Raw genomic sequence first — 56,651 nt, forward strand, 5'->3', positions numbered from 1 at the left:
CGCGAAATTCTGTTCCCAAACGCGGTTGCCCGACGCCAGCTCGAACGACGCCATGCGCTCGCCCTGGCCGACGGCGTAAACGCGACCTTGATCGATCACCGGCTCGGCATCGATATCGACCAGGCTGGAGACCGAGGTCGAGATGGTCGAGCGTGACAGCGTGTCGGTCCACAGCGCGCGGCCATTTTCGTAGCGATAGGCGTTGAGTTCGCCGGACGAGAAGCCGGCGACGATCGTGCCCTGCGCGGCGGCCGGCGCCGCCACCCCGAACACGCCCTGGGTTTCCGGGGTGCCCGACTGGGTCCACACGACGGCGCCATCGGCCTGCGCCAGCGCGAACAGCTGATTGTCCTGCGACACCACATAGGCGTTGTTGAGGAACAGGGTCGGTGCGCCGCGCAGCGGGCCGCCCGGCTTCTTGCGCCACACTTCGGTGCCTGCCGCCGCATCGATCGCGACGACATCGCCAAGCCCGTTGGTCGCGAATACGCGACCGCCCTCGACGCTCACGCCGCCGCCAAACGCAGCGTTGCGGTTTTCCTTGTCGGACGAGGTCGCGAGCGACCACAGCTTCGCGCCAGTGTCGGCGTTAAACGCATGGACGACCGCATCGGTATCGACGACGAACAGCTTGCCGTCGGCCACGACCGGCGCCGCCGCCAGCCGAACGCGTCCGTTGGTCCCGGCAATCTTAGCCGACCAGGCGCGCACAGGGGCCTGGCCCAGCGCCAGATGCCCCATCGCCTTGGACGCATTGCCGCCCGGCTGGGTCCAGCCAGCATTGACCGCCGCCATCGGCAGCACGACCTGAACCTCGCCGATCGATTTGTCGGCGGTGATGCCCGACTCGCCGGCAAGGATGGGCACGCGCTGGCCAAGGACCGGAGTCTTGTTGCCGCCGCCCTTGAAAATGCCGCACGCGCTCAACGCGACCAGCGCCGCAAGCGCGACGGGGATACGAACCGACTTGATCATTGTGCTTTCTTGTCCTCACCCTCGTCGACGATCGCGTCGACACCCAGTACGCCGGCCATCTGAACCGCGCGTTGACGGATCGAACGCGGAACGCTCTCGTCCTTGGCGATCTCGCCATACAGCTTGCCTGCCTCGGCGCGCTTGCCCTGCCGCAGATAGGCGCCGGCGAGCATTTCGCCCGCGCTGCCATACCAGGGGCTGTCCTTGACCGCGAGACCACTCAGCCGCGCGACGACGGCGTCAGGCTTCATCGTGTCATATTCGATCATGGTCTGGCGAATCAGCGCGAGGTCACGAAACTCCTGCGGCACCTTGGTGTCCGCGGCAATCGCGCCCATCAGCGCGGCTGCGCCCTTGAGGTCGTTCTTCTGCAGCAACAGGGCTGCCTGGGTGAAGCGCGCGCCGACGCTGAACCCGGTGGTGTCGGATTCGGCGAGTTCCTTCAGCGACGTGTCTGCCAGCTGTGGCTTATTCTCACCCAGCGCCTTGAACGCGGCGGCATATTTGTCGCCCTCGGCTGCACGCTGCCCGTCGCTATGGCTCTGCCAGTAGAGGAAGCCGCCAAACGCCACCAGCGCGGCGATCACCGCGACGATGATCCAGCGACCGTAATTCTGCCAGATATGCAACGCCTGGTCCTTGCGGAGCTCTTCATCGACCTCACGCATAAAGACATCGTTGCTTTGCGGGCTCAGCGCCAAGGGGAACTCCATCGGGAAAATTAGGGGGTTGCGGGCGCGGACCTTAGCCGCGCCGGACGGGAAACGAAAGCGTCAGTCCTTCGGCTTATAGACTTGTTCGTCGCCCGGGAAACTCCGGTCGCGCACCGCCGAGGCGTAGCTCTCGACCGCGGCGGAAATGCGGCCAGCCATGTCGTCGAACTTCTTGACGAAGCGCGGGGTCCGCTCGAACAGGCCCAGCATGTCTTCGGTCACCAGCACCTGCCCGTCGCACTGCGCCGACGCGCCGATCCCGATCACCGGACAGGAGACTGCGGCGACGATTTCGTTCGCCAGCGTCTCAACCACACCTTCTGCGACAATGGCAAAGGCACCCGCCTCCGCCACGGCCTTGGCATCACCGATGATCTTGGCGAATTCGGCATTGCCACGCCCGCGCGCGCCATAGCCGCCCAGCGCGTTCACCGCCTGCGGCGTCAAACCGATATGGCCCATTACGGGAATACCACGCCCCGTCAGGAACGCGACCGTCTCCGCCATCGCCGCCCCGCCCTCCAGCTTCACGCCGGCCGCGCCCGTCTCCGCCATGATCCGCGCCGCCGATTCGAACGCCTGTTGCGGGCTCGCTTCATAGCTGCCGAACGGCATGTCGATGATGACCACCGAGTGGTAGCTGCCCCGCACCACCGCAGCGCCATGCGCGCACATCATGTCGAGCGTCACCGCCAGCGTCGACGGCAAGCCATAGATCACCTGCCCCAGGCTGTCGCCGACCAGCAACACGTCGCAATGCGGGTCGAGCAGCTGCGCCATGCGCGCCGTATAGGCCGTCAGCATCACCACCGGATCCTTGCCCTTGCGCGCCTGAATCGCGGGGACGGTCAGCCGCTTCATCGGCGCCGGGGTTGGCGTCGCGCGGCTGGTGGACGTGTCGATGGTAAAGGTCGTGGACATGGGTCGCGCTCTAGCGGGGCCAGCGCGGTCACGCCAGCGACCTCGCATTCTATGTTACCCAATCTTGACTCAATGTCAGATATATATAACATTGAGTCGTGTAGAGTTTACATGGGAGGAAGCGCATGGCGTTTCGAGAAAAGATTGCATGGGTGTCGTTCCTGAGCACCGTGCTGATATGGGGTGCGTTCTTCGTCATCCTCGCGCTCGTGCCGCATCAGGCGCGCGGGCTGGCGATGCTCGGACCGTTCATCGTCGCGACGGTCGCGCAGGCGGCGGTGATGATCGCGGCGGCAACGATCTGGGCGATCAGCGCACCAAAGGAAGCCAACGCCCCCGCTGATGAGCGTGACCGCGCGATTGGCCGCCGCGCGACCGGCATCGCCTACTTCACCCTGATCCTTGGCGTGGTTGGGGTGATCGTCTGGCTGCACTTCGGCCTGCACGGCCCGGACACGATCTTCGCGCTGGCGGGTGCCTTCATTCTTGCCGAAGCGGTGCGGTTCGGCGCCACCGCGCTCGGTTATCGCAAGGGAGTCTGACAATGGCCTATCGTGAAAAGCTCGCCTGGCTCGAGCTGATCGGCATGGTGATCGCCTATGGTGGCTATTTCGTCGGCGTCGGGTTGGTCGACCCGGCCCCGGGCCGATTGGAAACGCTGACCTATGTCGCGCTGTTCGGGGCGGCGACAATCGTTCGGTTGCTGATCCTGGGCACCGGCTGGCTGACCCTGCGCGCGCAAATGGGCAGCGAGGCGCGCGCCAAGCCCGACGAGCGCGACCGTTCGATCGCGCGACGCGGGGCTGCCATCGGCTATTATGTCCTGCTCGGCCTGATGCTGTGGGTCGGCGTCATGCTCCCCTTGACCGACACCGGCTGGGCGGTGGCTAATTCAGCACTGGCCGCGATCATCATTGCCGAGATCGTGCGGGATGCAGTCATTGTGATCAGCTATCGCCGAGGCTGGCATGGCTAACCCCCCGATCGCCAATCAGATCCGCACGCTGCGCTTCATGGCGGGCGAGATGACCCAGGCCGATTTAGGCGACAGGGTCGGCGTCACCCGCCAAACGATCGCGGCGATCGAGCAAGGGAAATATTCGCCCACGCTCGAAACCGCATTCCGCATCGCGCGCGCCTTCGACAAGCCGCTCGAAGAGGTATTCCAGTGGGAGGGGGATTGACCCCTCCCAGAGCGGGGCGGGCCGGTGCCGAACAGCTTTGCTGAAAACGACTCTAGCGCAGCAGGCCCCGGCCCCTCGCCATATTGGCGAACCACAATTGGAACAGTTGAACCGCGGCGATGATAGAAGGGAAATAGGTCGTCCACACGCCTTTCATCGCGATAATGTCGGTCGCGAGGAACATCCAACCAAACTGGATCACCACCAGCACGAACGAAAGCGCGGAGACCAGCACTGCCCCGCGATTGCGCACAAGCAACTCGATAGCTCCGATCAGCCCGCAGGAGACGGCGGCCACATAAACGATATTCAGCCAGGTCGGGAGTGAAGCATAGAGTTGCCGGTCATAGTCGGTGGCGTTCGGATCGAAATCCGGCCCCAGCACGAAATGCATGTAAAGCGATGCACAGCCCATGAGGCCCCAAAGGATAAGCAGCACCGTCGTCACGGTGAACCAAATCGGTGCTTTCGAATTCACCTCGCGCATCGAACCTCTCCCCCTCGATCCGACAATCCTATCCTAAATCACGGTCTCGCCAATCACTTCATTAAAGCAAAGCCGCAGCCCATTGTTCGGGCTTGAACCCGACCAGCAGCCCGCCGCGATATTCGACCACCGGTCGCTTGATCAGCGAGGGATGCGCCGCCATCAGCGCCAACGCCTTGGCCGAATCGATCCCTGCCTTGTCGGCCTCATCCAGCTTGCGGAACGTCGTCCCCGCGCGGTTGAGCAACGGCTCCCATCCCACCGCATCGGCCCATTTCGCGAGCCGCGCGGGGTCCGCGCCGTCCTTTTTATAGTCGTGAAAGGCGTAGGCGATGCCGTTGGCGTCGAGCCAGCTCCGCGCCTTCTTGACCGTGTCGCAGTTCGGAATGCCGTAAAGCGCGATCATCGAAAGATGCACGCCTGGCCGGACCAGAGCGCGGTCACCTTTGCCGCGTTGCCCGCCCCGTCGAGCAGGCCCGACAAATTGCCGCTATCGGTCGCAAATTCGCGCCCCAGCGTGCTATCGGCCACGTCGCTGATCGCCAGCGCATCCGCCACCTCCTTGCGCGTCGATCCGATCCCCGCCCCGGTCGCGGTCGTCAGCTTGGGCGTCGCGCCTTCGAGGAACCAGCCGACGAACTTGTCCTGCTGGAACCACAAGGTCAGTCCTCGGAACTCGACAAAATCCATCGCCCCCTCGCCGCATTCGCCATTGCTGCCGGCATCGGTCGGCTTGCCCAGCGCCGCCGTGGCGCCGGTCAAAGTGACGTCGCGCGCGGTCCCAAACGCCAGTTGACGGGCACGCCCGTTCTGGGGGTCAACGAGGCTCAGCGCCTCAGGTGCAAGATTGAGCAGCGGTCCGGCCGCCTCCGCCGGCGTCGCGATATTCTGGGCCGCGCCTTCGCTCTCGTTCACGAGGGTCTCCGGTGCCGTTCCGTTTTCGGAAACGACATTCGGCAGCGATGCCTCGCTACACGCCGCGAGCAGCATCGGAACGGTCAGGCTGGCGAAGCGGATCATTCCCATTCGATCGTCCCCGGTGGCTTGGAGGTATAGTCGTACACGACGCGATTGACGCCCTTCACCTCGTTGACGATCCGGGTGGCAACGCGGGTCAGGAAGCTGGCGTCGAACGGATAGACATCGGCGGTCATGCCATCGGTGCTGGTCACCGCGCGCAGGCCGCACACGCTGTCATAGGTGCGCCCATCGCCCATCACGCCGACGGTCTTGACCGGCAGCAGCACCGCAAACGCCTGCCAGATCGCGTCATACAGACCGGCGTTGCGGATTTCCTCCAGATACACCGCATCCGCCTTGCGCAGGATGTCACAGCGTTCCTTGGTTACCTCGCCCGGGATGCGGATGGCGAGGCCGGGTCCGGGGAACGGATGGCGGCCGACGAACACATCGGGCAGACCCAGCTCGCGGCCGAGCGCACGGACCTCGTCCTTGAACAATTCGCGCAGCGGTTCGACCAGCTTCATGTTCATGCGCTCGGGCAGGCCGCCGACATTGTGGTGGCTCTTGATCGTGACCGACGGGCCGCCGGTGAAGCTGACGCTCTCGATCACATCCGGGTAGAGCGTGCCTTGAGCGAGGAATTCAGCGCCGCCGATCTTTTTCGCTTCGGCTTCGAATACGTCGATGAAGGTCTTGCCGATGAACTTGCGCTTGGCCTCCGGATCGGTGACCCCGGCTAGACCGTTGAGGAACAGCGTCTCGGCGTTCACATGGACCAGCGGGATATTGTAATGGCCGCGAAACAGGCTGACGACCTGATCCGCCTCGCCGCTGCGCATCAGGCCGTGATCGACGAACACACAGGTCAGCTGCTCGCCGATCGCCTCGTGAATCAGCACCGCAGCGACCGCGCTGTCGACGCCGCCGGACAGGCCGCAAATCACCTTGCCGCTGCCGACCTGCTTGCGGATCTCGGCAATCTTGGTCTGGCGGAACTCCGCCATCGTCCAGTCGCCCTTGAGCCCGCATACATGCCGCACGAAATTGGCGAGCAGCTTGCCGCCATCGGGGGTGTGGACCACCTCAGGGTGGAACTGCATCGCATAGTAGCGGCGGGTATCGTCGGCAATCACCGCGAACGGCGCGCCGGGGCTGGCCGCGACCGGGCGGAAACCGGGGGCAAGGTCGGTGACCTTGTCGCCATGGCTCATCCACACCTGATGCGTCTCCCCTTCGGCCCAAAGTCCGTTGAACAGCGCACAGCCATCGGCGATGTCGATGAACGCACGGCCGAACTCGCCGCTGTCGCCCAGCTGCACCCGCCCGCCCAGCTGATGCATCATCACCTGCTGGCCGTAACAGATCCCCAGGACGGGCACGCCGCTCTCGAAGATCGCGTCCGGCACGCGCGGCGACCCGTCCTCCAGCACCGAAGCGGGCGACCCCGACAGGATGACGCCGCCGGGCTTCATCCGCTCGAACGCCTCTGCGGCGGCATTGAAAGGGGCGATTTCGCTATAGACGCCCGCTTCGCGCACGCGGCGCGCGATCAGCTGGGTCACCTGGCTGCCGAAATCGACGATGAGGATGGATTCGCCGGGCTGTGTCATGGCGAGCCGATAAGCAGGCGCGGCGCGGGTGTAAAGGCGAGGAAGCGCAAATCCTCCCCGGAACGGGGAGGGGGACCGCGCCCGCAGGGCGTGGTGGAGGGGGCCCGAGGCAGGGGTTTCCGGTGCCTCGGGCCCCCTCCACCATGCTGCGCATGGTCCCCCTCCCCGTTCCGGGGAGGATTTGGTGAGTCCGCCCTTAACTCCACCCGCAAACCATTCGGAAGCGCGCAGCCCCCTATCCTGCCCGCATGCAGTCGAACCGGACCCCCCGCCGGATCATGCTGTCGATCCTTGGCGCCGCGGCACTGGTCGCGGCGCCCGCTTCGGCATCGATCCTCAACTATGTCGGTGAATGCGTGCCGTTCGCGCGCGCCGCGTCGGGCATCCAGATCTGGGGCGACGCCTGGACCTGGTGGAGCCAGGCCGCGAGCAAATATCAGCGCGGGCAGACGCCAGAGGTTGGCGCAGTCGTCGCCTTCGCCAAATCCTCCGCCCTGCCTCTCGGTCATGTCTCAGTGGTCAGCCGCGTGATCGAGCCGCGCGTCGTCATGGTTACCCATGCCAATTGGTCGCGCTTCGACGGCAAGCGTGGACAGGTCGAGCAGGATGTGACCTTGTTCGACGTCTCGACCGATGGTGACTGGACGCAGGTCAAGGTCTGGTATCGCGACAATCGCGGGCTGGGATCGACCGTCTACCCGGTCCACGGCTTTATCTATGGCCGGCCGGTCGGTGGCGCGAAGGTGGCAAAGGCCCGCCCTGCCCCCGAACTGACTGGCGAGCGCCCGGACTATGTCGGATCGCTGATCGACGCCTACGCGCGGTAGTTATCCGGCCCGTCACCCCCGCGAAAGCGGGGGCCCATCTCCCGCACTGTCCAGCTACACGCCCGCTCAGGAGATGGGCCCCGGGTCAAGCCCGGGGTGACGATAGGTTGAAGGCTGGACGGCGACGGCAAGCCGCGCCATTCTGCGGAAATGTTCTTCTCCTTCGTCGATGAGCTCCGCGCCGCAGGCATCCCAGCCAGCATGAAAGAGCATCTCGTGCTGCTCGAAGCGCTCGACCGCGACGTGATCGACCGCACGCCGGAAGCCTTCTACTATCTCGCCCGCGCGACCTTCGTGAAGGATGAAGGGCTGCTCGACCGCTTCGACCAGGTCTTCGCCAAGGTGTTCAAGGGCATCGCCTCCACCTATGGCGTCCAGACCGCCGAGATTCCGGAGGATTGGCTCGAGGCGATCGCCGAGAAATATCTGACGCCCAAAGAGATGGAGGCGATCAAGTCGCTCGGCTCGTGGGAAGAGATCATGGAGACGCTCAAGAAGCGGCTCGAGGAACAGCATGCACGCCATCAGGGCGGCAACAAATGGGTCGGCACCGGCGGCACCTCACCTTACGGCAACTCGGGCTACAATCCGGAGGGCGTGCGCATCGGCGGAGAAAGCGTCCACAAGCGCGCGCTGAAAGTCTGGGAAGGCCGAGAGTTCAAAAATCTGGACAGCACCCGCGAGCTCGGCACCCGCAATATCAAGGTCGCGATGCGCCGCCTGCGCCGCTTTGCGCGCGAAGGCGCGGCGGACGAGCTCGACATCGATGCCACGATCGACGGCACCGCGCGGCAGGGGTGGCTCGATATCCGCATGCGGCCCGAGCGGCACAATGCGGTCAAATTGCTGCTGTTCCTCGACGTCGGCGGATCGATGGACCCGTGGGTCAAGCTGTGCGAGGAACTGTTCAGCGCAGCGACCGCCGAGTTCAAGAATCTCGAATTCTTCTACTTCCACAACTGCCTCTACGAAGGCGTGTGGAAGGACAATCGCCGCCGATTTCAGGAGCGCACCCCGACTTGGGACGTGCTGCACAAGTTCGGCCATGACTATAAGGTGATCTTCGTCGGCGACGCGTCGATGTCACCCTATGAAATCAGCCACCCCGGCGGATCGGTCGAGCATTTCAACGAGGAAGCCGGTGCCGCGTGGATGCAGCGGGTGACCAACACCTATCCCGCGACGATCTGGCTGAACCCGATCCCCGAAGAGCAATGGGGCTATTCGCAGTCGGTCCGCATCATGCGCGAACTGATGAACGACCGCATGTACCCGCTGACGCTGGCGGGGCTGGACGATGCGATGCGCCAGCTAAGCCGCAAGACTTGACGCCTCCGGGCAACGCCCGCCCCTCGCCGGGTCTCCGTTGCCGCATTCCCCTGAACCGACCGCGCAAGTACAGGGCGGACAGGTTTCGCCAAAATAACTGACCATGCGGGTTACTGGCACCGCCCCCGCAGAATTTTGGCCCCAAATCAATCAATAGCACCCCCGCATTTATACAGTAGAGATGAAAACAAGCGCCATTTCAGTAGCCTGTAATGTCCTCAACACAACCCTGTCGCGACCGAAGTTCTGCCGATCCCTCTATCAGTGAACCATATCGAGAGACCACCGGGGGAGTTCTCGCGGAATCTCGACGTCGGAAACAGACACAGGTGAGGATCATTGGACATGGCAAAGACAGCATTTCTGTTGTTCGCATCATCTCTTGCACTTTCAGCTCCTGCATTTGCCGCGACGGCTGATCGCGTAGAGAATGATGTGGCGGGTGAGACGGAAGCGCAGAGCGAACCCAAAGCTGAGCCGCGCGCGCAGGAAGTTTTCTCGACCGGGGTCGCCAAGGGGCGTGATCGCCTCGATAGCGCCACCTCGACCAGCGCGCTACGCGGCAACGACGTTCAGAAGTTGGGGCCGCGTCCGCTTGGCGAAGTCCTGCGCACGATGGCGGGCCTGCGCGTCGCGACCAGCATTGGTGAGGGCAACAACAACTACACCGTGCGCGGCCTCCCGCTCGCTGCTGGCGGGTCAAAATATATGCAGATCCAGGAAGACGGCCTGCCTGTGCTGGAGTTCGCCGACCTGTTCAACGTCGGGGCCGATGTTTATCTGCGCAACGACCTCAGCGTCGCAGCGATCGAATCGATCCGCGGCGGTTCAGCCTCGACCTTCGCGTCCAACTCCCCCGGCGGCCTGATCAACGTCCTGTCGCGTACCGGCGACGTCGAGGGCGGCACGATCCAGCTCTCAACCGGCCTCGATTATGACGAAAAGCGCGTCGATTTCAGCTATGGTGCCAAGCTCGGCGAGAACACCCGGTTCCACATCGGCGGCTTTTATCGCTCGGGTGAAGGCCCGCGCAACATCGGCTTTGACGGATGGAAGGGGGGCCAGATCAAGGCCAATATCACCCACCAGTTCACCGGCGGCTATGTGCGGATGTACCTGAAGGTACTCGACGACCGCTCGCCGACCTTTGCCCCCTATTTCGCCAACATCACCGGCACCAACGACAATCCGAACATCCGCAGCTTCCCGGGCTTTGATCTGCGGCGGGATTCGGTGCTCTCCTCGTACCTCGGGCCGGTGGTGACCCTGGATGAGAACAACCAGCCCGCCGCGCTGCCCATCGCCACCGGGCAGAGCGCGGAATCGCGATCGATCGGCTTTGAAGGTCAATTCGAGATCGCCGGTTGGACGATCACCGAACGCATGCGTTACTCGGTCAATCGCGGCGATTTCAGCCGCGCCTTCCCCAACAGCGCCAACATGGTATCGGCCTTTGCCGCAGGGCAAGGCGGCGTCGGAGCAACCGCGCGCTACGCCAGCGGTCCGCTGGCCGGCCAGCCGATCAGCCCCACCGCCAACATCAACGGCAACGGCCTGCTCTCGCTCTATTTCGTGTCGTTCGTCCGCGCACGCTCGCTCGACAACTTCACCAACGACATTCGCGGGTCGAAGGTGTGGGACATGTCCGGCGGCAAGCTGACCACGACGCTTGGCGCCTATTTCGCGTCGCAGGATCTCAACACGACCTGGCTGCACACCGCGATGAATGTCGACGTCAACGGCAACAATGGCACCGCGATGGTCGACATCTTCAACGCGGGCGGTGCGCCGCAGACGCTGAATGGCTACTACGCCTTTGCCCGCGCCAGCAGCCTGTTCCGCCGCGCTTTCGACGTGAATTACAAGGTGTTCGCGCCCTATGGCTCGGTCAACTTCCATATCGGCAAGCTCGCGATTGGTGGCAGCCTGCGGTATGACAAGGGCAAGGTGCGCGGCACGCTGGTCGGCGCGGACCTCAACAACGGCAGTGTCGGCCTGATCACCCAGGACATCAACCGTGACGGCCTGATCAACCCGGCGGAAAACCGCGTGGCCTTCCTCCCCTTCACCCAGCCGGGGGCGGTCAACTATGACTATGGCTATGTCAGCTATTCGGCAGGCGTGAACTATCGCGTCGCCGAGCCCTTCTCGGTCTTTGCCCGTTACAGCAAGGGCGCCCGCGCCAATGCCGACAAGGTGCTGTTCACTCCGCTGATCAACAACGCCACCGGCGACATCCGCAGCGAACGCGACAAGCAGGATGAGGTCAAGCAGCTGGAGGGCGGGTTCAAGTTCCGCAAGGACGGCTTCACGCTCAACGCCACCGCGTTTCGTGTCACCGCCGCGGACCATAATGTGCTGAACGGCGCCGCCAACCGCACCGATCGCACCTATCGCGCTTCAGGCGTAGAGGTGGAAGGCGGCATCCAGCGCGGACCGTTCAGCCTGATGGCGGGTGCAACCTATACCAAGGCCAAGATCACGCAGGATCTGCTCGAACCGACGCTGACCGGCAAGGTGCCGCGCCACCAGCCCGACTGGACGCTCACCGCAACCTCGGCAGTGGACCTCGGCCGGGCGACTGTCGGTGCTAGCGTGGTGACCATTACCAAGAGCTTTGCGCAGGATTCGAACCTGCTGGTCATGCCGGGCTTCACCACGGTGGACCTGTTTGCTCAGGTCAAGCTGTTCAAGGGCGGCAGCCTCGCATTGAACGTCAACAATGCGTTCGATCAGCTTGGTATCTTTGAGGTGAACCAGGCCAGTGTTCCCGCCAGTGGGATCGGCTTCGCCCGGACCGCCAATGGTCGCACCATCTCCGGATCGCTGCGCTTCGACTTTTAAGGATGGGTTCCGAAACCCATCGCTGACGCGAGGGCCTGCGGGCCTTCCGGAGCGATCCAAAGCGCCCTATAGGCCCCATCGCCACGCACTCTCGCGCGGCGATGGGGCCACCGATGAGCCGGAACGATTACCACATCATTTCGCGTGACCGCCGCGACCAGCTTGGCGAAGGGCCGCTCGCCGCGCGCGACGGGTCGGTCTATTGGGTCGATATCATTGAGCAGCGGATCAACCGCCTGTCGCTGGCCGACGGCGCGGTGAACAGCTGGGTGATGCCCGAGATGGTGGGCTGGGTGATCGAACGGCGCGACGCGCCGGGCCTGGTCGCCGGGTTTCGCAGCGGGGTGAAGGCGGTGGTCCTCGACCCCGCCTCGCCGGTGCCGGTGTCGATCGAAGCCCTGGTCGACCTTCCCGCCGACGAACCGGCGATCAACCGGATGAACGATGCCAAGGCCGATCGCGACGGGCGGATCTGGGCCGGGACGATGCCGGTGACGTGCGACGTCCCGACCGGATCCTTCTACCGCATCGAAGCCGATCGATCGATCACGCGGATGGATGATGGCTATCATGTCGCAAACGGCCCCGCGATCAGCCCGGACGGGCGCTGGCTGTTCCACACCAACACCGTGCTGGGCCAGATCTACCGCTTCCCGCTCGACGGCGCGACGCTCGGGCCACGCGAATTGTGGCTGCAGTTCGAGCCCGAATGGGGCCATCCAGACGGGATGACCTTCGATGCCGAAGGCGGGCTGTGGATTGCGCATTGGGGCGGATCGCGGGTCAGCCGGTTCGATCCGCAGGGCAAGGTTGAGCGCGCGATCCGCGTGCCCGCCAGCCAGGTCACCAGCATGACCTTTGCCGGGGACTCGTTCGACCGGATGTTCATCACCTCCGCCGCCGACGGCCTCGACGAACCGCATGGCGGTTGCCTGTTCGAGGTCGACCCCGGCGTCAAAGGCCTGTCCCCTCAACGCTTTGCGGGCTAGCCGCTGTCATCGCTGGCGCCGGTGCGCTACACCGGCGCGATGCGAACCCCATCCCTGCTCGCCGCGCTGCTGGCCCTCTCCGCCTGCGCCACCGCCCCGCGCGACGCGCCGACGACCTATGCCAATCCGGTATTCGACCGCGAGTTCGCCGATCCCGCCGCGCTGCTCGCCCCGGACGGCTATTACTATGTCTATGCGACGCAGGGCGGCGAACTCGGGCGGATGCACAATATCCAGGTCGCCCGCTCGCGCGACCTGGTGCACTGGGAGCATCTTGGCGACGCGCTCCCGCAAAAGCCGGGGTGGGCGAACGCGACGCAGGATTTCTGGGCGCCGCACGTCGCGCAGCATGACGGCCGCTATTATCTCTATTACTCCGCCAAACCGGACGCAGCGCTGAAGGACACGACGCGCGGCCTGTGCCTGGCGGTGGCCGTCGCCGACCGGCCGGAGGGACCGTTCTCCGACAGCGGCCGTCCGCTCGAATGCGGCGAGGGCTTCGTCAATATCGACCCGATGTCGTTCGACGATCCGGCAACCGGCAAGCGGCTGCTCTATTGGGGATCGGGGTTCGGCCCGATCAAGGTGCGCGAACTCGCCCCTGACCGCATCTCCTTCGCGCCCGGAAGCGCCGCGATGCCGCTGGTCGAGGTCGACAAGACCGACGATCCCGCAAACTATCAGCGCCTGATCGAGGGTGCCTGGGTGCTGCGTCGCGAGGGCTGGTATTACCTCTTCTACTCAGGCGACAATTGCTGCGGCCCCAAGGCGCATTATGCGGTGATGGTCGCACGGTCGCGCAGCGCAATCGGGCCGTTCGAGACATTGCGCGACGCGACCGGAGCGCCAGCCAGCGTCATCCTCGCCCAGCGCGACCAGTGGGTGGCGCCGGGCCATAATGCCGTGATCGCCGACGCGCGCGGCGATCACTGGATGCTGTACCACGCGGTCGATGCCAAGCGTCCGCGCGCCAAGCCGGGCGACGATATCAACACGCGCCGCATCATGCTGCTCGACCGGATCATCTGGCAGGACGGCTGGCCGCGCATTGCGGGCGACGGTCCGTCGACCGGCGCGCAACCAGCGCCCGCTGTCCGCCCCTAGCCGGTCGTCACCCCATCCGGCCCAAAACCGAGCCGGGTCGTCAACAGCGCGCGGAATTCATTGTAGCCGCCGGTGCCGGGGAAGAAGGCGTGGAAGAACAACTGCGGCTCTCCGTCGAGCCCCGGCGCGACCGACGCATGGCCCGGCGCCCACCAGGTCGTGGTCGACTTGAGCAGCGGATCGCCCTGTTTGACGTACGGGCCGAAAATATGGTCGGCGACCGCGACACCGATGCCATAGGCCGGCGTGCCGAAGTCATTGCCGGCATAGAACATCCAATAGCGGCCCTGCTGCTTGGTGACCCACGGCCCCTCGATCAGATGCCCCTCCCAGTCGAGGTCGTTGGTGAGCACCAGATGCTCCTCGCCAACCCGCTCGCCGGTTTCGGTCAGCCGCTGGGCGTAGATCGGCGTGCTCATCGCCTCGAGGATCGCTTCCGCCTCCGGGATGTCCGCCAGCGCGGCCTTCACCTGCTGCCAATTGTCCAGCACCGCCTCGATCAGCGGCTGCATCAGGAAGAAGCGTTCCATCGGCCGCTGTGAGTTCGCCCAGGGCTGGAGCGCGGCGGCGAGCGACGCGGTGCGGCGATCGGTTTCGACCGTGAAAACCTGATCGATCAGCGCGGGCCGCTGGCGGAATAGGCCGGCCAGCGGGCGCGGCCACACGCCATTGGTGTCGCGCTTCCACAGCAGATAGCGCTCGCCATCGTCATCGATGAAGATATGCGAATCGATCACCCCGCCGCTCATCACCGGCTGAGCCGGATCGCCCGCGATCCCGGTCGTGTTGACAGCATGCGCGGTCACCAGCGGGTAACCCAGGTCACTCCATGGACCGAACGGGCTGTCGCTCTTGGCGAGACCGATGGCGAGCGCGTTCGACTTCTGGCGTGCGGTGTACACCAGCCAATATTCATCGCCGACCCGCGCCATTTCCGGCGCCCAGAAGTCGCCGACATGCCGGCCATGCGCGGTCCACTCCGGCGCCTCGCCCTCGGCGAAGACAAATCCTTTGTGCGTCCAGTTCTGAAGGTCGTCCGACTGCAGGATCGGAAACGCGTCGGGCGCATCGTTGGACGTCGCGACGAGGACGTACCCCTCATCGGTCTTCAGCACCGCGGGATCGCCATAGCCGCAAGTGATTCGCGGGCTGGCGTTCGTCGTTAGCAGCGGCTGCCAGTCCGGTGGGGGCAGGTCGCTGGGTGCGGGACCGCTCAACACATGCGGGCGGCGCGACCCGAAATCGTCGGCAACCCGGTTGAAGAAATCGACATAGGCAGGATGCTCGCCCGAGGCGAGTTGGTAGGTGCGTTCGGCGTCGCCGCGGCGGACGGTGATCTGGCTGTGCGGTGCTTGTGCCGCGGCGATGGCTTCGAACTGGATGGTCATGGTCGGTTACGGGTCCCACAGGCGGTTCGGGATCGCTAAACCACAATTATAAGATAAATGCGAGTGTGGTTTCAGTGACCGATTTTGGGCATGCTCTTCACTGCGATCTGCGCACCGCGGATTGACGTCCAGCCCGCTTTTGTTAAAAAGTGCGATAAATAAGATAATATGGGATGCCGCAGTGAGCCTCGAGCTTCGTAACGTCCGTAAGGCCTATGGAGAAACGCCGGTCCTCGACGACGTGTCGTTGAGCATGGCTGACCGTGAGTTCATCGCATTTCTGGGTCCGTCGGGCAGCGGCAAGTCGACCCTGCTCCGCATCATCGCCGGTCTCGAAACCGCAGACGCGGGCGAGGTAGTGCTCGACGGCAAGCGCATCGACCAGCTGCATCCCGGCGCGCGCGACGTGGCGATGGTGTTCCAGGCCTATGCACTCTACCCGCACATGACGGTGCGGGAGAATATGGCGTTCGGCCTGCGCAACGCGCGGGTGCCGCAAGCCGAGATCGACGCGCGCATCGCCCAGGCGGCAGCGGTGCTGGAGATCGAGAGCCAGCTCGACAAGAAACCGGCGCAGATGTCGGGCGGCCAGCGCCAGCGCGTCGCGATCGGCCGTGCGATCGTCAAGCATCCCAAGCTTTTCCTGTTCGACGAACCACTCTCGAACCTCGACGCTGCGCTGCGCACGCGGACGCGCGTTGAGCTGGCCCAGCTGCGCCGTCGCGTCGATGCCGCAATCATCATGGTCACGCATGATCAGGCCGAGGCGATGACGCTGGCCGACCGGATCGTCGTGATGAACGACCGCCGCATCCAGCAGATCGGCGCGCCGATGGACATCTATACCCGTCCGGCGAACAGCTTCGTCGCGCGCTTCGTCGGCTCGCCGGCGATGACCCTGCTCCCCGCATCGCTTGTGCCCGGCGACGGCCCCGCCCGCGTGCGGCTGGGCGACGGAACCGAGGTGACGACACGGATCGATCGCGCCGCCCTGCCCTCCGGTACGGTCGAACTCGGCCTGCGCCCCGAACATGTCCGCGTCGCAGCGACGGGCGAAGGCGCGTGCGATGCCGAAGTGCTGCTGGTCGAGCGGCTCGGCGATCGCACGCTCGTTTATGCCAAGCTGAGCGACGGGCAGGAGATTACCGCCGAGGATGTGGGGCTCAGTGCCGTCAAGCTCGGCGACCGGGTGCGCCTGCACATCGATGGCGCGGCGGCGCATCTGTTCGACTGCAACGGCAACGGCCATCACGCGCAGGTCGCGGGCTCCGCGGCATGAGACGCGGTGACCGCCTCGCCAGTTTCGGCTTCGTCGCGCCGTTCCTGCTCATCTACCTGCTCATCCTGATCTACCCCTTGTTCGCCGGCATCGGGCTGAGCATGAAGCGCGTCGATCTGTTCGGCGGAGGTAGTTTCGTCGGCCTCGACAACTATGTGAGGCTCGCGGGCGACCCGATCTTCCACGCCGCGATCGTTCAAACGCTGCTGCTCGCGGCGATGATCGTCCCGATCCTCACCGTCCTCTCGTTGATGCTCGCGCTCGCGCTGAACCGTCCGACCCGCGACGCGGCGGTATTTCGCGGCATCTTCTTTTCCTCTTCGGTGCTTTCGGTAACGATCGTAACCCTGATCTGGCGCTTCGTGCTCGCTCCGGATGCGGGGCTGCTCGGTGAAGTGGCGCAAGCTCTGGGCACGCCACCGCTGCCATTTTTGAGCGACCCGACGCTGGCGCTGTGGGCGCTGGCGATCACGACCATCTGGTGGTCGCTCGGGCTGCCGATGATGCTGTTCCTTGCCGGGCTGCAACAAATTCCCGGCGATATTTACGAGGCCGCTGCGCTGGACCGCGCGAGCCGCTGGACGATCCTGTGGCGCATCACCCTCCCCTCGCTCCGCCGGACCTTGGTGTTGGTGGTGATGCTGCAGACCGCGGCCCAGCTTCAGCTGTTCGGACAGACTCAGCTGCTCACCGCCGGCGGCCCCAATGGAGCGACGCGGACAATGGTCCTGTTCATGTTCGAAACCGCCTTCTGGCGCTGGGAACTGGGCTATGCCGCAGCGGCAGCTGAGGTCCTGTTCCTGCTGATCGTCGCGCTGACGCTTGCCCAATATTGGTTCACGATGCGGACTGCGGAGGCCGGCAATGGCCGCTGATCGTTCAACCCCCGCGTTCCGTCCGGGCGAGGGTCGGGTTCGCCCCGCCACGCTGATCGCACTGCTGCTCGCGGCGGCGGTGATGCTCGCGCCGCTGATCTGGACCATCCTGCTCTCGCTCAAGACCAACCAGGCGCTGGTCGGCAATAGCGGCGCGGCGCTCGAATTTCCCTACACGCTCGAAAATTACTGGGCGATCCTGTCGGGGGATCAGGTGTTTCGCTGGCTGCTCAACAGCCTGGTCGTGTCGGTCGGGACCACGATCGGTGTGCTCGCGCTGTGCAGCCTCGCGGGTTACGGCTTTGCGCGGCTGGAGTTTCCGTTCCGACGCACCCTGTTCGTCTTTGTCCTGCTTGGCTTGGCGATCCCCGAACAAGCAGTGATCCTGCCGCAGCATCAGCTGTTCGCCGCGCTCCACCTTCACAACAGCTATCCCGGGCTGATCCTGCCCGGACTGGCCGGACCCTTTGGCGTGTTCTTCATGACCCAGTATTTTCGTGCGATCCCGCGGGATCTGGATGAGGCGGCGATGCTCGACGGTGCGTCGCGGCTGCGCATCTTCTGGAGCGTACTCCTGCCGCTTACCCTGCCCGCTCAGGCGACGCTCGGCGTGTTCACCTTCCTCGCCAGCTGGAACAGCTATTGGTGGCCGCTGATCTCGGCGACGCGCAGCGACATGTACACGCTGACCGTCGGCCTCGCCTCGGCCCAGATGAACTATGCCCAGACCAGCGGCCTCGGCTTCCTGATGGCGCAGGCGGTGTTCGCGTCGGTGCCGATCTTCATCGTCTATGTCCTGTTCCAGAAGCACATCGTCCAGTCGATGGCGGGGACGGCGCGATGAGGATCGCCCTGGCACTCGGCCTTGCCTTGCTCGCCACCGGCTGCGGCAGCAACAGCGGCGCGGACGACGGTAAAATCTATCTGCAGCGCTTCTTCGGCGAATGCGGCGCGGCATACGGCACCGCGACCGATGTCGCCGCAGCAAAGGGCGAATGCGGGATCATCACGTCGATGATCAACAAGTTCAACGCCGAGAACGCCGGTGCGCCGGTAAGCAGCAACGTCGTCGCCTGGCCCGGCTATCCGCAGCTGAGCGCGCAGTTCGCCGCCGGCGACCCGCCCGACATCGTCAGCATGCATGGTGGGGTGATCTCCGACTATGCCGCGCGTGGCCTGCTCGAACCGGTCGAGCCCTATCTGGAGGCCGCCGGGCTGAAGCCCGACCAGTTCACTGACGCCAGCCGCATGGCCGCGACGGTCGACAACCGCCTCTACGGCCTGCCCTGGGATACGCATGGCGGCCTGTACCACATCAACACCAAGCTGTTCGCGCAGGCGGGACTGATGCGCGACGGCAAGCCGATCCTTCCGCAATCGGCCGAGGAACTGCTCGCCCACGCCCGCCAGTTCAAGGCGCGCACCGGCAAGCCATACCTGCTCCAGAGCCTCGTCGCCGACACGGCGGCGCAGACGCGGACGCTCTACACCTATCTCATGGCGCAGGACGCGGTGATCTTCCCAGACCCGCTGCACATCAAGCTGCAGACGCCCGAGGCACGGCGCGTCGTCAATTATTTCAAGGCGCTGACGCAGGAGGGGCTGGGCACGCTCGACCAGGACACCCCCGCGGCGATCGCGGCGTTCCTGAGCGGCGAAGGCGGCATCTATCCGACCGGAACCTGGATGATCGACCAGTTCCATCAGGACTCGATGACGCCCGGCCGGCCGCTGTACGGAAACTATGCGGTTTACCCCTATCCGCGGCTGTGGGGGAAACATGCCGAGTTCGTCAGCGGCCATGTCTGGGTCGTCCCCAAGCGCGAGCGGACCCCGGCGCAGCGCGCGACGATCGCGCGATTCTTTGCCTTCATGACCGCGCATAATCTCGATTGGGCACGCACCGGGCATCTCCCGGCAGTGCGCAAGGATATCGAGTCCGCCGCGTTCAAGGCGATGCCGCATCGCGCAGAGATCGCGCCGCTGGCAACCATCGGCCATCCGCTGCCCGGCTATGTCCAGCGGCAGTCGGCGATCGAACGGCTGGTCGGCGAAGAGGTCGGTGCAGCGATCATCGGACAGAAGACCGTCGATCAGGCGCTGGCCGACGGCGAACGTCGCGTCAACGAACTGCTCGCCGAGCTTCCCGTGGTCAGCCCGTCTTCCCCGCCTCGTCGATCAGCGTCATCACGTCCGTAATCAGCGCAATCATCCCGTCGCGCGCTGCGTCGGGATCGCGCGCCTCGATTGCGCTGAGCACTTCGCGATGCTGCGGCAGGCTGGCGGTGCGTCCCTTGAACCGGTTGGTAAAGCGGATCGAGGTGCGCAGCGCGGTTTCGACGACATCGCGGAACTGCGCGTAAAAGGGGTTGGCCGACGCGGCGAGGATCGCGACGTGGAACGCGATGTCGGCCTCAAGCGGATCGTCCTCGCCAACCTCGGCCGCTTCCATACGACGATACCCGGCCTGGATCAGCGCCAGGCCCGCCGCATCGGCGGCGCGGGCAGCAAGTGCCGCCGCTGCGGGTTCGATCGCAATGCGCAGCTCGGTGAACTGGCGCAGCAGCTCAAGCGAGAAGGTGCGTTCGAGCAGCCAGCGCAGCACATCGGCATCGAACAGATTCCAGTGCGCCGGACGCTGCACCGTCGTGCCCTTGCGCGGGCGGGCGGTGAGCAGCCCCTTGGCGGTCAACATCTTGACCGCTTCGCGCGTGACGGAGCGGCTGACGCCATGCTGCTTGGCCAGATCCGCCTCGGTCGGAAAGACGCGCGCATCATAATGGCCGGTAACGATCGCGCGCCCAAGCGAATCGAGCAGTCCGTAGGTCAGGTTCCGCCCACCGATCGCGGGGGTGCTCAGCATCGGGGAGTCAGCCTCCATGCGGTCAGGCTCCGTTCCGGGCGCAGCGCAGGTGCGCCGATCGAACAATGGCAGTCATGAGCATCATTGGCGTTAGTAACGCGGGTCAGTCGAATGCTGCAACGCTTTCGCGGCACGCAACCATGAAAGCGTCGGCAGCGATGCGCAGCGGTTCGCGATCGACCTCGCTTGCCCGCGCGCCGATCAGCGTCGCGAACCGGTCATAAATCTGCGGATATTCGCCGTGGTCCTCCAGCGGCTGATCGACCCCATCGAGCGTGAGGCGCGCACCACCATCGCGCAATGCGATCCGCCGCCCGTCGCGCGCGACGATGTCGATGATCCACTCCTCGCCCGCATCGAATCGCCAGTCGAACTCGGCGCACCAGTCGCCGCCGATGAAATCGATCGTCGCGGCAATCGGTGCCTGCCGATTCTCTGGAACAGACAAAGTAGCGGCGCGCACCAGCAGCGGCATCCGCGCGATCTGCGACAGGATCGACAGCGCGTTGATCCCCGTGTCGAACACGCCGAACCCGCCGGCATTCCAGATCCACTCCTGACCCGGATGCCATTTCCGCACATCTTCGCGCCACGAAATATGCAGCGTGTCGATCGCTGCATCCGCCAGCAGCGCTGCCGCCGGGGCAACCCCCGGCGCGAATTGCGAATGCCAGGCGGTGTAGAGCACCCTGCCCCGCTCCCGCGCCAGCGCTTCGAGCGCGTCGAGCTCGCCCAGCGTCGTCGTGGGTGGCTTTTCGAGCAGCACGTCGAACCCGGCCAGCAGCGCGTCGCGGGCGAGATCATGGCGCGCGCTGGGCGGCGTGCAGATCGCGATCGCGTCCGCCGCACCGCCCATCGCGGCCAGCAGCTCCGCAGCGTCGCTGTACCAGGGCACGCCGATGCCCGGATCACCAGCTGGCGTGGCAACCGCGACCAGCTCGAAGCGGGGATCGGCGGCGATGGCTGGCAAATGCTGGTCGGCGGCGATCTTGCCAAACCCGATAATGGCGACGCGGATCACCTCAACGCGCTCCGATCGCGGCGACAAACGCACGCGCCTGCGCGGCGACCTCGGCGCTCGTCTGTCCTGGCCGATATAGCGCGCCGCCCAGTCCGAAGCCGTCGGCACCGGCCGCTAAATAGGGCGCCATTGCGTCGGGGGTAATTCCGCCCACGACGACGAGCGGCACGTCGGACGGAAGCACTGCACGGTGCGCCTTCACCACGGCGGGCGATGCTGCCTCGGCCGGAAACAGCTTGAGCGCATGTGCACCCGCATCAAGCGCCGCGAACGCTTCGCTGGGGGTGAAGTAACCGGGCGCAGAGACCAGCCCCGCCGCAGCCGTGGCAGCGATCACCGTCGGATTGACGCAGGGCGATACGATGATCTGTCCCCCCGCATCCGCAACCTGCGTCACCTGATCGACCGTCAGCACCGTGCCAGCGCCGATCAGCGCGGCATCGCCCACTCGACGGGCGAGCCGCGCGATGCTGGTCAGCGGATCGGGCGAGTTCAGCGGCACCTCGATGATGCGGATACCAGCCTCGACCAGCGCATCGCCCACCGACTCGACCTCGCCCGGCGTGATTCCGCGAATGATCGCGATCAGCGGACAGGCGGCGAAGTGGGTCGTGAAGGCGTCAAGCGAACCGGTCATAGAAACTCCGTGATGCGGCGAATACCGGCCAGAAATGCCGCCTCGCCATCGATTACCTTGCCGACCGTCCCAGCCTGGCCGAGCGCGGCGGAATAGAGCGCGCACAGCGCGGGAGCGCCGACGAGCGCAACCGTCCCGCCCGGTTCCCGACCCGCCAGCGCGGATCTCACATCGCTGCCGATCAAGAGGCCGCTGGCATAGCCAGCGTCGCTGCGCCCGCCGCCAAGCAAATGCCGCGCACGAATGCCGAACAACGATGCGAGCAGATCGGCACCACCCAGCGCATCGGCAACGCCCGCCGCAAAAGATTCGTCGGGTCCGACATCGCCGCCCAGTTGCGCCGACAGGATCGAATGATCGCGCAGCACGGCAAACAGTTCGCCGGTCATCATCGTGCGGAACGCGTCGATCCGCCCGTCGCGCATCGCGATCCATTTGGCATGGGTGCCCGGATGGCAGATCAGCCCGTCGCCCGGCACCAGCCCGGCGGCAACCGCGCCCAGCGCCTGCACTTCCTCGCCCCGCATGACATCGGTGCCCGAACCGCGCTGGCACACGCCCGGCACGATGCCGACCCGCCCGGCTTCGATCCAGCAGATCGCCTGCGCGAGCGCCTCTGCATCGGCCGGGCAATCGACATAAGGTGCCTCGCGCCAGCCGCGGTTCGACCCGGCCATCCCGGCGATCAGCATCGCGCGGTCGCCCAAGGCTTCGCGAATCTCGCCGGCAGCGGCATCGAATCCACTCGCGCCGACCGACAGGACGCCCTTTGCGTCCTCCAGCTTCGCGACCACCCGGCCATCGGCATCCACCGAATAGGCGCGGCGATTGGTCGAGCCCCAATCGACGGCAATATACCCCTCACGCCAGGTCATCGGCGGCTCACTTCGCGTCTCGGTTCCATCGCAGCGGATCATACAGCCGCGTCCCGGCCTTGCTAGATACAATTTATCCGATAAATAGGTTTAATGCCCGGGTGGGGTTTTGAGGTGACCATGAAGATTGCGCGTATCGAGACGTTTCACGTTCCGCCCCGTTGGCTGTTCGTCCGCGTTGAGGCGGAGGACGGCTGTTTCGGCTGGGGCGAAGCGAGCCTGGAGGGGCATAGCGAAGCAGTCGATGGCGCATTCGAATCGTTGCGGGATCGCTTCATCGGCAGCGATCCCCGCCGGATCGAAGATGTCTGGCAGGTCGCCTATCGCGGCGGCTTCTATCGCGGTGGCGCGGTGCTGATGTCCGCCCTGGCCGGGCTGGATCAGGCGCTGTGGGATCTCAAGGGGCGCCACTATGGCCTTCCCGCTTGGGAGATGCTGGGCGGGCAGGTCCGCGACAAGGTCCGCGCTTATGCCTGGATCGGCGGCGACCGTCCGGACGATGTCGGCGCGGCCGCAGCGGCGCGCAAGGCGCAGGGCTTTTCTGCGGTCAAGATGAACGCAACCTCCGAACTCGACTATCTCACCGCACCGCGGTTCGACGACGTGATCGAACGGGTTCTCGCCGCACAGGCTGTCGGCATGGACGTTGGCCTCGATTTTCACGGCCGCGCGCACCGCGCGATGGCCAAGCAGCTTGCCAAACAGCTCGAACCGCTGGGGCTGTTGTTCATCGAAGAGCCGATCCTGTCGGAAAACCCCGAAGTCCTCGCCCAGATTTCGAGCCAGATCAGCACGCCGATCGCGCTCGGCGAGCGGCTCTATTCGCGCTGGGATTTCAAGCCGTTCCTCGCGAGCGGCGCGGTCGACATCATCCAGCCCGACCTCAGCCATGCCGGGGGCCTCAGCGAATGCCGCCGGATCGCCGCAATGGCCGAGGCCTATGACGTCGCGGTCGCCCCGCATTGCCCGCTCGGCCCGCTTGCGCTCGCCGCTTGCCTGCAGCTCGCCGGGTGCACGCCCAACGTCGTGCTGCAGGAGATGTCACTCGGCATCCACTATAATGAGGGCCACGATTTGCTGCATTTCTGCACCAATCCTGAGGTGCTGTCGCCGATCGACGGCTTTCTGCCGATCCCGACCGGGCCGGGGCTTGGCGTTGAGATCGACGAGGCCGCCGTGCGCGCCGCGCATGCCGAGAAGTTCCGCTGGCGCAACCCGATCTGGCGGCAGGAGGATGGCAGCTTCGCCGAGTGGTGACCCAGGACGTGACAGCAATATCCGATAAATCTTATAATTAGCTTGTCAGCGTCGGGAGCGCGCTTCTATAGCGACCAGAAGAAGAGTCGCTGACCAAGCGGCCGGCGTGCTGTGAATTATCGAAGGGGAGGACATCGATGCGTTTGAGAACTTTGATCCGTTGTTCCGGTTCTGCGGCGGCCATCGCGCTGGTTGCTGCGCCCGCATGGGCACAGGACGCCGGAACGCCAGCGCCGGAAACGCAGCAGCAACCAGCCGCGGAAGGCGACGAAATCGTCATCAGCGGCTATCGCCAGTCGCTTGAATCGCAGCAGAACATCCGCCGCAACTCGACCCAGATCGTCGACGCGATCGTTGCCGAAGATATCGGCAAGCTGCCCGACATCGCTGTGTCCGACACCGCGGCGCGCATTCCCGGCGTGCAGGTTGAGCGCAGCGGTGGCGAAGCCGGACGCGTGCTCGTCCGCGGCCTTCCGGACTTCGTCACGACCTATAACGGTCGCGAAATCTTCACCGCCGAAACGCGCTCGGTCGCGCTGCAGGACTTCCCCTCGGGTGCCATCGGCGCAATCGAGGTGTTCAAGACATCGACCGCCAATCTCGTTGAGCCAGGCCTTGCCGGCCTGATCAACGTGCGCTCGCGCCGTCCGTTCGACTTTGCCGACTTCCACGTCGCCGGGTCGGCATGGATGACCTACACCTATCAGGCGCGCGACTATAACCCCAACGGCAACATCCTGGTCTCTGACCGCTGGGACGTCGGTGGCGGTGAGATCGGCGCGCTGCTCGGCCTGTCCTACACCAGCATGCACTATCGCGACTCGACCCGCTCCAACACCGACTTCGTCGCTGGCGGCGGTCCGGGCGGCACGCAGTTCCCGGATATCCAGCGCGTGACTTACGACGAGGGTGATCGCGAACGTCCCTCGGTCAACGGCGCGATCCAGTGGCGTCCGTCGCCGGGCCTCGAATTCTATGTCGAGGGCCTCTACCAGGGATTCCGCAACAAGCTGTCGTCGCGTGAGATGGAAGCGGCACTGTGGGGCGGGTCGGGCTTCTCCAATGCCGTAACCGTGCCGGATCGGCCCGATCTGCTCGAGAGCGCGACGGTCACCAATCCGCGCCGCGTGCAGGGCTATCAGGGTGGAACGTACAACAAGACCGATACCTTCCAGGTCGCGGTCGGCGGCAGCTTTGAGACCGGTCCCCTCAAGATCACCGCAGATGTGGCACGGACCGACTCGACCTTCACCGGATCGACCGCCAGCGTCGACTATGCCTTCGCTGGACCCCAGACGATCGTGTTCGATACCAACGCCGACAGCGGCGATGGCGGTGCGGTCTTCTCGATCCCCGGTTTCGATGCGAGCAACCCCGCCAATTATGTCTATCGCGGCTTCTACGAGGAAGCGCAGCAAGCGAAGGGCAAGGATTGGCAGGCGCGCGTCGACGTCACCTATGAAACCGAAATGCCGTGGGTGAAGGCGTTCGAAGCCGGTATCCGTTACACCGATCGCGACGCGCGTCGCGAATATGGCAACCGCTATTTCGATCGCGAGGGCGACCGCCGTCCGTTCTCGGCCGTGCCGCTGGACTATGAGCTGTTCGAGCCCGGCTTCCGTGGCGCCGATCCCCAGCCGGGCCTCGTGACCTGGCTGTCGCCGACCTATGACAGCATCCGCGCCAATCTGGCGCAGTTGCGGGAGTTCAATCAGCCCGGGCTGACCGGCGCACCTGCCGCCGATCCGCAGCAGACCTGGGACGCGAACGAGAAGCATTTCGCCGCTTATGGTCAGGTGCGCTACGAAATCCCGCTGGGCGGCGAAGCCAGCATCGATGGCACGATCGGCCTGCGCTATACACGGAGCGATCTTGACCTGTCCGGCACGCGCTTCGTGCTCCCGGCAGGCGGTGGCCCGGGCGTGCAGACGCCGACCGTGGTCGAGCGCCGGTTCGAAGCCTGGTTGCCGAACTTCAACGCGCGCATCCGCTTCACACCGCAGATCCAGGCGCGGTTCGCCGTCACCGAAACCCAGACGCGGCCTAACTTCATCGATCTGCGCGCGTCGGGAACGCTCGACCGGCCCAACACGAACGGTTGCTTGGATCTCACACCGATCCCGGCAGGCTGCTACCGCACCGGCAATGGCGGCAACCCGTTCCTGAACCCGCTGACGTCGCGCAACTATGACGCCGCGCTCGAATATTATTTCTCGCGCAACGGCTTTGTGTCGGTCAGCGTCTTCCACCGCGATATGAAGGGCTTTATCGAGGGGAATACCTTTACCGGCACGCTTCCGGACGGCACCCCGCTACGCCTGAACTCGCCGGTCAATGCGGGCAACGGTCGCATCCGCGGCTTCGAAATCCAGGGTTCGACCTTCCTCGATTTCATCGGCCTGCCCCAGTTCGGCCTGCAGGGGAACCTTACGAACCTCGATGCACGGTCGGACTTCAACTATGACGACGGCCTGAACCCCGACGGATCGCCGCTGATCCGCACGGTCAACCGCGAACTCCTGTTCGTGTCGGACTGGTCGGCCAACGCAGCGGTCTTCTACGAAGCCAATGGCCTGTATGCGCGGCTCGCGTATAACTGGCGTAGCGCGTTCCCGCTCACCTATCAGCGCCGCGGCGACCACCTCTACACCGAAGAGGCTGATCCGGTTCAGCGGCTCGATCTCTCGGTCAGCTATGATCTGATGCCGGCGGTGACGCTATTCGGCGACTGGACCAACATCCTGGGTGACCCGTTCAGCTCGACGCTGACGCGGACCAACACCGTCGGGAATGCCCTGCCAGCCGCAGGCGCCTTTAGCGCCACCTACCCGCGCGTGGTCCGCTACGAGGAATCGACGCTCACCGTCGGTGTCCGCTTCCGCTTCTGATTGGGGCGGTTAGGATGAACATGGGAGCCGGAGAGCCTTGCTCTTCGGCTCCTGTGCTTTGAGGATCGCGGAATGAGCAGCGGAGCCCCGCGCAACGACCAGCATCGCACCCGGGTCGTCATTGTCGGTGGCGGCACTGCCGGGTGGATGGCTGCGGCGGCGCTGATCCGCCGTCTGCCCCATGCCTGCAGCGTGCGCCTGATCGAGTCCGAGGATATCGGCATCGTCGGGGTGGGCGAGGCCACCCTCCCCCATCTGCGCGCGTTCGTTTCGATGCTCGGGATCGACGAGGCCGAGTTTATGCGCGTGACCCAGGCGACCTATAAGCTGGGCATCGAATTCCGCGACTTCGGCCGTATCGGCGACGCCTATCTCCACCCATTCGGCAATTTCGGCCGACCGCTGAACGGCGTGCCGTTTCATCACTATTGGCTGCGGATGCGCGCGCAGGGCCGCCAGGATTCGCTGTTCGACTATTCGGTCTGCAACCAGATGGCTGCCCAAGGCCGGTTCGCTCCGCCGACCAACGATGCCGCGTCGCTGCGCTCCAGCTATGGCTATGCCTATCAGTTCGATGCGACGCTGTTCGCTCCCTATCTGCGCGATTATGCGACCGCGCGCGGGGTCGAGCGGACCGAAGGGCGTGTCGTCGACGTGTCGCTCGACCCGCTGTCGGGCGACGTGGCCGCGCTGACCCTTGCCAGCGGTGAGCGGGTGGAGGGCGACCTGTTCGTCGATTGCTCGGGCTTTCGCGCGCTGCTGATCGGCGAAGCGATCGGGTCGACCTGGGAGGATTGGTCGCACTGGCTCCCGTGCGACCGCGCGGTGGCCGCCCCCTGCCCCTCCCCCGCAGGACCGATCGAGCCATACACCCGCGCTACCGCCATGCCGGCGGGCTGGCGCTGGCGCATTCCGCTGCGCCACCGGGTCGGCAATGGCTATGTCTTCTCATCCGCGCATCTCGATGAGGATGCTGCCAGCACTGCCCTCGTTTCCGCGCTTGAGAACCCGCCGCTCGCCGATCCGCGGATCCTGCGGTTTCGCGCCGGTCGCCGCGCGCGCAGCTGGGATCGCAACGTCGTGTCGGTCGGTCTCGCCTCCGGGTTTCTCGAGCCGCTTGAATCGACCAGCATCTATCTGGCGCAGGGTGCGGTCGAGCAACTGATCGCGCTGTTCCCGATCAACGGGCGCATTGCAGACGCTGACCGCGACGAGTTCAATCGCATGGTCGATCTCGAATATGACCGGATCCGCGATTTCCTGATCCTCCACTATCACGCGACCACGCGCGATGATTCGCCGTTCTGGAACGACATGCGCACGATGCGCATCCCCGACAGCCTGGCGGAGAAGATGGAGCTGTTCCGCGAATCCGGCCGCGTTGCGCATTATACGCAGGGGCTGTTCTTCGAACCCAGCTGGCTCGCGGTCTATCTCGGTCAGGGGATCACCCCGCGCCAGTGGGACCAGCGCGTCGATCCGATCGACCCGGCGCAACTCGGCGGGGCGCTGGATCAGCTGCGCGCGCAGGTCGCCGCAGCGGTGCGCGACATGCCCAGCCATGACGCAGCCTTGGGCCAGCTCGCATGAGCGCGCGCGCAATCCGCTCGGTCTGCGTGGTCGGCGATGGGATCGTCGGCATGTCCGCAGCGGCGGCCCTCGCCCGCGCCCTGCCCCAGGTCGCGGTCACGATCGTGCCCGCCACGCCAGACGCGGCGGCAATCGCGGAGGTCCAGTGTGCGACCTGGCCGAGCATCCACCGCTTTCATGCCGCGATCGGCCTTGATGAGCGGGAGCTGGTACGCGCGGGCATCGCGACACATCTGCTCGGCGCGCGTTTCGCCAACTGGCCGCAAGATCAACAGGATTGGGTCCATGGGTTTGGCGAGCACGGGCTGAAGGCCGGGGACATCCCGTTCCATACGCTATGGCATCGCGCGTTTGAGACTGGAGAGGCGGCCCCCTATTGGCGCTACGGCGCGGCCGCGTTGCTCGGGGCTTCGGGGAAGTTCATCCACCCCAACCCCGACCCCGCCTCTCCGCTCGGCGGCTTTCTCTACGCCCTGCGCATCGATCCGCCCCGCTATCGCGCTCGGCTCGAAGCGTTGACCGCCCCGCTGCCCCGCCACGCGGCGTTTGCCTCGGTCGAACGCGGCGAGGATGGTGCGATCACAGCCGTCAAAACCGCGGACGGCGGTCGCGTCACCGCCGACCTTTACCTTGACTGCTCCGGGCCTCAGGCGTTGCTGCGCTCCCGCGATGACGCGGACTTCGAGCCATGGGACGCGTGGCTACCGGGTCGCTCGCTAGCGGTGCGCGACGTACCGGGCAATGCCGTCGCCCCACTCGACCGCGCAGAGACATTCGCAAACGGCTGGCGCTGGCACTCGCCGCTCGAAGACCGGACGCGGGTGATCGAACTCAGCGACGACCCTGGCGGCGTTCCGGTAAGGTTCGGCTTTCGCACGCCATGGGCCGGCAATGTGCTGGCAATCGGCGATGCCGCAGCCGCGATCGACCCGCTGTTCGGCACCGCGCTCCACCTTGCTCAGGATGCGATCCTGCTGGCGCTTGACCTGTTGCCCGGGCGCGACTTCGGAAAGGCCGAGATCGCTGAATATAATCGCCGCAGCCGGGCGGTTTCGACGCGGATGCGCGACTTTCACGCGCTGCACCATCTGCGCGCCGGGACGATGACCGCTCCGCTTCCCGAAGGCCTGACCCGCACGCTTGAACAGTTCAAACGCCGCGGCCGCCTTCCCCCGTTCGAGGGCGATCCGTTCGAGCCGGACGCATGGCTCACGGCGCTCATCGGCCTCGGCCTGACGCCGGATGCAATCGACCCGCTCAGCGCTTCGGTCGAGCGCGCACGCGCCGCACACGCAATGGACGCGCTCGCCACCCGTCTCGCACAAGCGACGGAGCGCGTGCCGCCCTACCCGCAACTGCTCACGCGGTTGCGGGCGGGCTAAGCGCAATCACTTCTTTGCAGTCGGCCGAATGCTGACGCCGACCGCCGGCTCGCCATCCTTCCACAGCAACGGCGCGACATAGAGGTAGCGCTTATTGTCGAGCTTGCGGCACCCGGGCGTCGCGGCCCAGGCGTGGAACGACACGAACTGCCGTGCGCCGACCGTGACGATGCTCTGATGCCCCGGCCCGCTCAGGCAACCGGCTTCGCGGTTGTTATAGCTGTAGAGGATCGGGTTCTTCGGCGAGTCGGTGCACGGCCCCATCGGCCCGTCGCACTTCGCCCAACCCATCGCATAGGGCGACAAACGCTGGTGCGTCTCCCAGCCATAATGGTTCGACGAATAGAACATCGCATAGCCAGCTGGCGTCTTCACCATCGTCGGCGCTTCGATGACATGCGCCTCCCACGGCTTGTCGTTCCGCAGCAGCGCCACGGCGGGACCTTCCAGCTTCAGACCATCGGGACTCATCTTCTGCACATAGATGTCGGTCGGCTTGCCGAACTTCGGATTATTGCCGTCATTCTTGTAATAGAGGTACAGCGTGCCATCGGTATCGCGGAACGGCGCGGCGTCGATCGTCCCGCCCAGATCGCGCTGGCACACCATCGGCTCGGTTTCCTTCGACACGAACGGCCCGCGCGGATCGCTCGCGAATGCTGCGCCGATGCATTGCAGCCCACTGTCCTTCTCGCGCGCGGTGATGTAGATCACGAAACCATTGGGAACGCGCAGCACCTCCGGCGCCCAGGTAAAGCCTTCGCGCGCCCACACTGGCAGCGTCGGCATCGCATCGTGAATCTTGCCCCCGGTCTTGACCAGCGCCCAGTCGGCGAGATTGGTCGAAGTCGCCATCTGCACATTCGCGACATTGCCCGGAGGGTTCGTTGCATAGGCATAGAAGGTGCCGTCGTGCAGCATCACGAACGGGTCCGCGAAATCCTCCTCCAGCACCGGTGCGAACGGCACGTCATCCTTTACCGGCGCGAACGCGGTGCAGGTCAGCGCCAACAATGCCAGAAACCCGTATTTTGCCATGCCTAACTCCCTCGGCTCCATCACCCTGGCCGGTCGGGTCAAAACGCCCACTCGACCTGTCCAGTCTTTTATCATATAAATCAGCTCAAGAGGAAAGACCGTTTATCGCGGTCGGGAGCGGCGTATGAATTTCACTGTGAACCGCGCCGATTTCGGCATGCTGAACGGCGCGCGAGTCGAACTGATCCGGTTGAGCAACGGCGCGGTTGAGGCCACGATCCTCACCTATGGCGCGTCGATCCACTCGGTGCGCGTTCCCGACCGTGACGGACATGTCGGTGACGTGGCGGTCGGCCATGCGACGCTCGCCGAATATGTAGATCAGCCGCAGTTCATGGGATCGACGGTCGGTCGCCTTGCCAACCGCGTCGCGGGCGGGCGCTTCATGCTGGATGGTACCGAATATCGCGTGCCGACCAACAACGGCCCCAACTCGCTCCACGGTGGCGATCAGGGCTTCGACAAGGCGAACTGGCAAGTCCTCGCGCTGGACACCGAGGACGCGGCGTCGGTTACGCTGGGCCATGTCAGCCCGGACGGCGACCAGGGCTATCCCGGCACGCTGAACGTCACCGCGCGCTATGCGCTCGACGCTGCCAACACCCTGCATGTCGATTACCGCGCGGTCAGCGACGCGGTCACGGTCGTCGCGCTGTCGAACCACGCTTATTGGAACCTCGCCGGCGAAGACAGCGGCAGGAGCGCACTCGACCATATCCTGACCATCCCGGCCGACCATTATCTCCCCACCGATGCCACGGCGATCCCGACCGGGGAGCTGCGCCCGGTCGCGAACACCGCGTTCGATTTCCGCGCACCCATGTCGATCGCCGCACGCGTCCGCGATGCGAGCGAAGCGCAGCTGCGCATCGGGCGCGGCTATGATCACAATTGGGTCATCGCGCACGACATCGCCGATCATCTGCGGCTGATGGCGCACATCCTCGACCCCGTTTCGGGCCGGGTGATGGAGGTCCATTCGACCCAGCCGGGCCTGCAATTCTATTCGGGAAATTTCCTCGACGGCAGCTCGGTCAATAAGAGCGGGGGGATGCTGCGAATGGGCGACGCTATCGCGCTCGAGCCCCAGCAATTTCCCGACACCGTCAATCGCCCGGAGTTTGGATCGGTGCGGCTGGAGCCGGGCCAGGTCTATCGCAACCAGATCGCATGGCGCTTCGGCGTCCAGCCCGCCTGAAACCAACATTACAGCAGGACCGAAGGAGAGGCCGTTTGAGCACAGGGAAAGCGTGGGTCGCGTTTGGCTTGAGCGCAGTGGCATTGGCGCTGGCGACGCCCGTCGCGGCCAAGTCGCTCGATATGGAGGGCCGCGCTGCTGCAGCCGCCACCATAACGCGCGGGCAGGCGCGGTTCACCATCCTGACGTCGGGGCTGATCCGAATGGAATGGTCGCCGACCGCCCATTTCGTCGATGCACCGTCACAGGTGTTCATCGACCGCGATCAACCGGTGCCGCGCTTCACCACGACGGTCGAAAACGGCAAGCTGGTGGTCCGCACCGATGCGCTCGAACTCTCCTACACGCTCGACCGCGGTCGCTTCACCGCCGCCAATCTGACCATCCGGTCGCGCACGTTGAAGCCCGCATTCAGCTGGCGCCCCGACACTGCTGCAACCGGCAATCTCCACGGCACCGCCCGCACGCTCGACCGCTATTCGGGCGACCGGCACATCGACAACGGTTCCCGGCTCGACCTGGGCCAAGGCCTGATCTCGCGCGATGGCTGGCATCTCGTTGACGACAGCAGTTCGTTCGTGTTCGACGACAGCCGCCCGGCCCCTTGGGTACAGAAACGCACCTGCGGCGAGTGCCAGGACCTGTATTTCTTCGGCTACGGCCACGACTACACCGCCGCGCTTGGCGACTATGCCAAGGTCGCCGGGCGCCAGCCGATGCCACCACGCTTCGCCTTTGGCTATTGGTGGTCGCGCTACTGGAACTATTCCGACCGCGAGCTGCGCGACCTTGTGGGCGACCTCGATCGCTCCGGCTTCCCGCTCGACGTGCTCGTCATCGACATGGACTGGCATCGCACCGACGATCTCAGCTGGGATCCGCGCTATGTGGTGAAGGACGAGGTCGGCGAAGGCGTGGGCTGGACCGGCTATAGCTGGAACCGCAGCCTGTTCCCCGATCCGAAGCGCTTCCTCGGCTGGCTGGAAGACCGCAAGATCAAGGCGACGCTGAACCTGCACCCCGCATCGGGCATCCCCCCGCGCGAAGACAGCTACGCCGCCTTCGCCAAGGCGATGGGCGTGACCGATGGCAAGGCGGTGCCGTTCGAGGGCGCCGACCGCCGCTTCGTCGATAACTGGTTCAAGCTGACGCTCGATCCGCTGACCGCGCAAGGCGTCGATTTCTGGTGGCTCGACTGGCAGCAATGGCCGGAATCGAAATTGATGCCGGGCCTGTCCAATACCTGGTGGCTCAACCACCTGTTCTACACCCGGATGCAGCAGGCCGATGCCAGTCGCGCGCTGATCTATCATCGGTGGGGCGGCCTCGGAAACCACCGCTACCAGATCGGCTTCTCCGGCGATGCCGTCATCACCTGGGATTCGCTGGCCTATCAGCCCTATTTCACCGCGACGGCCTCGAACGTCCTGTACGGCTATTGGAGCCACGATATCGGCGGCCACATGTTCGCCGACGGCACGCCCGCCGATCAGCGTACCCTGGACCCCGAGCTCTACGTCCGCTGGACGCAGTTCGGCGCGTTCAGCCCGATCCTGCGCACCCACTCGGCCAAGGACGGCAATCTCCGCAAGGAGCCATGGCGCTTCTCGCCCGAGGTGCAGCAAATCCTCCGGGATACCGTGGCCCAACGCTATCGCCTCGCGCCCTATATCTACACCGCGTCGCGGCAGGCATATGACACGGGGGTCTCGATCATGCGCCCGCTCTACTATGCGTGGCCGGATCGGGAGGAAGCCTATACGGCGCGTGGCCAATATATGTTCGGCGACGACATGCTGGTCGCGCCCGTGACCAAGGCCGGGCGCGACGGCGTCGTTCAAACATCCATCTGGCTGCCGCCCGGGCAATGGTATGATACGAACCGCGGCGCGCTTGTTGCGGGCGATCGCACCATCACGCGCGACTATCTGCTGAACGAAGTTCCGCTGTTCGTGCGCGCCGGTGCGGTCATTCCGATGAACCGGCCATCCATAAAGAACCTGCAGCAAATCGACGGAAGCGAACTGGTGCTGCAGGTGATGCCGGGCGGTGCGGCAAGCACACAGTTCTATGAAGATGCCGGGGATGACGAAGGCTATCGCGCCGACGCGTTCAGCTTCACCGCAATCGACAGCGCGCGCGACACCCGGAGCGCGACGCTGACCGTGCACCCGCGCAAGGGCAGCTATCCGGGCATGCCCACCGCGCGACAGATTACGGTCGAGCTCCCGGCGGCGTCGCTTCCTACGCGGGTATCGGTCAACGGGACTATTTACACGCGATCCGACGATGAGCGCAGCGGCCAATGGCACTATGATGGTGCCAGCTTGACCGCACGCGTCGTTGTCCCCCCGCTCACCACCACCGCGCCATTGACCGTCAAGGTTGATTTCGCGTCCGATAGCCGGATCGACGGGCTGTCCTATCGCGTGAAGCGAACTGCCGCCGCCGTCGCCTGGCTCAAGGAACACTGGCCGCCGCCCGAGCCGCTGCCCGACGACATATCGCTCGCCGGGCAGTTTGGCCAACTGGCGGACTATGATCCGGAGCGGCTGAATGCGCTCGTCTCCGAATTCGACCGTCAAAGCGCACGCCTCGTGACGCTGGTACAGGCATCGCGCGTGTCACCGCAGGTCAAGGCTGAGTTTGCACGACGCATGGCGCTGATCCGACAATAAAGTCGGCAACAGGCGAAACGCAGCGGGGCCGTCGTGGAACGCGATACATTCAGGAGGGGGTGGTCGGGGAGACAGGATTCGAACCTGCGACATCCTGCTCCCAAAGCAGGCGCGCTACCAGACTGCGCCACTCCCCGACGCGAAGCGGACCGCCTAGACGGGTCGGACCATAAAGGCAATGCGCTGGTGGGCCCGGCAGGACTTGAACCCGCAACCTAGCCGTTATGAGCGGCCAGCTCTAACCAATTGAGCTACAGGCCCACAGCGCGATCCGCCGATTAGGGGCGATCCGCGTCCTCGGCAAGCGCTCCCAATATCTGATCGTGCGAGGCGGGCGCGATACCCAGTCGGTCGAGCAAGGCGAACGCCCGCTCCCACCAGCGGCGAAACCCGGCCAGCTCGCCTGCATCGCGCACATAGGGCGTATAGCCGGGCGCTGCGGACGGCGAATGGTAGGAGAACATCAGCAAGCGCACGCCCGTATCGGCCGCAACCTCGATCGCCTTGAGCGCCAATTCGATCGGCATGTCCTCCGGCGTCAGCGCAACCCGCGACGACAGGCGCAGGCGCGAGGCAATCCCGCGCCCACGCGGTACCCGGCCCAGCGCTTCGTGCAACCCGATCCCGCCACGCCGCAGCGCACCGGTATAAACCGTAGTCAGCGGAATCTCGATCAGATCCCCCTCCCCCGTCGCAAAAGCGTGGTTCGGGATCGCGCGATAATCCGGTCCGCCCTCAGCGGCATAGCTATAGCCCGAGCGCATCGACGTATCGACTCGATACCCCGCCGCCGCGAGCAGCCCGAGCGTGTCGGGGCCAAGCCCGTAGCGCCCGGTCCGCATCATCACCGGCCGCCGTCCGAACGCCGCCGCGATACCGTCGGTGAGCGCTGCGATCTTCGCCGCCTGCAGATCGCGGGGCAGATTGCCTAGAAAGCTGTTGCGCGGGCTCACCAGCTCGTCATGCGGCGGGTTGACCCATGGGTGCAGCTGCGATCCGATCGCCGAACCGCCATCGGCCATCAACCCTTTCAGGATGTCGACCGATCGCGCACAGCGGACGATCGGGTCGTCGATCATGTACGTGGCAGGAACGCCATGATCGGCGAACAGCGCATGGATCCCCGGCAGGGCGTCCATCGCTTGCGTCCCCCGGTTTTCGCGCGCCAATGGCCGCGACCAGTCAAATTCCTCCTCGGTGTCGACGAACACGGCAAAGCGCGTGCCGAAACTTTCCGGCCACTGCACGGCGGCATCCGGTGACGGTGCGGACGGCCGATAGCCGACCGGTTCGGGCTTAAGTTGCGCTGCGCGTTTCACGGGCGCGGGTTTAGCGCGCCTGTTCCAAAGACTTGGTTACCATCGCGGGAAGCTCGACCGTAATCGCCTCTGCCGTGACGCTCAGGCTCCCGCCCAGCTCGCGCGCGATGTTGCGCACCAGCCGCAGCGCAAAGCCGGTGCCGAGCAGCGCGGCATCTTCATCCTCGTCATCAAGGTTGAACAGCGCGTCGCCGTCGAATGCCGCCAGGGCTTCGGGCCGGTCGAACGCGATCGCAACCGACGCGCCGGCGTCGTGCACCTGTATTCCCACCCGTTCGCCATCGCGCGCGGCAGACAACAGGGTGGCAAGCAGCCGCGACATCATCCGCTCGATCGCGCGGGCGTCGCCCCGGACCACCGGATCGTCGATCGGCAGCGATATCCACGCCCCGCGCAGCTCCGCCAGCGCCGCCAGGTCGTCAGCGATCCGCGACAGCAGCGGCCGCAACGTCACCTCGCTCGCGCCGAGCTTCAGCGCCGACGCCTCGATCCGCGCCGCGATGTCCAGATCGTCGATCGCCGCCAGCAGCGCGCGCGCATGCATCCGGATCGTTCCCGCGCGCTCGCGATATACGGGCGGTGCGTCGCCCAGCATCTCGCGCTCGATCATCTCGGCAAAACCCGCGATCGCGTTGGTCGGGGTGCGCAGTTCGTGCATCAGCTGGCGCAGCGAATCTGCCGCCGGGCTGGCTGGCGGCGGCGTCGATGGTGCGGCGCTGTCTTCCCGGCGGGGGCGGCGTGCAGTCCCGCGATAGCCCGAAAACCGGCCGGTCGCGCGGTCGAACGCGGGAGCGGCCGAAATGCGCCATTCGCCTGCGGCATCCGATTCGCCGACGACCATCAGCCGCGCGTCGCTGAACGTCGCCCGCTGGCGCAGCGCGCCTGCCGCCACGCCATCGGCGCGCGACGCGTCGCTCGATGCATTAAGTTCCAGCGACAGTCCGATCAACGGTGCGCGCGAAACCCCCTCGACCCAGCGGATCACGCCCTGTTCGTCGGTCTCGAACCGGAACCCGTCGACGCGCGCCGGCGGTGGGGCGTGCGCCGCACGTTCCTGCTGCAATGTGTAAAAAGCGTCGATGCGCGCGACAACTTCGGCAATTTCGAACGGACCGGCCGGCTCGGCAAGCGGCGCGTCGGTCCCGATCGCATCGGCAGGTGCAGTACCCAGAATGAAGACATCATCCATATCAGCGGCCTGCCCGTCGTCGGACTCGGCAGCAAGGGGCAATGCGATAAACGGATCGGGGTCGGTCCCGCTTTGGGTCGGCTCTGCCTCGGCCACCGGCTCGGCTTCAGGAGCAGGCTCGGCTTCGCGCGTCGGCTCGAACTGTCCTTCGCCCTCCAGCGCGCGCACCACTGCGGGAATCGCCAGCGCGGCCGCCCCGACCGAAACAAAGGGCAAGGTATTGGCGGGAACTTCGGTCGCTTGGGGCGGCTCGACAGGTTCGAGCACGGGACGCAACCGCATCCGCACCCGCGATTCGACCCGCGCCACGGCGTCGAGCACCGACCCGGCACTGGTAATGGCGACGGCGTCCGCCTCGGCATCCTCGGTCACGACCGGCAACTCGATCAGTGCCGGGTCGTGGCTAGCCCCGACTGCCGCAGGAGCAGGTGCGTCGATCGCGACCGGCTGCTCGGCATCGGATGCTGCGATCGGTTCGGGCGTCACCTCTGCCGGGACCTGCACAACCGGATCGATCACATCTTCCTGCTCAACCTCGGGTGCGACGGTCGACTGCGGCAGGCTGTCCGCAACACCCGCCGCTGCAACGCCGATGCCAAGCTCCGGCTCGGCCATGTCAGGTCGAATTGGCAAGGGCGGGTCGAGTGCGTCCGGTCGGGGCGATTCGCCTTCGCTGTGCGGTGCAGCTGCATCGACCGGGTCGGAGCCGAACGCTACGACTACGGGGTCTGCCTCCGCCTCCACCAACGGAGGGCAGCTGGATTCCATTTCCGGAGCGACGTCGGCGGCCGCGGCCTCGATCAGCGCGACTTCGGCGACTTGCTCCTCGGGCTCCGCCACCGTCCCCGTCACCACGAAATCGACCGGCCCGAACGTCTCCAGCGCCCGCTCGATCCCCAGGGGCAGGTCGCGGCGGGCGCGCAGCACCGATCGCGCCGCCGCGGACAGGCGCGGTAACAACTCGACCCATTCACCCGACGACATGCGTGCGGTGCGCAGCAGCGGCGCGGCGACCGAAATATGGTCGAGCGCACAAAGCGCCACCAGCGGCGCAGGGGGATTGGCATGTTCCAGCGCGCGAGCACTCGCCGCACGCACGCCCAACGGCACATCGTCGCGAATCCGGCGCAGCAGGTTGAACGCGCGCGCATCCGCCGCGACCCGGCGCCGACCGATCAGGTCGACCAGCTGACGCCACGCCGATGCCTTGCCGAATGATGTCGAAACATCGCCGGCCAGCACGGTCTCCAGAGTGTCGTCGTAACGCAAAAAACGGTCTGCCCAGTCGGGCCGGAAATCGGCCGGTAAGGATTCCTTAACCCGCCCGAACCCCCCGTGGGAACAGGAGAATTCGTCCCGAATGCGTGCCGTCGCATAGTGGGACAATTGCGCTTGCCAGTAATTAAATTATGTCTAACTCGCGCGTTGCGACCGAATCATGTGGCGCTGGGGAATCATCAATGGCTTTCGACGATATCGACCGTCAGATCATGGCACATCTCCAAAATGATGGGCGCATGACCAATGTCGAGTTGGCCGATCGCGTCGGCCTGACCGCCCCGCCCTGCCTGCGCCGAGTCCGGGCGCTTGAGGAAAAGGGTGCGATCCGGGGTTATCACGCCGATCTCGACCCCAATTGGCTGGGCTATACGATCACCGTCTTTGCCATGGTCAGCCTTAAAAGCCAGGCCGAATCCGACCTGGAGGCATTTGAAGCGCACATCGCCGCGATTCCCGAGATTCGCGAATGCTATATGCTCAACGGCGATATCGATTTCATCCTGAAGATCGTGGCACGCGACCTCAGCAGCTTTCAGCAGTTCCTGACGACGCGCCTGACCACCGCGCCCAATGTCGCGCATGTCCGCACGTCGCTCACCATCCGCACGTCCAAGTCGCACCCGGGCGTTCCGGTCGACTGAAACGAAAAGGGGCGGCACAACGGCCGCCCCCTCGACTTTAGGCTTCGCTCAACCTCAGGCGGCCGGCGCCTGATCGATCCAGGTCGTCCAGAAGCGGGCGACCTCGCTGCGCGGTGCCGCGGTCACTGCCTGGAACGCCGCCTTGGCCTCTTCCTTCTGGCCCAGCATCGCCAGCGCGATACCAAGCCGCGTGTTCACCAGATTGGCGTCCACACCGCCCTTCTGCAACGCGACGCGATACAGCTCGACGGCCTTGGTGAAGTTGCGGCTGCCCAGATAAGCGTCGCCCACATTCTTTGCCGCCGTGCCATTCGCCGCAGCGGTGGCCGTCTTTTCCTCGGCGGCGAGCGATCCTTCGGCCTTTTCGCGCACGACCGCCGAGCGATACATTTCGTTGATCGCCGCATTGGTCGCCTGAATCTTGCCGGCCGCGCGACCTTCCTCGATCACCGCCTTGGCCTCCCAGGGCAGACCGCGGCGCTGCGCCAGATCGGCATATTCCTGATAGTCGAACTCACCGCCCATCGCCTTTGCCGCGCGCATCAGGCGCAGGATATCGAGCTGCAGATCGGCGTCCATCGGGACACCCTTTTCGCGCGTCCGCTCCATGTAGATCAGCAACGTCGCGCGCCAGCCCTCGGCGCTGGGATAGGCGGCCATCTGGCGACCCAGCCATTCGCTCGCCGCTGCCTTCTGGCCACCGCGATACAGGCGGTCGACCGCGAAGCGATACCATGCCAGCGGCGCCTTGCGGCCAGCCGCTTCCTCGGCCTTGATCGCGGCGTCGATGCTGCCGACCCCGGCTTCCAGCTGGCCGGCGTCAAGCTGTGCCTGCGCGATCAACAGGTTGAGGTTGGCGCCATTGGGTGCATAGCCCAGCTCGCGTGCCTTCAGCAGGAACGGGATCGCGTCGGCGGGCTTCTTCAGGCCCAGCGTCTTGTCCCCACGGAAGAAATAATACTGACCCAGATTCGCCGGGTCCGTCTTCGGATTGGCGATCAATGCGTCGAGCGCGCTGATCGTTGCCGGATCATCCTTGAGGTTCGCGGCGGTGGTCAGGCGGAAATTGGCGACGAAGAATTTTTCGTCCTCATTGGTCGCCATCGCCTCCAGCGCGGGAAGCTTGCCCGCCGCGCCCTGGAAATCCTTGGCCTTGATCAGCGCCTCGATCTCGGCCGCAGACTTGCGGAACGCATCGCTCAGCTTGAACTTGGGTGCCTCCTCCTTCTGCTTTTTTTGCGCGACGGCCGGTGCCGACACGGCGAACGGCGCAGCCAGCAGGACCGCTGCGGCAAGCGCAGCCTTGGAAACAGACTTCATCCGGAACTCTCCTCACGCATGTGTGCGTAGCGGTTGACGCGACCCGCTCTAGTAATCCGTCCCGCCCGGTCAAGGCGGTGTATCGCGGTTCGCGCTTTCGCACGCGTTCGCTGAACGCATTTTGAATGCCATGGCTCCCGAAATGAGACGCCCTGCCCCCAACCCCTCGCGTGCGCGCGCACGCGGGTGCGCGGGGTTGGCAGGTGGTCACGGGGCGGCTAGAGCGGTCACAACACTGAAACAACCCTTCGAAAGCACCGATTCTTGACCGACGAGACCGTCCTCGCGGACCCTTCCGATATCACCCCCATCTCCATCGTCGATGAGATGAAGACCAGCTACCTCGATTACGCGATGAGCGTGATCGTGGCGCGCGCGCTTCCCGACGTTCGTGACGGCTTGAAGCCGGTCCACCGCCGCATCCTCTACGCGGCGCAGGAGGGCGGCTACCTGCCCGGTCGCGCCTATCGCAAGTCGGCCCGCCTGGTCGGTGACGTGATGGGTAAATATCACCCGCACGGCGACAGCTCGATCTATGACGCGATGGCGCGCATGGCCCAGGATTGGGCGATGCGGGTGCCGCTGATCGACGGTCAGGGCAATTTCGGATCGATGGACCCCGATCCACCCGCCGCGATGCGCTACACCGAAGCGCGTCTGGCCAAGGTCGCGATGTCGCTGCTCGACGATATCGACAAGGATACGGTCGACTTTCAGGATAACTATGACGGCTCCGAAAGCGAGCCGACGGTCCTTCCCGCGCGCTACCCGAACCTGCTCGTCAACGGCGCGGGCGGCATCGCGGTCGGCATGGCGACCAACATTCCGCCGCACAATCTGGGCGAAGTGGTCGATGCCTGCCTTGCCTATATCGACAATGGCGCTGTCACGATCGAAGAGCTGATGGAGATCGTGCCGGGGCCAGACTTCCCGACCGGCGCACAGATTCTCGGCCGTTCGGGCTGCCGCAACGCCTATCAGACGGGCCGCGGCTCGATCATCGTGCGCAGCCGCTACATCACCGAACAGCGCGGGGAGCGGCGTTCGATCGTCCTCACCGAAATCCCCTATCAGCAGGGCAAGAACGCGCTGGTCGAAAAGATCGCCGAAGCCGCAAAGGAAAAGCGGATCGAGGGGATCAGCGACATCCGCGACGAATCGTCGCGCGAAGGCGTCCGCATCGTCATCGACCTGAAGCGCGACGCGACCCCCGAAGTCGTGCTCAACCAGCTGTGGCGCAACACCCCGGCGCAACAGAGCTTCCCGGCCAACATGCTCGCGATCCGCGGCGGTCGCCCGGAACTGCTCAACCTGCGCGACATTATCGAGGCGTTCGTCAAGTTCCGCGAGCAGGTGATTACCCGCCGCTCGAAATTCGAACTCGCCAAGGCGCGCGACCGGGCGCACATCTTGCTCGGCCTCGTCATCGCGGTCACCAACCTCGATGAAGTCGTCCGCATCATCCGCGGCTCGTCCAGCCCGACGGCGGCGCGCGAATCGCTGCTGATGCGCGACTGGCCGATTGCCGAGATTGCGCAGTACATCCGCCTTGTCGAAGCGGTCGAAACCGAAATCACCGGCGATACCTATCGCCTGTCGGACATTCAGGTCCGCGCGATCCTCGACCTGCGCCTGCACCGCCTGACCGCATTGGGCCGCGACGAGATCGGCGACGAGCTCAAGGAACTCGCCGATTCGATCGCCGAGCTGCTCGAAATCCTCGCCAACCGCGCCAAGCTCTATGCAGTGCTCCGCGGCGAGCTGGTCGCCGTGCGCGATCTCTACGCCACCCCGCGCCGCACCGAAATCGCCGCCGCCGCCGACGGGATCGAGGATGAGGACCTGATCGAGCGTGAGGACATGGTCGTCACCGTGACCATGCAGGGCTATATCAAACGCACCAGCCTCGACACGTTCCGCGCCCAGGCACGCGGCGGCAAGGGCCGCGCCGGCATGGCGACGAAGGACGAGGATGTCGTCACCGAACTGTTCGTCACCTCGACCCACACGCCCGTCCTGTTCTTCTCCACCCTCGGCCGCGTCTATCGCATGAAGGTGTGGCGTCTGCCCGAGGGCGGGGCGAATACGCGCGGACGCCCGATGATCAACCTGCTCCCGCTCGCCGCGGGGGAAACGATCTCGACCGTCTTGCCCTTGCCGGAGGATGAGAGCGAGTGGGGCAAACTCCACGTCATGTTCGCGACCGCCAAGGGCAATGTCCGCCGCAACAGCATGGATGCGTTCACCAACGTACCCAGCAACGGCAAGATCGCGATGAAGTTCGAGGGTGAGGATGAGGATGACCGCCTGATCGGCGTGGCCCTGCTTGATGAGGGCGACGACGTCCTCCTTGCCAGCCGCGCGGGCAAGGCAATCCGCTTCGCCGGCGACGAGGTGCGCGAATTCCAGAGCCGCAATTCGACCGGCGTGCGCGGCATGCGCCTGCTCGGCGACGATCAGGTCATCTCGCTGTCGATCCTCCACCGTGTCGGCACCACCGCCGAAGAGCGCGAGACCTATCTGCGCTTTGCCCCGTGGAAGGCGGAGAAGGAAGGCGAGCCCGACCTGCCGCCCGAACGGTTTGAGGAACTGCGCACCAAGGAGCAGTTCATCCTCACCGTCTGCGCCAATGGCTATGGCAAGCTCAGCTCGGCCTATGAATATCGCCGCACCGGGCGCGGGGGTCAGGGCATCACCAATATCGACAATATCGCCCGCAACGGCGCGGTGCTGGCGAGCTTCCCGGCGACCCAGTCTGATCAGCTGATGCTCGTGACCGATCAGGCGAAGATGATCCGCCTCCCCCTCACCTCGCTGCGCGTCATCGGCCGCGGCTCGGCCGGCGTGCGCCTGTTCCACGTCGCGCCGGGCGAGCAGGTCGTCTCCGCCGCACGGATCGAGGAGAGCGAAGAGGACGCCGAGGTCAATCTGGCCGACAACGAAGTCGAAACCGCGCCGCTGCCCGACGCCACCCCCGGCGACGATCTCGCCTCGGGGCCAGAGGGCGGCGAATGAGCCGCCCCACGACCGCCTACAAAGTCCTGACCGCCCCGCAGATGGGCGACCTTGAGGCGGGCAGCTTCGAGGGCGCGCCGATCGACATCCAGGACGGCTATATCCACCTCTCAACCGCCGCCCAGCTGACCGAGACGGTGGACAAGCATTTCGCGGATCAGCCCGATTTATGGGTCGCGGCGGTCGATCTCGACGCGCTCGGCGACGCGATCAAATGGGAGGTATCGCGCGGCGGCGCGGAGTTTCCGCACCTCTATGGCGCACTGACGTTGGACACGGTGGTGGCCTATTCCCCGCTCGAACGCACCGAAGACGGCTCGGTCGCGCTGCCCGTCACGGGCTGAAATCCCCCTCCCGCTTGCGGGAGGGGCAGGGGGAGGGCCGGTCAGGCAAACAGGTCCACGACCTCGACCCCCTCACCCTCCGCCGCCAGCAGCAGCGTCCGGTGACAAACGCACGGATCGCGCTCGAAGCACAGCAACGCGCTCGGCATCTCCGCGATCAGGTTGCGCATCCGCGCCGCCGCCGCCTGCGCCTCGGGAAGTTCGAGCTGCCCGGCATAAACCGCCTCCAGCGTCGCCCGATCCCCCTTCTTCGCGGCATCGCGCCCCGGCTTGGGCGTACCCAGCGCCTTCAGATGCACATAGCCGATCCCCCGCTCGGCCAGCGCCGCCGCCAGTGACGATTTCGAAAATCCCGGCCGCCGCGACAGCGGCAATTGCCGCACATCGATCACCTGACGCACCCCGGCGCGCTCCAGCGCGGCAAGGAAGGACGCAACCGTCGCCCCCTCATATCCAATGGTGAAGACCTTCACTCATCCTCCGCGTAGCACACCGCCTCGATATTGATCCCGTCGGGGTCGAACACGAACGCGGCATAGTAGTTCGGCCCATAATTCGGCCGCAGCCCCGGCGCGCCATGGTCGCGCCCGCCCGCCGCCATCGCCGCCTCGTAAAAGGCATCGACCTGCGCGCGCGTCTCGGCGCGAAACGCGACATGCGTCCCCTCGCCCACTTTTTCATTGTCGCCGACCCAGAACTCCCCGCCACCTTCGACGCCAAAGCCATAGGCCGCACCGCCTGATCCATTATCGTCCGCCGGAATCTCGGTCAGGCACTTCATACCCAATGGCTTCAACGCCGCCTCGTAAAACGCCTTGGATCGCTTGGCATCGGCGACCGCCACACCCATATGATCGATCATGTTGACTCTCCTTATTTCTGTAATTACAGAAATTACATCATGACCCGTTTCGCAGAGCATCCCGACGCAAAGGCCTTCATCCTCCACTGGGGTGAGATGGGAACGCATTGGGGCGTCAACCGCTCCGTCGCGCAGATCCACGCCTTGCTCTACCTCGCCGACCGCCCGCTCCACGCGGACGAGATCGTCGAAACACTCGGCCTCGCCCGCTCCAACGTCTCCACGGGCCTGAAGGAGTTACAGGGCTACAGCATCGTCCGCCGCGTCCATGTCGAGGGCGACCGCCGCGACCATTTCGTCGCGGAGACCGACCTGTGGGACATGCTCATGCGTATCGTTGCCGAGCGCAAACGCCGCGAGATCGACCCCACGGTCCAGCTGCTCGGTGAACTCGCCCAGCGCCTCGCCGCCGACCAGAGCGCCCCGCCCCAGGTGCGCGAACGCATCGGCCGGATGCACGAATTCATCGGCACCCTCGGCGGCTGGTACGACCAAGTCCGCGTCCTCCCCAAACCCACCCTCGTCACGCTGATGAAGCTGGGCGGCAAGGTCGCGCGGTTCATTCCGGGGACTTCGAAGAAGGACTGAGCGTTAAACCCCCACAGACAAACTTCGCACAACCAATCGTTTCTGAATTTACAGAATATACAGCAAGGATAAGTACGATGATCGAGACCGTCTATGCGCTCTATCTCGCGATCACCGTCGCGCTCACCATCTGGGTCGCGCGAACGCTGAGCCGCAACGGCATCGTGTTCCTGATGCAGTGCTTCGGCCAGAATGAGACGCTTGCGAATTCGACCAACCACCTGCTGGTCGTCGGCTTTTACCTGATCAACCTCGGCTTCATTACCCTGACCCTCAGCCTCGGCAACGAACCGACCACCGTTCCCGATGCGATCCGGTTCCTCAGCAGCAAAGTGGGGCTGGCCGTCATCGTGCTCGGCGCGATGCACTTCTTCAACATGGGTGCGATCGCCCAGTTTGGGCGCAAGGTGAACAGCTGGCTCAATCACGAAACCCGGCCAGCGGCCGCCTGATCGGCGGGCGGCGCATCTCGCAGGAGATGCGCCGCATGCCCTTTACCCCCGCCGTGGATGGAGACCATCGATGTACGTCCGCTTTTATCGCGGTGGCTTCCTTGCCACCCTGCTCACCGGCCCGATCTTTCTGCTCACCCTCGGCCTCGCACCGCTGGCGCTGGACGCGGCCCGGCCAATGACACTGCATCCCGCCGTCGCCGATGGCGCGGTGATGCTGCCGATAGCCGCGGCTTCGATCGTGCTAGGATCCGTGCTTGCGGTGATGCCGGTGTGGCTGGGTGGAACGACGATGGGCTGGATCGCGGCCCGCAATCCGGGGCTGGCGCATCCGGCGTTCTGGGCGCTTGTTGGCGCGGCAATCACTGCTGCTGCTGCGATAGCGCTCGATTTTGCCCCCGACACGCCGATCGGCTTCGCGTTGATCGCGACCGGCGCCATTTGCGCGACGATCGTCCGCTACGGCACCCGCTGGTCTGACGAAAGCGCTCCGCTCACCCCCCACGCGATCAACGCCTGCGCCGCAAAATAAGTGGGCCAGATCAGCAGGCTAGGCACCACCGACCCTGCCAGCGGCCCGAAGCGCGCGAAGATCAGCAGGTCCGACACCACAAACAACACCGCGCCCAGCCCGACGCGATAACGCGGAAAGCGGCTGGTCCACGCCAGCGCCGCCATCACGCCCAAAAACGCCGAATAGGCTCCCGCCTGCACCGCGCCTCCGCTCGGGACCGCAAACAAGGCCGCAATCCCGACCGTCGCTGGGGCAAGCAGCCACCCGAACGCCTTCTGGCTCACCCTCAACACCGCCCGCCGGTTGCGCAAATACAGCACGCACGCCACCAGATGCCCCGCCGCAAACGCCGCGCCGCCGACCACCAGCCCATGCGTCTCCAGCAACAAATCGCCCAGCGCCCCCAGCGCCAGCGCCCCGGTCAGCAACCAGCCATCCGTTTCCCGCGCCCGCGTCGCCGCCCAGATCGCCAGCAACGCGACACCACTGGTCTTCCACACCGGCCCCCACGCGCCCGGATCGACCAGCCCCCACGCCTCCAGGCAATAGCTCGCCCCCGCGACCATCGCCGCCCCGAACAGCCACCCCATCGCTTCCCCTTTCCTACAAGCCCCCGCTTGACGTAAGGCATGGCCACGGGTCCGGCACTGTCGGACAAGTGTCAAGCACACGCATGACAACCCGCTTTTTTTGTCAGTTTCCCCACCAAAGGGTGTCAGGCTCGATCGTTATGAATGCCCATCAAGTCCATATCATCGGCGGCGGCCTCGCCGGGTCCGAAGCCGCATGGCAGCTCGCCAATGCCGGCATCCGCGTCAAACTCTCCGAAATGCGCGGCAGCGGCACCATGACCCCCGCGCACCAGACCGATGGCCTTGCCGAACTGGTCTGCTCGAACAGCTTCCGCAGCGACGATGCCGAGCGCAACGCGGTCGGCCTGCTGCATCAGGAGATGCGCGACCTCGGCTCGCTGATCATGGCCCAGGGCGACGCGCACAAAGTCCCCGCCGGCTCCGCGCTAGCCGTGGACCGTGACCATTTCTCGGCAGGCGTCACCGCCGCGCTGGCCGCACACCCCAACATCACCATCGTGCGCGAACGCATCGACCAGCTCCCGGCCGAGGGGCTGACCATCGTCGCCACCGGCCCGCTGACCGCCCCCGGCCTGGCCGACAGCATCGGCGCTGCAACTGGCAGCGACGCGCTCGCCTTCTTCGACGCCATCGCCCCGATCGTCCATTTCGAGAGCATCGACATGGACAAGGCGTGGTTCCAGTCGCGCTGGGACAAGGTCGGCCCCGGCGGGAATGGCAAGGATTACATCAACTGCCCGATGACCAAGGACCAGTATCTCGCCTTCCACCAGGGCCTGCTCGACGGCGAAAAGACCGAGTTCAAGGAATGGGAGAATGTCCCCTATTTCGAAGGCTGCATGCCGATCGAGGTGATGGCGGAGCGCGGCGTCGATACGTTGCGCTACGGCCCGATGAAGGGCGTCGGTCTCGACGATCCCCGCACCGCGTGCGACGAATTCCCCAATGGCCGCTGGCCCTATGCCGTCGTCCAGCTGCGGCAGGACAATGCCACCGGCACGTTGTGGAACATGGTCGGGTTCCAGACCAAGCTCAAATATGCCGAGCAAATCCGCCTGTTCCGAACCATTCCCGGCCTCGAAAACGCCGAGTTCGCCCGGCTCGGCGGCCTCCACCGCAACACCTTCATCCGCTCGCCCGAGCTGCTCGATCCGACGCTGCGCTTGAAGAGCCGCCCGCATATCCGCTTCGCCGGGCAGGTGACGGGGTGCGAGGGCTATGTCGAAAGCAGCGCGATCGGGCTGATGGCAGGCCGCTTCGCCGCCGCCGAAATCCTCGGGCGCACCCTGGCCCCGCCGCCAGTCGAGACCGCGCTCGGCGCGCTGCTCGGCCACATCACCGGTGGGGCGGAGGTGGAGACCTATCAGCCGATGAACGTCAATTTCGGCCTGATGCCACCGATCGAGGGGCGGACCAAAAAGGCCGACCGCAAACTGCTCTACACCGCCCGCGCCCGCGCCGCCTTCGCGGAATGGGTGAAGGCGGCGTAAGCTAATCCTCCGCCTCGGCCAACGCCTTGGCGACCTCGGCCCGGCAGTCGCAGCGCGGGGTGGTCTTGGGCTTTCGCTTGGGGGCGGTGGTGGCGAATTCGGCGCGGGTCAGCGTGCCGGACTTGTCCTTGTCGGCGGCGGCGAACTTGTCGCTGGTCCGCACCGACCATTCCTCGAACGACAGCTTGCCGTCACCATTCTTGTCCAGCTTGGCAAAGGCCTTGCGCCGCGGTTGCTGCAATTCGGCCAGCGAGACCAGCCCGTTCTTGTCCTTGTCGTTGCGATCGAAGCGTTTTTCCTCCCGGGTCCGATCCGGAGCCTGCGGCACCTCGGCCAGCTCCTCCGCCGGCTCGACCGCAGTCTGCCCGGCCCTGGCCGGTGGCGGCGATGGCAAAGGATCGGGGGTTGCCCGGCTCTGGAACAGGAACACCCCGGCCCCCGCCATCAGCAACGCCGCCACCCCACCTGCAAGATATCGCCACATCCCGACTCTCCCCCGTCGCAGCGACAGGCTAACGCCTTCAACGGCGGCAGCAAGCGTTCAGCGTCCGGAGACCCGGTGCCACAAGGCCCGCAACGTCCGCTTCGGCGACCCAACCGCCACCCCAGCCAAGTCCATCCGCGTCAGTCGCGCCATCGCCCCCAAGGCTCGACCATTCCGGCTCCATGGCACCGAACAAGCCTCTGCCAGCGCAGCCCCGGCAATCCGCCGCGCCGCCGCAGCTTCGCCGGGATCGCTCAGCTTCGCCGAGAGGTCGGCCAGCGCCCAGCCCTCCCCCGCCCGCTCCAGCGGATCGGAAGGCGCAGCCCCCGCCACCCGCCCGGCGAGCGCGAACAAGGCCCGCCCCCGCTCGCCATGATTCTGCAGCGCCGCATCGTCGAGCTCGGCCTCCAGCAGCACGCGCCAGCCCTCAACGATCTGCCCGACCGCCGCCCCGGTCACGCCCTCGCGCAGCACATCGCGCGCTATCCCCACCAGCACCGGCTCGGGCGGCGGCGGCGCGCTGTCGAGCTTGGCCAGCGCATCCTGCCACCATTGCATCCGGATCTGCCCCAGCATCGGCTCACTGGTCGTGCGCAGCGTCTCGGCCAGCTTGTCGTCCAGCGCGAACAACGCCGCCAGCGCCGCCGCAGCGCCCGGCGTCGGCATATAGGTCAGCACCAGCCGGCGTTCGACATCAATCACCGGCCCGCTCCGCGCCACATATTGGTAACCTCGCCATTAACCATGCGCCTTCAATCCCCGTTAGCCCAACTTCGCGCATAACGATGCAGGAACCGGGGACCCCATAGCATGCCGTTGCGCTCAACCGTCGTGACCAGCGCCCGCACCACCATGGCCGCACTTGCGCGCGACAAGCGCGGCAATACACTTGCCATCATCGCCGCGTCGCTCATCCCGCTGGCGGGAATGGTCGGCGGCGGCGTTGATCTCAGCCGCATGTACATCGTCAAGACGCGCCTGCAACATGCCTGCGACGCCGGCGCGCTCGCCGGACGCAAGCAGATGGGCGGCGGCACCTGGGCGTTCAACAGCTATGCGGCCCGCACCGCGGCCGAACGCTTCTTTGACGCGAATATTCAAGCCAGCCCTTATGGTGCCGCTGCGGTCTCCAGGACTTTCACCGAAAGCGCGGGCAAGGTCACAGGCGTCGCCAGTGCGACGCTGCCGATGACGCTGATGCGCGTGCTGGGCAAGACGACCGAAACGCTCAGCGTCACCTGCGACGCCGAGATGCGCCTGCCCAACACCGATGTGATGTTCGTGCTCGACGTCACCGGATCGATGGGCAGCAAGGCGGTGTCGTCGGACAGCCAGACCAAGATTCAGGCGCTCCGGTCGGCGGTAAAATGCTTCTACGAAATCGTCGCACGGCTCGACACGGCCGAAAATTGCGCGGGCGGCGCACCATCCGGCGGCACCAGCAATACCGTCCAGATCCGCTTTGGCTTCATGCCCTATGCGACCAACGTCAATGTCGGGAAGCTACTGCCAACCAGCTTCATCGCCGACAGCTGGCCGTATCAATCGCGCGAGGCGCAGTATACTACCTCGACCTCGACGACCTGGACAGAAGGAAGCGCAACCGAAACCGGCAGCCCAAATATTCAACAGGGTAGCACGAGCGGCTGGAGCACCATCAGCACGACCTACGATGTCACGAGCAGCTGGTGCGACAGCCAGGTGCCTCCCGATGGCGAGATCAACTATACCGGCTCACCTACGACCCAGAATTATCAGACGGGCAGCGGCAACCCGCGAACCGTCACTTGGGAAACCGAGCAGGATGGCTGGCGCTACGAATACCGGGCCAGCTATCGCAACAGCGACGATCGCTGCCGCATCCAGCGGCGCAGCCGCGATGTCGAAGTCACGCGCTACTGGACACGAACCGATACTGGCACCGAAACGACCACCCGGACCTTCGACCGCTGGCGCTACGCCCAGATCACGCACAATATCAGCGGTCTGAAGAACGGGACGAGCTGGAACAATTCGGTCAGCCTGCCGATCGGCTATGAGGGCGCGGCGCGCAGCCTGACCTGGGACGGGTGCATCGAGGAGCGGGCGACCGTCACGCAGGCCAGCTACAGCCCGATCCCCTCGGGTGCCAAGGATCTGGACATCGATCTCGTCCCCAATTCGGGCGATCCGTCAACCTTGTGGGGGCCGGCCCTGCCGGGCGCGATCTTTGCGCGCGATGTCCAATCTTATTGGTCAGAACTCGACCGCGACGAGTCGCTGACCACGGCCGACTATTACAACAATGTCCCCTATTACTGCCCCACGGAAGCAAAGAAGCTTCAGGCGTGGCCGACCGCGTCGAACTTCGAATCGTACGTCGACGGGCTCTCCCCCAACGGCAACACCTATCACGACATCGGCCTGTTGTGGGGCGCGCGCTTCATCTCTCCGACCGGCATCTTCCGCTCGGAGAATGAATATACCTCGCAGGGCGGCGAGATCGAACGCCACCTGATTTTCATGACCGATGGTGAGGCGTGCACCGGCGACACCGACTATGCGGCCTATGGCTTCCCCTGGCTGGACCGGCGCACGACCGATCCGTCCAGCGCCCCAACCGGCGGCTGCCTCACCACCGGCACCATCACACAGCAGGTAAATGCCCGCACCCAGGCGATCTGCACGGCGGTCAAGAACAAGAACATCACCCTCTGGGTGATCTGGTTCGGCGCGTCGAGCAACACGATCGAGGGGATGATGCAGAGCTGCGCCACCCCCGGTCGCTATTTCGCCGCGCGCAATGCAACCGATCTGCAAAACACCTTCCGCTCGATCGCGGACCAGATTTCCCAGTTGAGGCTTACCCGGTGAAGCGGCGATTCTCCCTCCGTCGCTTTGCCCGCGGCGCGCTCCGGCGCGACGAGTCGGGCGCCACCATCGTCGAGTTCGCGATGGTGGCGCCCGTCCTTGGCCTGGTCCTGCTCGGCGCGTTCGATGTTGCCCACACGCTCTACACCCGCGCCGCGCTGCAGGGCGTGGTGCAGAAGACCGCACGCGACTCGACGCTGGAAAGCGGGAGCGACACCGCCACCCAGACCGCGCTGGACGAAAAGGTAAGGGCGCAGGCAAAGGCGCTGGCCAACAACGCGACGATCACGATCACTCGCCGCTATTATCGTACGTTCAGCGAGGCCGCCGCCGCCCGCGCCGAAACCTGGACCGACACGAACAGCAACGGCACGTGCGATGCCGGCGAGCCCTATGAGGACGCCAACCGCAACAATTCTTGGGATCGCGACGGTGGCAATGCGGGACAGGGCGGCGCCAAGGACGCGACACTGTACACCGTTACCGCCACCTATCCGCGCATCTTCCCACTGAGCAATCTCGTTGGCGGGTCGCGCACGACCACGATCACCGCATCGACGGTGCTCCGCAACCAGCCCTATGGCGATCAGGGCAGCTATGGCGCGATGCAGGTGCGCAATTGCGCATGACCCGCTTGCGCTCCTTGCGTCGACTGCTCAGCGACAGGGACGGCGTCGCGCTGCTCGAATTCGCCTTTTCGCTTCCGATCCTCTTGGCACTCAGCCTGACCGGTGCGGAGCTCACCAACTATATCATCTCCCGCATGCGGGTCAGCCAGATCGCACTGCACCTGGCCGACAACGCCGCGCGGATCGGGTCGGGAAGCCAGCTTCAGGCGAAAACGATCACCGAAGCCGATATCAACGACCTGCTGACCGGCGCGGGATTGCAGTCGGGTGAACTCGCCCTGTTCACGCATGGCCGGGTCATTATCACAAGCCTTGAGCCCGATCCCGCGAACAGCGGCAAGAACCGTATCCGCTGGCAACGCTGCCGCGGGGCGAAGACCGCGCAGGCATCCGCTTATGGCGTCGCAGGCGCCGCAAATCTCAACGGCATGGGCAAGGCTGGGCGCCTCGCCACCGCGCCCACCGATGGCGTCACCATGTATGTCGAGGTCTATTACGAATATCAGCCGCTGCTAAAGGCATCCTTCGCCCCCAACACCAATTTCCGTGAGGAAGCATCGATGATGGTGCGCGACCGCCGCGACACGGTTGGTGGCACCAACGGCGTCTATCAGGTCAACGGGGTGACCGCCTCGACCTGCTAACCCGCTTAAGCCCCTCCCTGTTAGGGGAGGGGCTGGTAGTTCTCAGCGGTACGTAACCTTCTTGACCCCGGCCACCACCTTGTCGGCGGTGATCAGCGCGAGCTTCTCCAGGTTCGCGGCATAGGGCAGCGGCACGTCTTCGTTGGTCACGCGGATCACCGGGGCGTCGAGGTCATCGAAGCCCTGCTCCATGCACACTGCGATGATTTCCGACGCGATCGAACAGACCGGCCAGCCTTCCTCGACCACCACCATGCGGTTGGTCTTCTTCAGGCTCTTGAGCACCGTGTCGGTGTCGAGCGGGCGCAGCGTGCGCAGGTCGATCACCTCAGCCTCGATGCCCTCGGCCGCCAGCTTCTCGGCGGCTTCGAGCGCAACGCCGACGCCGATCGAATAGCTGACCAGCGTCACGTCCTTGCCCTCACGCACGATACGCGCCTTGCCGATCGGCAGCACCCAGTCGTCGAGCTTGGGCACGTCAAAGCTGCGCCCGTACATCAGTTCGTTCTCAAGGAACACGACCGGGTCTTCCGACCGGATCGCCGCCTTGAGCAGGCCCTTGGCATCCGCCGCGTCATAGGGCGCGATCACGATCAGGCCCGGAACGCTGGCATACCACGGCCCGTAGTTCTGCGAATGCTGCGCGCCGACGCGGCTCGCCGCGCCGTTGGGACCACGGAACACGATCGGGCAGCGCATCTGGCCGCCCGACATATAGTTGGTCTTCGCGGCCGAGTTGATGATGTGGTCGATCGCCTGCATCGCGAAGTTGAACGTCATGAACTCGACGATCGGCTTGAGGCCGCCCATCGCCGCGCCCGACCCGATACCGGCAAAGCCATATTCGGTGATCGGCGTATCGATCACGCGGCGCGGACCGAATTCGTCGAGCAGACCCTGGGTCACCTTGTAGGCGCCCTGATATTCCGCGACTTCCTCGCCCATCACGAACACGCGATCGTCGGCGCGCATTTCCTCGGCCATCGCATCACGCAGCGCGTCGCGGACGGTCGTCTTGACCATCTCGGTGCCGGCTGGAAGCTCCGGGTCGGCAACGCTCGCCGCCTTGTCGCTCGCCAGCTGCTTGGTGCCGCTATCGGCCTTCTTCGGCTCTTGCGACGCCTTGGGCGCTTCCGGCGCGGGGGCCGGTGCAGCTGCCGGAGCCGGAGCCGGAGCCGGAGCCGGAGCCGGAGCCGGAGCCGGAGCCGGAGCCGAAGCATCCTCGCCCTCGGCCGCGATCGTCGCGATCACGGTGCCGACCTTGACCCCATCGGTGCCCTCGGCAACCAGAATCGACGCGATCGTGCCTTCATCGACGGCTTCGAATTCCATCGTCGCCTTGTCGGTTTCGATCTCGGCGATGATGTCGCCCGACTTGATCGTATCGCCTTCCTTCACCAGCCACTTGGCGAGGGTTCCCTCTTCCATCGTGGGCGAGAGCGCGGGCATTTTCAGCTCGATCGCCATTTCAGTACGTCTCCACCAGAACGTCGGTATACAGCTCGGCCGGATCCGGCTCGGGTGCCTGCTCGGCAAAGTCCGCCGACTCGTTCACCGCCTTGCGGATCTCGGCCTCGATCGCCTTCAGCTCATCTTCCTTGACGCCGATCGCTTCGAGTTCCTTCTTCACCGCGTCGATCGGATCGCTCTTCTCACGCACCGCCTGAACCTCATCGCGCGAACGGTATTTCGCCGGGTCGGACATCGAATGGCCGCGATAGCGATACGTCTTCATCTCAAGGATGATCGGACCTTTGCCCGCGCGGACCCACGCCAGTGCTTCTTCAGCCGCACCACGGCACGCCAGCACATCCATGCCGTCGACCTGGATGCCGGGGATGCGGAAGCTTTCGCCGCGCTTGTACAGCTGGTCCTCGGACGACGCGCGGTTGACGCTCGTGCCCATGGCGTACTGGTTATTCTCGATCACGAAGATGATCGGGAGCTTCCACAGCTCGGCCATGTTGAAGGTCTCGTACACCTGGCCCTGGTTCGCGGCGCCGTCGCCGAAATAGGCCATGGCGACGCCACCGTCACCGCGATATTTGTGCGCAAACGCAAGGCCCGCGCCGAGCGACACCTGCGCACCGACGATGCCATGGCCGCCGTAAAACTTCTTCTCGGTCGAGAACATGTGCATCGACCCGCCCTTGCCGCGGCTGATGCCTGCGGCGCGACCGGTCAGCTCCGCCATGATCTCCTTGGGATCGATGCCGTATGCGAGCATGTGGCCATGGTCGCGATAGCCGGTAATCACCGAATCCTTTTCGCCGTCCAGCGCCGACTGCAGGCCGACCGCGACCGCTTCTTGCCCGATATACAGGTGACAGAAGCCGCCGATGAAGCCGAGGCCGTAGAGCTGGCCCGCCTTCTCCTCGAAACGGCGGATGAGCAGCATCTGGCGATAGAATTCGAGCAGCTCCTCCTTCGACGCATTGTACCGTTGCGGTTCGTTTGGACGCTCACGGTTGGTTGGAGCTGGTTCGTTAATGCGGCCTTTGGCCGGGGATTTTGCCACGATGATCCTCATCCTGGGGAAAGATGGAACCGGCCCTATAGGCCGGATATCGCACTGGGCGCAATGGCAAGCGCCGCTAGTTACGATCGCATCTAATGCTGTGGCCCGGCGCACGCCCTCACCCGCCGATTGTGCAGCATACGGCCCGGTCGATCCGTTCACCCAATACCCCCATCGCGTGCCTTCAGGAGGCAGCGACAGGGGCACAGATAGGGCAGGTTCACTCCAATTCCGGCTTACGTCACTGCCACGTTCAATAGACGAGCCAGCCGGTTGCCTCGCACTGCATGTCGGGAACGGTCGGCGCGCCACCGACCATGGCCTTGGTCTCGACCTTGTACCAATAGTTCCATGGGACCACAAAGGTCACGCTCGCCCGCGCCGTTCCCGACTCAGAAGCCACCATTTTCTGGAAATTCGACGGGGCATTTGCGCCGACCCAACCGTTCAGCTCCTTGCCTTCACTCGTCGCGTTGCACGTCGCCACGATGATGACCGGCTTCTTCTCCGGATTCTGGGCCTCGTTCGTGTTGTAATAGTCTGCGTTGGTCGTCACCGGAAAGCCGGTGAACCCGCCCGTCGAACGCGTCGACTGCGTGCCGCCGCGACCCGTCGTCGCCGGTGACCCCTTTTGGGCAGCTTGGCCCGCCTTCCCGCTCGTTGCCTGATGCGCTGCACGCACCGACAGCGGGGCAACCGCGACACACGCCGTCACCGCAAGAACCAATCCGATATGTTTGCTCGCCATGCTGATCTCCTGTTTTCGGAACGCGACGCTTCCCGCCGGGCACGTACGGGTGCAGGCGCGTGACTATCCGGGCGGGGTAGCCAGGTGTCGATCCTCGCCGCCTGGTCCGTTCGGACCAGCGCGGCGCAGCATTTACGGTAGCGCCGCGAGCAGCCGGATCGCTTCCGCCTGGGTCGCGACGCAGCATTTGGCGAAAATCCCGTGCAGGTGGTTGCGCGCGGTATTATACGCCATCGCCGCCGCTGCGGCTGCGGG

Annotated in this window: 53 protein-coding genes and 2 tRNA genes (2 of these 55 cut by a window edge); 28 read left to right on the plus strand and 27 right to left on the minus strand. The window is 65.2% G+C overall.

Features of this window, described 5'->3' with window-relative positions; genetic code table 11:
- The 3 genes from ACRYLO_RS06280 to panB all read right to left on the minus strand — a co-directional run.
- A protein-coding gene (locus ACRYLO_RS06280) for a PQQ-like beta-propeller repeat protein (RefSeq protein ID WP_482659370.1) crosses the window boundary here: on the minus strand, positions 1-975 show its 5' portion. The gene continues 348 nt to the left of window position 1, outside the view; only the first 975 of its 1,323 coding nucleotides appear in the window; its start codon is at positions 973-975; the stop codon falls past the left edge of the window.
- Positions 972-1,643 (minus strand): tetratricopeptide repeat protein, encoded by a 672-nt coding sequence (locus ACRYLO_RS06285; protein ID WP_482659371.1) that lies wholly within the window; start codon positions 1,641-1,643, stop codon positions 972-974. Before ACRYLO_RS06285 ends, ACRYLO_RS06280 begins: the two co-directional genes overlap by 4 nt.
- Before the next feature lie 105 nt (positions 1,644-1,748).
- Positions 1,749-2,609, minus strand: coding sequence for a 3-methyl-2-oxobutanoate hydroxymethyltransferase (gene panB, locus ACRYLO_RS06290; protein ID WP_482659372.1), 861 nt, complete (start codon positions 2,607-2,609; stop codon positions 1,749-1,751).
- Positions 2,610-2,734: 125 nt separating this feature from the next.
- Between panB and ACRYLO_RS06295 the strand changes: the two genes are divergently transcribed.
- From ACRYLO_RS06295 to ACRYLO_RS06305, 3 genes are read left to right on the plus strand one after another with little or no spacing between them, the layout of a single operon-like run.
- On the plus strand, positions 2,735-3,151 hold the full coding sequence (locus ACRYLO_RS06295) for a hypothetical protein (RefSeq protein WP_482659373.1): 417 nt from the start codon (positions 2,735-2,737) through the stop codon (positions 3,149-3,151).
- Positions 3,152-3,153: 2 nt separating this feature from the next.
- Positions 3,154-3,585 (plus strand): hypothetical protein, encoded by a 432-nt coding sequence (locus ACRYLO_RS06300; protein ID WP_482659374.1) that lies wholly within the window; start codon positions 3,154-3,156, stop codon positions 3,583-3,585.
- Positions 3,578-3,793 carry a helix-turn-helix transcriptional regulator gene (locus tag ACRYLO_RS06305; protein WP_294016555.1) on the plus strand — a complete coding sequence of 72 codons (216 nt, stop codon included), beginning with the start codon at positions 3,578-3,580 and terminating at the stop codon, positions 3,791-3,793. The genes ACRYLO_RS06300 and ACRYLO_RS06305 overlap by 8 nt, the downstream gene beginning before the upstream one ends.
- A 52-nt stretch (positions 3,794-3,845) precedes the next feature.
- Here ACRYLO_RS06305 and ACRYLO_RS06310 read toward each other — a convergent pair whose 3' ends face one another.
- The 4 genes from ACRYLO_RS06310 to guaA form a co-directional block, all read right to left on the minus strand.
- Positions 3,846-4,280: a hypothetical protein gene (locus ACRYLO_RS06310; protein ID WP_482659375.1), complete on the minus strand. Its 435-nt coding sequence runs from the start codon at positions 4,278-4,280 to the stop codon at positions 3,846-3,848.
- A gap of 61 nt (positions 4,281-4,341) precedes the next feature.
- Positions 4,342-4,686: an ArsC family reductase gene (locus ACRYLO_RS06315; RefSeq protein WP_482659376.1), complete on the minus strand. Its 345-nt coding sequence runs from the start codon at positions 4,684-4,686 to the stop codon at positions 4,342-4,344.
- Positions 4,683-5,306: a hypothetical protein gene (locus tag ACRYLO_RS06320; protein ID WP_482659377.1), complete on the minus strand. Its 624-nt coding sequence runs from the start codon at positions 5,304-5,306 to the stop codon at positions 4,683-4,685. Before ACRYLO_RS06320 ends, ACRYLO_RS06315 begins: the two co-directional genes overlap by 4 nt.
- Positions 5,297-6,853 carry a glutamine-hydrolyzing GMP synthase gene (gene guaA, locus ACRYLO_RS06325; protein WP_482659378.1) on the minus strand — a complete coding sequence of 519 codons (1,557 nt, stop codon included), beginning with the start codon at positions 6,851-6,853 and terminating at the stop codon, positions 5,297-5,299. The genes ACRYLO_RS06320 and guaA overlap by 10 nt, the downstream gene beginning before the upstream one ends.
- 248 nt (positions 6,854-7,101) lie before the next feature.
- Between guaA and ACRYLO_RS06330 the strand changes: the two genes are divergently transcribed.
- From ACRYLO_RS06330 to ACRYLO_RS06350, 5 genes are all read left to right on the plus strand, one after another.
- Positions 7,102-7,680: a CHAP domain-containing protein gene (locus ACRYLO_RS06330; protein WP_482659379.1), complete on the plus strand. Its 579-nt coding sequence runs from the start codon at positions 7,102-7,104 to the stop codon at positions 7,678-7,680.
- Between the two features lie 150 nt (positions 7,681-7,830).
- A complete protein-coding gene (locus ACRYLO_RS06335; RefSeq protein ID WP_482659380.1) occupies positions 7,831-9,009 on the plus strand; it encodes a vWA domain-containing protein in 1,179 nt (392 codons plus the stop codon).
- A 345-nt stretch (positions 9,010-9,354) separates the two neighbouring features.
- A complete protein-coding gene (locus tag ACRYLO_RS06340; RefSeq protein WP_482659381.1) occupies positions 9,355-11,853 on the plus strand; it encodes a TonB-dependent receptor domain-containing protein in 2,499 nt (832 codons plus the stop codon).
- A 113-nt stretch (positions 11,854-11,966) separates the two neighbouring features.
- Positions 11,967-12,842 (plus strand): SMP-30/gluconolactonase/LRE family protein, encoded by an 876-nt coding sequence (locus tag ACRYLO_RS06345; protein ID WP_482659382.1) that lies wholly within the window; start codon positions 11,967-11,969, stop codon positions 12,840-12,842.
- 39 nt (positions 12,843-12,881) lie between these two features.
- Entirely contained in the window at positions 12,882-13,946 is a 1,065-nt protein-coding gene (locus tag ACRYLO_RS06350) for a glycoside hydrolase family 43 protein (protein ID WP_482659383.1), read from the plus strand.
- Here ACRYLO_RS06350 and ACRYLO_RS06355 read toward each other — a convergent pair.
- Positions 13,943-15,334: a family 43 glycosylhydrolase gene (locus tag ACRYLO_RS06355; RefSeq protein WP_482659384.1), complete on the minus strand. Its 1,392-nt coding sequence runs from the start codon at positions 15,332-15,334 to the stop codon at positions 13,943-13,945. The two genes, ACRYLO_RS06350 and ACRYLO_RS06355, sit on opposite strands and share 4 nt — an antisense overlap.
- Before the next feature lie 181 nt (positions 15,335-15,515).
- On the opposite strand from ACRYLO_RS06355, the gene ACRYLO_RS06360 reads away from it, so the two are divergent.
- The 4 genes from ACRYLO_RS06360 to ACRYLO_RS06375 are packed head-to-tail and all read left to right on the plus strand — an operon-like array spanning position 15,516 to position 19,687.
- Positions 15,516-16,613, plus strand: a complete 1,098-nt coding sequence (locus ACRYLO_RS06360) for an ABC transporter ATP-binding protein (protein ID WP_482659385.1) — start codon at positions 15,516-15,518, stop codon at positions 16,611-16,613.
- Positions 16,610-17,488: a carbohydrate ABC transporter permease gene (locus ACRYLO_RS06365; protein ID WP_482659386.1), complete on the plus strand. Its 879-nt coding sequence runs from the start codon at positions 16,610-16,612 to the stop codon at positions 17,486-17,488. Before ACRYLO_RS06360 ends, ACRYLO_RS06365 begins: the two co-directional genes overlap by 4 nt.
- Entirely contained in the window at positions 17,478-18,332 is an 855-nt protein-coding gene (locus ACRYLO_RS06370; protein ID WP_482659387.1) for a carbohydrate ABC transporter permease, read from the plus strand. The genes ACRYLO_RS06365 and ACRYLO_RS06370 overlap by 11 nt, the downstream gene beginning before the upstream one ends.
- Positions 18,329-19,687 carry an extracellular solute-binding protein gene (locus ACRYLO_RS06375; RefSeq protein ID WP_482659388.1) on the plus strand — a complete coding sequence of 453 codons (1,359 nt, stop codon included), beginning with the start codon at positions 18,329-18,331 and terminating at the stop codon, positions 19,685-19,687. Before ACRYLO_RS06370 ends, ACRYLO_RS06375 begins: the two co-directional genes overlap by 4 nt.
- On the opposite strand, the gene ACRYLO_RS06380 is transcribed toward ACRYLO_RS06375, so the two are convergent.
- The 4 genes from ACRYLO_RS06380 to ACRYLO_RS06395 form a co-directional block, all read right to left on the minus strand.
- Positions 19,641-20,351, minus strand: coding sequence for a FadR/GntR family transcriptional regulator (locus ACRYLO_RS06380; RefSeq protein ID WP_482659389.1), 711 nt, complete (start codon positions 20,349-20,351; stop codon positions 19,641-19,643). The genes ACRYLO_RS06375 and ACRYLO_RS06380 overlap by 47 nt on opposite strands.
- A gap of 103 nt (positions 20,352-20,454) precedes the next feature.
- Positions 20,455-21,399 (minus strand): Gfo/Idh/MocA family protein, encoded by a 945-nt coding sequence (locus ACRYLO_RS06385; protein WP_482659390.1) that lies wholly within the window; start codon positions 21,397-21,399, stop codon positions 20,455-20,457.
- Complete coding sequence (locus tag ACRYLO_RS06390; RefSeq protein ID WP_482659391.1) at positions 21,374-22,009, minus strand: 2-dehydro-3-deoxy-6-phosphogalactonate aldolase; 636 nt, start codon at positions 22,007-22,009, stop codon at positions 21,374-21,376. Before ACRYLO_RS06390 ends, ACRYLO_RS06385 begins: the two co-directional genes overlap by 26 nt.
- The gene (locus ACRYLO_RS06395; protein ID WP_482659392.1) at positions 22,006-22,884 is read right to left on the minus strand and encodes a 2-dehydro-3-deoxygalactonokinase; all 879 of its coding nucleotides are present in this window, start codon (positions 22,882-22,884) and stop codon (positions 22,006-22,008) included. Before ACRYLO_RS06395 ends, ACRYLO_RS06390 begins: the two co-directional genes overlap by 4 nt.
- Positions 22,885-23,004: 120 nt before the next feature.
- On the opposite strand from ACRYLO_RS06395, the gene dgoD reads away from it, so the two are divergent.
- The 4 genes from dgoD to ACRYLO_RS06415 all read left to right on the plus strand — a co-directional run bounded on the left by dgoD (position 23,005) and on the right by ACRYLO_RS06415 (position 30,001).
- Positions 23,005-24,141 (plus strand): galactonate dehydratase, encoded by a 1,137-nt coding sequence (gene dgoD, locus ACRYLO_RS06400; protein ID WP_482659393.1) that lies wholly within the window; start codon positions 23,005-23,007, stop codon positions 24,139-24,141.
- Positions 24,142-24,278: 137 nt separating this feature from the next.
- Positions 24,279-27,029: a TonB-dependent receptor gene (locus ACRYLO_RS06405; RefSeq protein WP_482659394.1), complete on the plus strand. Its 2,751-nt coding sequence runs from the start codon at positions 24,279-24,281 to the stop codon at positions 27,027-27,029.
- Positions 27,030-27,101: 72 nt separating this feature from the next.
- The gene (locus tag ACRYLO_RS06410) at positions 27,102-28,619 is read left to right on the plus strand and encodes a tryptophan halogenase family protein (protein WP_482659395.1); all 1,518 of its coding nucleotides are present in this window, start codon (positions 27,102-27,104) and stop codon (positions 28,617-28,619) included.
- Positions 28,616-30,001: a tryptophan 7-halogenase gene (locus tag ACRYLO_RS06415; RefSeq protein ID WP_482659396.1), complete on the plus strand. Its 1,386-nt coding sequence runs from the start codon at positions 28,616-28,618 to the stop codon at positions 29,999-30,001. The genes ACRYLO_RS06410 and ACRYLO_RS06415 overlap by 4 nt, the downstream gene beginning before the upstream one ends.
- A gap of 6 nt (positions 30,002-30,007) precedes the next feature.
- Here the strand turns inward: ACRYLO_RS06415 and ACRYLO_RS06420 are convergent, their stop codons facing one another.
- Complete coding sequence (locus tag ACRYLO_RS06420) at positions 30,008-31,039, minus strand: glycoside hydrolase family 43 protein (RefSeq protein ID WP_482659397.1); 1,032 nt, start codon at positions 31,037-31,039, stop codon at positions 30,008-30,010.
- A gap of 124 nt (positions 31,040-31,163) precedes the next feature.
- Between ACRYLO_RS06420 and ACRYLO_RS06425 the strand changes: the two genes are divergently transcribed.
- Positions 31,164-32,237: an aldose epimerase family protein gene (locus tag ACRYLO_RS06425; protein WP_482659398.1), complete on the plus strand. Its 1,074-nt coding sequence runs from the start codon at positions 31,164-31,166 to the stop codon at positions 32,235-32,237.
- A gap of 35 nt (positions 32,238-32,272) precedes the next feature.
- Complete coding sequence (locus ACRYLO_RS06430) at positions 32,273-34,915, plus strand: glycoside hydrolase family 31 protein (protein WP_482659399.1); 2,643 nt, start codon at positions 32,273-32,275, stop codon at positions 34,913-34,915.
- A gap of 60 nt (positions 34,916-34,975) precedes the next feature.
- On the opposite strand, the gene ACRYLO_RS06435 is transcribed toward ACRYLO_RS06430, so the two are convergent.
- The 4 genes from ACRYLO_RS06435 to ACRYLO_RS06450 form a co-directional block, all read right to left on the minus strand.
- Positions 34,976-35,052, minus strand: a tRNA-Pro gene (locus ACRYLO_RS06435).
- A gap of 47 nt (positions 35,053-35,099) precedes the next feature.
- Positions 35,100-35,176: transfer RNA gene (locus ACRYLO_RS06440), tRNA-Ile, on the minus strand.
- A gap of 17 nt (positions 35,177-35,193) precedes the next feature.
- A complete protein-coding gene (locus ACRYLO_RS06445) occupies positions 35,194-36,162 on the minus strand; it encodes a polysaccharide deacetylase family protein (protein ID WP_482659400.1) in 969 nt (322 codons plus the stop codon).
- Positions 36,163-36,244: 82 nt separating this feature from the next.
- Positions 36,245-38,692, minus strand: coding sequence for a sensor histidine kinase (locus tag ACRYLO_RS06450; RefSeq protein WP_482659401.1), 2,448 nt, complete (start codon positions 38,690-38,692; stop codon positions 36,245-36,247).
- A gap of 191 nt (positions 38,693-38,883) precedes the next feature.
- Here ACRYLO_RS06450 and ACRYLO_RS06455 point away from each other — a divergent pair, with 191 nt between their 5' ends.
- On the plus strand, positions 38,884-39,345 hold the full coding sequence (locus ACRYLO_RS06455; RefSeq protein WP_294016510.1) for an Lrp/AsnC family transcriptional regulator: 462 nt from the start codon (positions 38,884-38,886) through the stop codon (positions 39,343-39,345).
- A gap of 54 nt (positions 39,346-39,399) precedes the next feature.
- Here the strand turns inward: ACRYLO_RS06455 and ACRYLO_RS06460 are convergent, their stop codons facing one another.
- Complete coding sequence (locus ACRYLO_RS06460; protein WP_482659402.1) at positions 39,400-40,665, minus strand: tetratricopeptide repeat protein; 1,266 nt, start codon at positions 40,663-40,665, stop codon at positions 39,400-39,402.
- Positions 40,666-40,929: 264 nt separating this feature from the next.
- On the opposite strand from ACRYLO_RS06460, the gene gyrA reads away from it, so the two are divergent.
- Entirely contained in the window at positions 40,930-43,680 is a 2,751-nt protein-coding gene (gyrA, locus tag ACRYLO_RS06465; RefSeq protein ID WP_482659403.1) for a DNA gyrase subunit A, read from the plus strand.
- Positions 43,677-44,024: a DUF952 domain-containing protein gene (locus ACRYLO_RS06470; protein WP_482659404.1), complete on the plus strand. Its 348-nt coding sequence runs from the start codon at positions 43,677-43,679 to the stop codon at positions 44,022-44,024. Before gyrA ends, ACRYLO_RS06470 begins: the two co-directional genes overlap by 4 nt.
- Before the next feature lie 41 nt (positions 44,025-44,065).
- Here ACRYLO_RS06470 and ACRYLO_RS06475 read toward each other — a convergent pair whose 3' ends face one another.
- Both ACRYLO_RS06475 and ACRYLO_RS06480 read right to left on the minus strand, forming a co-directional pair.
- Positions 44,066-44,497 (minus strand): DUF488 domain-containing protein, encoded by a 432-nt coding sequence (locus tag ACRYLO_RS06475; protein ID WP_482659405.1) that lies wholly within the window; start codon positions 44,495-44,497, stop codon positions 44,066-44,068.
- Positions 44,494-44,886, minus strand: coding sequence for a VOC family protein (locus tag ACRYLO_RS06480; protein ID WP_482659406.1), 393 nt, complete (start codon positions 44,884-44,886; stop codon positions 44,494-44,496). The genes ACRYLO_RS06475 and ACRYLO_RS06480 overlap by 4 nt, the downstream gene beginning before the upstream one ends.
- 39 nt (positions 44,887-44,925) lie before the next feature.
- Here ACRYLO_RS06480 and ACRYLO_RS06485 point away from each other — a divergent pair, with 39 nt between their 5' ends.
- The 3 genes from ACRYLO_RS06485 (at position 44,926) to ACRYLO_RS06495 (ending at position 46,458) form a co-directional block, all read left to right on the plus strand.
- The gene (locus tag ACRYLO_RS06485; protein WP_422057763.1) at positions 44,926-45,474 is read left to right on the plus strand and encodes a GbsR/MarR family transcriptional regulator; all 549 of its coding nucleotides are present in this window, start codon (positions 44,926-44,928) and stop codon (positions 45,472-45,474) included.
- Between the two features lie 77 nt (positions 45,475-45,551).
- Positions 45,552-45,926, plus strand: a complete 375-nt coding sequence (locus ACRYLO_RS06490; protein ID WP_482659407.1) for a hypothetical protein — start codon at positions 45,552-45,554, stop codon at positions 45,924-45,926.
- 70 nt (positions 45,927-45,996) lie between these two features.
- A complete protein-coding gene (locus ACRYLO_RS06495) occupies positions 45,997-46,458 on the plus strand; it encodes a hypothetical protein (protein WP_482659408.1) in 462 nt (153 codons plus the stop codon).
- Here the strand turns inward: ACRYLO_RS06495 and ACRYLO_RS06500 are convergent.
- Positions 46,386-47,030, minus strand: coding sequence for a lysoplasmalogenase family protein (locus tag ACRYLO_RS06500; protein WP_482659409.1), 645 nt, complete (start codon positions 47,028-47,030; stop codon positions 46,386-46,388). The genes ACRYLO_RS06495 and ACRYLO_RS06500 overlap by 73 nt on opposite strands.
- Before the next feature lie 140 nt (positions 47,031-47,170).
- Between ACRYLO_RS06500 and trmFO the strand changes: the two genes are divergently transcribed.
- Positions 47,171-48,523, plus strand: a complete 1,353-nt coding sequence (gene trmFO, locus ACRYLO_RS06505; protein WP_482659410.1) for a methylenetetrahydrofolate--tRNA-(uracil(54)-C(5))-methyltransferase (FADH(2)-oxidizing) TrmFO — start codon at positions 47,171-47,173, stop codon at positions 48,521-48,523.
- Position 48,524: 1 nt separating this feature from the next.
- On the opposite strand, the gene ACRYLO_RS06510 is transcribed toward trmFO, so the two are convergent.
- Both ACRYLO_RS06510 and ACRYLO_RS06515 read right to left on the minus strand, forming a co-directional pair.
- Complete coding sequence (locus tag ACRYLO_RS06510; protein WP_482659411.1) at positions 48,525-49,007, minus strand: EF-hand domain-containing protein; 483 nt, start codon at positions 49,005-49,007, stop codon at positions 48,525-48,527.
- 57 nt (positions 49,008-49,064) lie between these two features.
- Entirely contained in the window at positions 49,065-49,709 is a 645-nt protein-coding gene (locus ACRYLO_RS06515) for a squalene/phytoene synthase family protein (protein ID WP_482659412.1), read from the minus strand.
- Between the two features lie 108 nt (positions 49,710-49,817).
- Here ACRYLO_RS06515 and ACRYLO_RS06520 point away from each other — a divergent pair, with 108 nt between their 5' ends.
- Genes ACRYLO_RS06520 through ACRYLO_RS06530 form a run of 3 tightly spaced genes read left to right on the plus strand, consistent with a single transcriptional unit; the run spans position 49,818 to position 53,130 of the window.
- Complete coding sequence (locus ACRYLO_RS06520; RefSeq protein ID WP_482659413.1) at positions 49,818-51,860, plus strand: TadE/TadG family type IV pilus assembly protein; 2,043 nt, start codon at positions 49,818-49,820, stop codon at positions 51,858-51,860.
- A complete protein-coding gene (locus tag ACRYLO_RS06525; protein ID WP_482659414.1) occupies positions 51,857-52,486 on the plus strand; it encodes a TadE/TadG family type IV pilus assembly protein in 630 nt (209 codons plus the stop codon). Before ACRYLO_RS06520 ends, ACRYLO_RS06525 begins: the two co-directional genes overlap by 4 nt.
- Positions 52,483-53,130, plus strand: a complete 648-nt coding sequence (locus tag ACRYLO_RS06530) for a TadE/TadG family type IV pilus assembly protein (RefSeq protein WP_482659415.1) — start codon at positions 52,483-52,485, stop codon at positions 53,128-53,130. The genes ACRYLO_RS06525 and ACRYLO_RS06530 overlap by 4 nt, the downstream gene beginning before the upstream one ends.
- Before the next feature lie 42 nt (positions 53,131-53,172).
- On the opposite strand, the gene ACRYLO_RS06535 is transcribed toward ACRYLO_RS06530, so the two are convergent.
- From ACRYLO_RS06535 to ACRYLO_RS06550, 4 genes are all read right to left on the minus strand, one after another.
- The gene (locus ACRYLO_RS06535; RefSeq protein WP_482659416.1) at positions 53,173-54,597 is read right to left on the minus strand and encodes a pyruvate dehydrogenase complex E1 component subunit beta; all 1,425 of its coding nucleotides are present in this window, start codon (positions 54,595-54,597) and stop codon (positions 53,173-53,175) included.
- A gap of 1 nt (position 54,598) precedes the next feature.
- A complete protein-coding gene (gene pdhA / locus ACRYLO_RS06540) occupies positions 54,599-55,648 on the minus strand; it encodes a pyruvate dehydrogenase (acetyl-transferring) E1 component subunit alpha (protein WP_482659417.1) in 1,050 nt (349 codons plus the stop codon).
- A gap of 253 nt (positions 55,649-55,901) precedes the next feature.
- Positions 55,902-56,396, minus strand: a complete 495-nt coding sequence (locus tag ACRYLO_RS06545; RefSeq protein WP_482659418.1) for a hypothetical protein — start codon at positions 56,394-56,396, stop codon at positions 55,902-55,904.
- A 132-nt stretch (positions 56,397-56,528) separates the two neighbouring features.
- Positions 56,529-56,651, minus strand: partial view of a hypothetical protein gene (locus ACRYLO_RS06550; RefSeq protein ID WP_482659419.1) — the final stretch only. It continues 615 nt past the right edge of the window; the window shows 123 of its 738 coding nt (coding positions 616-738); its start codon lies beyond the right edge, outside the window; its stop codon occupies positions 56,529-56,531.

Source organism: Sphingomonas sp. SDUR79, assembly GCF_056821745.1.

Coding starts and splice junctions, on each gene's coding strand:
- ACRYLO_RS06285 (WP_482659371.1), bottom strand. CDS start 1,643: ATGCGTGAGGTCGATGAAGAGCTCCGCAAGGACCAGGCGTTGCATATC.
- panB (WP_482659372.1), bottom strand. CDS start 2,609: ATGTCCACGACCTTTACCATCGACACGTCCACCAGCCGCGCGACGCCA.
- ACRYLO_RS06295 (WP_482659373.1), top strand. CDS start 2,735: ATGGCGTTTCGAGAAAAGATTGCATGGGTGTCGTTCCTGAGCACCGTG.
- ACRYLO_RS06300 (WP_482659374.1), top strand. CDS start 3,154: ATGGCCTATCGTGAAAAGCTCGCCTGGCTCGAGCTGATCGGCATGGTG.
- ACRYLO_RS06305 (WP_294016555.1), top strand. CDS start 3,578: ATGGCTAACCCCCCGATCGCCAATCAGATCCGCACGCTGCGCTTCATG.
- ACRYLO_RS06310 (WP_482659375.1), bottom strand. CDS start 4,280: ATGCGCGAGGTGAATTCGAAAGCACCGATTTGGTTCACCGTGACGACG.
- ACRYLO_RS06315 (WP_482659376.1), bottom strand. CDS start 4,686: ATGATCGCGCTTTACGGCATTCCGAACTGCGACACGGTCAAGAAGGCG.
- ACRYLO_RS06320 (WP_482659377.1), bottom strand. CDS start 5,306: ATGGGAATGATCCGCTTCGCCAGCCTGACCGTTCCGATGCTGCTCGCG.
- guaA (WP_482659378.1), bottom strand. CDS start 6,853: ATGACACAGCCCGGCGAATCCATCCTCATCGTCGATTTCGGCAGCCAG.
- ACRYLO_RS06330 (WP_482659379.1), top strand. CDS start 7,102: ATGCAGTCGAACCGGACCCCCCGCCGGATCATGCTGTCGATCCTTGGC.
- ACRYLO_RS06335 (WP_482659380.1), top strand. CDS start 7,831: ATGTTCTTCTCCTTCGTCGATGAGCTCCGCGCCGCAGGCATCCCAGCC.
- ACRYLO_RS06340 (WP_482659381.1), top strand. CDS start 9,355: ATGGCAAAGACAGCATTTCTGTTGTTCGCATCATCTCTTGCACTTTCA.
- ACRYLO_RS06345 (WP_482659382.1), top strand. CDS start 11,967: ATGAGCCGGAACGATTACCACATCATTTCGCGTGACCGCCGCGACCAG.
- ACRYLO_RS06350 (WP_482659383.1), top strand. CDS start 12,882: ATGCGAACCCCATCCCTGCTCGCCGCGCTGCTGGCCCTCTCCGCCTGC.
- ACRYLO_RS06355 (WP_482659384.1), bottom strand. CDS start 15,334: ATGACCATCCAGTTCGAAGCCATCGCCGCGGCACAAGCACCGCACAGC.
- ACRYLO_RS06365 (WP_482659386.1), top strand. CDS start 16,610: ATGAGACGCGGTGACCGCCTCGCCAGTTTCGGCTTCGTCGCGCCGTTC.
- ACRYLO_RS06370 (WP_482659387.1), top strand. CDS start 17,478: ATGGCCGCTGATCGTTCAACCCCCGCGTTCCGTCCGGGCGAGGGTCGG.
- ACRYLO_RS06375 (WP_482659388.1), top strand. CDS start 18,329: ATGAGGATCGCCCTGGCACTCGGCCTTGCCTTGCTCGCCACCGGCTGC.
- ACRYLO_RS06380 (WP_482659389.1), bottom strand. CDS start 20,351: ATGCTGAGCACCCCCGCGATCGGTGGGCGGAACCTGACCTACGGACTG.
- ACRYLO_RS06390 (WP_482659391.1), bottom strand. CDS start 22,009: ATGACCGGTTCGCTTGACGCCTTCACGACCCACTTCGCCGCCTGTCCG.
- ACRYLO_RS06395 (WP_482659392.1), bottom strand. CDS start 22,884: ATGACCTGGCGTGAGGGGTATATTGCCGTCGATTGGGGCTCGACCAAT.
- dgoD (WP_482659393.1), top strand. CDS start 23,005: ATGAAGATTGCGCGTATCGAGACGTTTCACGTTCCGCCCCGTTGGCTG.
- ACRYLO_RS06405 (WP_482659394.1), top strand. CDS start 24,279: ATGCGTTTGAGAACTTTGATCCGTTGTTCCGGTTCTGCGGCGGCCATC.
- ACRYLO_RS06410 (WP_482659395.1), top strand. CDS start 27,102: ATGAGCAGCGGAGCCCCGCGCAACGACCAGCATCGCACCCGGGTCGTC.
- ACRYLO_RS06415 (WP_482659396.1), top strand. CDS start 28,616: ATGAGCGCGCGCGCAATCCGCTCGGTCTGCGTGGTCGGCGATGGGATC.
- ACRYLO_RS06420 (WP_482659397.1), bottom strand. CDS start 31,039: ATGGCAAAATACGGGTTTCTGGCATTGTTGGCGCTGACCTGCACCGCG.
- ACRYLO_RS06425 (WP_482659398.1), top strand. CDS start 31,164: ATGAATTTCACTGTGAACCGCGCCGATTTCGGCATGCTGAACGGCGCG.
- ACRYLO_RS06455 (WP_294016510.1), top strand. CDS start 38,884: ATGGCTTTCGACGATATCGACCGTCAGATCATGGCACATCTCCAAAAT.
- ACRYLO_RS06460 (WP_482659402.1), bottom strand. CDS start 40,665: ATGAAGTCTGTTTCCAAGGCTGCGCTTGCCGCAGCGGTCCTGCTGGCT.
- ACRYLO_RS06470 (WP_482659404.1), top strand. CDS start 43,677: ATGAGCCGCCCCACGACCGCCTACAAAGTCCTGACCGCCCCGCAGATG.
- ACRYLO_RS06480 (WP_482659406.1), bottom strand. CDS start 44,886: ATGATCGATCATATGGGTGTGGCGGTCGCCGATGCCAAGCGATCCAAG.
- ACRYLO_RS06485 (WP_422057763.1), top strand. CDS start 44,926: ATGACCCGTTTCGCAGAGCATCCCGACGCAAAGGCCTTCATCCTCCAC.
- ACRYLO_RS06490 (WP_482659407.1), top strand. CDS start 45,552: ATGATCGAGACCGTCTATGCGCTCTATCTCGCGATCACCGTCGCGCTC.
- ACRYLO_RS06495 (WP_482659408.1), top strand. CDS start 45,997: ATGTACGTCCGCTTTTATCGCGGTGGCTTCCTTGCCACCCTGCTCACC.
- ACRYLO_RS06500 (WP_482659409.1), bottom strand. CDS start 47,030: ATGGGGTGGCTGTTCGGGGCGGCGATGGTCGCGGGGGCGAGCTATTGC.
- trmFO (WP_482659410.1), top strand. CDS start 47,171: ATGAATGCCCATCAAGTCCATATCATCGGCGGCGGCCTCGCCGGGTCC.
- ACRYLO_RS06510 (WP_482659411.1), bottom strand. CDS start 49,007: ATGTGGCGATATCTTGCAGGTGGGGTGGCGGCGTTGCTGATGGCGGGG.
- ACRYLO_RS06520 (WP_482659413.1), top strand. CDS start 49,818: ATGCCGTTGCGCTCAACCGTCGTGACCAGCGCCCGCACCACCATGGCC.
- ACRYLO_RS06530 (WP_482659415.1), top strand. CDS start 52,483: ATGACCCGCTTGCGCTCCTTGCGTCGACTGCTCAGCGACAGGGACGGC.
- ACRYLO_RS06535 (WP_482659416.1), bottom strand. CDS start 54,597: ATGGCGATCGAGCTGAAAATGCCCGCGCTCTCGCCCACGATGGAAGAG.
- ACRYLO_RS06545 (WP_482659418.1), bottom strand. CDS start 56,396: ATGGCGAGCAAACATATCGGATTGGTTCTTGCGGTGACGGCGTGTGTC.